The organism is Kitasatospora sp. NPDC004723, assembly GCF_040609255.1.
In the GTDB taxonomy this organism is placed as follows: domain Bacteria; phylum Actinomycetota; class Actinomycetes; order Streptomycetales; family Streptomycetaceae; genus Kitasatospora.
Map to the genome: position 1 here is coordinate 287299 of NZ_JBEXJT010000003.1, position 56282 is coordinate 343580.

The window sequence follows — 56282 nt, forward strand, 5'->3', positions numbered from 1 at the left end:
ATGAGAGGACTGTCGAACCATGTCCGAGGCCATCGATCTGTCGACCGCACGCTGGTACAAGAGCAGCTACTCCGAGGGGAACGGCGGCGGCTGCATCGAGGTGGCCCCCGGCTACCCCCGCACCGTCCCCGTCCGTGACAGCAAGGATCCCCATGGCCCGTCCCTCACCTTCACCTCCACTGCCTGGGCTTCCTTCGTCACCGGTGTCCGCACCGGCGACTTCGACGCCTAAGAAGGAGTCCGGGGATGTACATCACTCAACTGAGGATCTCCGAGATCCTCGGATTCCGTGGCCCCCGCAATGTTGACCTCAGCTTCGAACGCCCCGACGGCACTCATGCGGGTTGGACCGTCCTCGCCGGACGCAACGGCTCCGGCAAAACCTCCATTCTCCGCTGTATCGCGCTGGCGGCCATCGGGCCCGAGGCCACCAGATTTGTCACACCGAACCCCTGGGCCTCTTCCGAGGGGGAGATCGCAATCCACGCTACGAGCAGCCGGGCGCTCCTCGTCGCGGGTTACGGACCGTTCCGCCGCCTCTCGTCAAGCATCTCGCTCAGCCCGGCCACGGCCGGAATTCCCGAGGAAATCCACGCCAGCCGCAGGGTCGCCACTCTCTTCAATGAGGAGGCGACTCTGGTCGAAGGGATGGCCTGGCTCCTCAACCTCCATCTCCAGCGTCTGGAGAAGCGCCCCGGTGCCAGCGGTCTTCTCAACACCGTCCTCTCCCTGCTCGGCGACGGGCTTCTCCCTGACGGGTACCGAATCTCCCGAGTGGACTCCCGAGGCCTTTGGGTCGTGAACGGGGACGGACACTTTCCCCTCGGCGAGATGAGCGCCGGCTACCGCAGCGTCACCGCGCTCGTCCTCAACCTCGTCCACAGCCTTCACGACGTCCACCGCGACCTGGATGTCGGCCGCTCCAAGATCGCCAAGAAGACCATCCTCAACCCGGGCGTGGTGCTGATCGACGAGATCGACGCCCACCTCCACATCTCCTGGCAGAAGCGGATCGGCGGCTGGCTCAAGGCCCACTTCCCGAACATCCAGTTCATCGTGACCACCCACAGCCCGTACGCCTGCCAGGCTGCCGACCCGGGCGGCCTCATCCGCCTCGCCGGCCCCGGCGAGGAGCGCTCCCCCGAGGTCGTCGGCCAGGACCTCTACCAACGCATCATCTACGGCAGCGGCGACGACGCGGCACTGTCCGAACTCTTCGGTCTCGATTCCCCCTACTCACCGGCCGCCGACGAGCTCCGCCACGAGCTGATCGCACTCGAAGAGGCCGTGTTCGCGGGTACCGCCACCAAGCGCCAGACCGCTCGCTACCACGAGCTTGCCGGGATCCTGTCGAGTTCCAGCACCGCCCGGGTCGACGAAGTGGCCGCGCGCCTCAGCGGTGGCGGCAAGTGATCCCACTCCAGCGCTCACCGATCGACAACAGGTTCCAGTCCCGCCTCACCCGGGCGTCCAGCCCGATCCTGGCGGCCCCGGCCAACACGGACCTGGCCCGCGAGCGGTGGAAGCGGGCTCGGACCGTCCGCCGCGACCTGAAGTCCCCAAGGGCGAGGCCACGATCGAGGTCTTCGGCCTCCAGCGCCCGGTCCTCCAGCAGGGCCGCGCCCGTGCCTACGTCCGCTGCCGCTCGATGCTCCGCGACTGGCTGCTCCAGTCCGAATCCGGCGACCTCACCGAAGCCTCCTAGGTCCTCGACTCTTTTCGGACCCGAGGTCACCACCGCCCTACGTCGTATCCGAGCCGTGGCGCTCCCAGCCGCTCCACTCCCGTGAGGACTGATCCGATGCCCCAGACCGCAGCCCTCTCCCCGTGGCGCAAGAGCAGTTACTCCGGCGGCAACGGCGGAAACTGCATCGAGGTGGCCCCCGGCTACCCCCACACCGTCCCCGTCCGTGACAGCAAGGACCCGGACGGCCCCGCCCTCACCTTCACCCCCGCCGCCTGGGCCTCCTTCCTCACCGCCCTCCGCACCGGCGACTTCGACGCCTGACACTCCCAACTACTCGTCTAGGTCGTGACAACGGCACCGGTGACAGCATCGACGAGGGTGACGAGGAGCCCGGCCTGCTGCTGGCTCGCCGGCCTCTCCATGCGGATCACCCAGCACGGATGCCACGTGCCGCTGCGGTCGGCCTGGGCAAGCAGTTCTGCGCTGGTCACGACGAACCCGGGATTCACCGCGGTCGCGGTGTTGCGCGCGGTCTCCTCGACCACGGTTGTCCTGGGAAGGGCCGGGGGTTCGACATGCCGGGCAGAGAACGAACTGATCTGCCCGTTCCCCGTGACGAGCAGGTCGAGGCGCATCGGCATGAGGACACCGTCGATGCGGGAGCGCCACTGAACCGTCCTGGCCCCACCTGAGTGCGGCTGGGGGTCGATGCGGGTGTAGCCACCCGTGAGGGCCCAGGGAAAGTGGTTTTGCGCGAACCGGGTCGCCGAGAAGGCCGCTGCGTCATCAGTGATCTCCCCCGGGGCTTGGCCGGGAAGTGGCCCGACGAGCCCGGAGACCGGCTCGCCGCCGGGCCAGGCCAGGGTGAGACTGCCCGCTGCGCCAGTGACGCTGACGGTGCCGGGCTGTTCGAAGGAGCCGCGGACGTACTGGACGGAGGTGACTTCGGCACCCGGGCCGAAGAAGTCCTGGAAGGCCTTGGCCGCCCCGGCCCGGGTGTTCTCCGTGGCATCGGCGGGGACGACGGTCACGAACGGCACGGTGGCGGCCACGATGACGGCGGTCCCTCCGCAGAGGGCGAGTGATCCACGCGCCAGGTCCCGCCTGGCGGTGACCGGTGACATGCCGCTCCGCCCCCGGATCAAGAGGAACGCCAGGCCACAACCGGCCGCTACCCCGAGGGCGTTGTCCCACAGGTCGGCGGTGTCGCAGCTACGGCCAACGCCCGGCGTGACGGCCTGGATCGCTTCGACGGCAGCGGCGAGCAGGATCAGGGCGACCCCGGCGCCGACGGGGCGCCGCACGAGGAGGGTCGCGAAGAAGGCCGCCGGGACGAAGAGGGCTACGTTCATGAGCCCCTGGGTGGTCGACATCGCCGCGATGAGGTCACGTTGGACCGTGCATATCAGGGGCGCCGGTGCACCGGAGCGGATGGGGTAGAGCGTGGCGACGAGAACGAGGGCGGTGCACGCCCCAGCAAGCGCGGACAGCAGGACCGGGGCGGAACGCCGCCTGGCGATGACCGCAGCAAGGGCGGCGGAGACTGTCAGAGTGACGAGGACCGCCCATAACAGCCCGGTCTGATTGTCAAAGATGGCGCGGATCATGCTGGTTGCGCTCCGGTGGGGTGGCACGGCGGGTGGGTCCGGACGCCGGAGCGCCGGTCCCACCGTGACGGCAGACAACTTCCCTTAGATGATGACGGACCGTCAGCTCGCGTAGGGCCAGGTTACGGCTCGGATTGCGGACCGACCGGGCCGCGCGGCGCTGGAAGCAGGCGGAGGCCTCCTACCGCTGGTGGGACGATCGAGGGCGTCCCGGTCAGGAGCGCTTCGGCCCGACGATCAAACCGACCGGCCGGACGTCGTGGCTCGACTCCCCCGACACCCCTGTTCCACAATGGGGTTGACCGCTGGTCTGTACCGTCCGCACAACAGACAAGGGGCCTGAGCGCCGTGCAGTACATCGAGGTCGAGCAGAAGTTCCGACTCCTCAGCCCCTCCGCCGAGTTGAAGGCTCAGCTCACCGCCCTCGGCGCGACGCCGGGCCGGCCGGCACGGCAGGTCGACACGTACTACAACGCGCCGCACCGGGACTTCCTCGACAACGACGTCGTCTCCGAGTGGCTGCGCGTGCGGGTCGAGGACGGGGCGGGGGCGTCGGTCAACTTCAAGCGGTTCCATCCCATCGCGTCGCCGGTCAAGACGCACTGCGACGAGTACGAGAGCAGCATCGGCGACGCCGAGGCGGTCAGGCGGCTGCTCGGCTCGCTCGACTTCGCGGAGCTGACCGTCGTCGACAAGACCCGCGAGGAGTGGCACGTCGACGGGATCGCCGTCGCCTTCGACAGCGTGGCCGGCCTCGGCGACTTCGTCGAGTTCGAGTTCAAGGGCGACGCCGACACGGTCGACCAGGCCACCTCCCACCTGGAGGCGTTCATCGCCGCCCTGGACATCAAGCTCGGCGACCGGATCCACCTCGGCTACCCCCACATGACCCTCGGTCTGGAGTAGCCGACGGCGCCGGCTGCCTCCGCGCGACCAGCACCTCGCGCAGGGCCTTCTCCACCGTCTCGGCCGGTGTCGCCGTACCCAGTACCCGGGCTGCTTGCGCGAGCAGCCCGTCGTCCAGATCGAGTGCGGTTCGACTCACCCGTTCACCACCCGCCTTTCCACCGCCAGTGTTTCCGGACCGGATAGTTCCGCCGACGAACCACCGCCTGGTTCCAAGGAATCACCGGGTCATGGCGTGTTGACGCGGCCGCCTCACCCCCCGTCCAGCAGACTGGGCGCGACCCGAGTCCACGCTTCGAGGAGGCCATCCGATGAACGTCACCGTGCGGCTCGCGCAGCAGCCCCAGGCCGACGAACTGCTCGGCCGGAGCCCGCTCGCCGCGCTCGTCGGGATGCTGCTGGACCAGCAGGTGCCAATGGAGTGGGCGTTCACCGGGCCGCTCACGATCGCGCAGCGGCTGGGGCACGAGGACCTCGACGCGCACGAGATCGCCACCTACAACCCGGAGGAGTTCGTCGCGCTGTTGTGCGAGAAACCGGCCGTGCACCGGTATCCGGCGGCGATGGCGAAGCGGGTGCAGCAGCTCTGCCAGTTCCTGGTGGCGCAGTACGACGGGGACGCCGGCGCTCTGTGGAAGGACGTGGCGACCGGGCGCGAACTGCTCAGCCGGCTCAACGCCCTTCCGGGGTTCGGGAAGCAGAAGTCGCAGATCTTCCTCGCGCTGCTCGGCAAGCAGTACGGCGTGCGGCCGGAGGGCTGGCGGGAGGCGGCCGGGGTGTACGGCGAGGAGGGGGCGTTCCGTTCGGTCGCGGACATCACCGGGCCGGATTCGCTGGAGCAGGTGCGCGCCACCAAGCAGGAGGTGAAGCGCGCCGCCAAGGAGGAGAAGGCCGCGAAGGAGGCCCAGGCGAAGGCCAAGGCCCGGGTCTGACACCACGGTCGGGCGCCGAAAACCCGTTGCCCGCCGCCGCCCCGCGCGCGACGCTCGGGGCATGACCGATGCCGCCGTCGCCCCCGCCGTGTCCGCGCTGTTCGCCCCCGACGGCCGGCTGATCGCCGTACCCCGCCGTGCCGCCCGCCGCGAGCAGCTGCTCGACCACCTCACCCGGACGCTCTTCGAGCCGGACCGCTCCTACACCGAGCGCGAGGTCAACGACGTGCTGCGGACGGTCCACGACGACTTCCCGGCCCTGCGCCGCTACCTCGTCGAGGGGCGGCTCCTCACCCGCGCCCAGGACGGCAGCAGCTACCGGCGCGCCGACGCCTGAGGACTCCCCCGGTGCGCACACGAGAGGCCCCGGTCGCGCACACACCGCGCGACCGGGGCCTCCGTACGATCCCGGCGGCTACACCAGGACCAGCTCCTGCTCCTGCTCCTCCTCCTGCGCCGGATCCGTCACCGCCGCCGGACCGGTACCCGCCGTGCTCCGCCGCCCGGGCAGCGCGAACATCAGCAGGAACACCACCGCCAGCACCCCGAGCACCCACCACATCGCGTGCTGGAACGCTCCGACGAACGGCTCGCCGGCCACCGTCCCGGTCGGCACCGCACCGAAGAACGCCACCGACACCAGGCCCAGGCCGAGCGCCAGACCCACCTGGTTCACCGTGTTGATCAGGCCGGACGCCGAGCCGGCGTGCTCCCGCGGCACCTCCGCCAGCACCGCGTTCGTGATCGGCGCGACGATCAGGCCCATCCCGGCGCCCATCAGCACCAGCGGCAGCGCCATCTGCCAGGGCGCGATGCCGGTGCCGTACCGGTGCGCCTCCGCGATGTAGACCAGCACACCGGACGCCATCACCAGCGCGCCCGCCTGCAGCACCTTGCGCCCGAACCGGGGGACGAGCTGCTGCACGGAGACGCCGGCCGCCGTCGAGCAGGCGAGCGAGAACGGGATGCCGGTCGCGCCGGCCTTCAGCGGGCTCCAGCCGAGGCCCAGCTGCATGTAGAGGGTCCAGACCAGGAAGAAGATCCCGGTGACGACGCCGAAGGTCAGCTGGACGCCGATGCCGGCCGCGAAGGACTTCACCCGGAACAGCGACAGCTCCACCAGCGGCGAGCCGTCCCGCCGCGTCTTCATCCGCTCGTAGACGACGAACAGCGCGAACACGGGCAGGCTGCCGGCCATCACCAGGTGGCCCCAGAGCGGCCAGCCGGCCTCCCGGCCGTGGGTCAGCGGGTAGATCAGCATCAGCAGTCCGGCGCTGGCCAGCACCACGCCGAGCAGGTCGAGCTTCAGGGCCCGCTCGGCCTTCGACTCGCCGATGAAGACCCGGCCGAGCAGCAGGCCGGCGATGCCGACCGGCAGGTTGATCAGGAAGATCGGGCGCCAGCCGAGGCCGAACACGTCCCACTCCGTCAGCACCGCGCCGATCAGCGGGCCGCTGACCGCGCCGAGTCCGACCACCGCGCCGAACAGGCCGAACACCTTGCCGCGTTCCTCCGCCGGGAAGGTCGCGTGCACGATCGACAGCACCTGCGGCACCATCAGCGCCGCCGTCCCGCCCTGCAGGATCCGCATCGCGACGAGCATCTCGGAACCGCTCGCGAAACCGCACAGGGCCGAGGCGAGCGTGAAACCGGCCATTCCGATCAGGAACAGTCGCTTGCGACCGTAGATGTCACCCAACCGACCGCCGGTGATCAATCCGATCGCGAAGGCCAGCGCATAGCCGCCGGTCACCCACTGCACGGCGGAGAACGACGCGCCCGTGGACTCCTGGATGCTCGGGATCGCGATGTTCACGATCGTGACGTCCACCAGGTCCATGAACGAGGCCGTCATCACGATCGCCAGCGCGATCCACCTCCGCCGGTCCGCCGCCGCGTCCGCCGCCGGATCCGCCACCTTGCCCTTGCCCACCACACGCTCCTCGTCGCCGTTCCTCTTCAGCACGTCGACGAAACTAACGGGCATCTAGGTCAGATCCTGACCGCTACTTCCGGCACCCTGGATCCCATGACGGACACCCCGGCACGACTCCTCAGCCTGCTCTCCCTCCTCCAGACCCCGCGCGAGTGGCCCGGCAGCGAGCTCGCCGACCGGCTCCAGGTCAGCCCGCGCACCATCCGCCGCGACATCGACCGGCTCCGCGACCTCGGCTACCCGGTCGAGGCCACCATGGGACCGGTCGGCGGCTACCGACTGGTCGCGGGCACCGCGATGCCGCCGCTGCTGCTCGACGACGAGGAGGCCGTGGCCATCGCGGTCGGCCTGCGGGCGGCGGCCGGGCACGCCGTGGTCGGCATCGAGGAGGCCTCGGTGCGCGCCCTCGGCAAGCTGCTCCAGGTGCTGCCCGCCCGGCTCCGGCACCGGGTCGCCACCCTCGACCGGGCGACCCTGCCGCTGCTCAGCGGCGACGGTCCGACCGTCGACCCGGAGGACCTCACCGTCCTGGCGGGCGCGGTCGCCAACCGCGAGCGCCTGCGCTTCGCCTACCGGGCCGGCGACGGCGCCAAGACCCGGCGCCAGGTCGAGCCGGACCGCCTGGTCTCGGCCGGCCGCCGCTGGTACCTGGTCGGCTTCGACCTCGACCGGGACGACTGGCGGCTCTTCCGGGTGGACCGGATCGGCGAACCCTTCGCCACCGGCGCCCGCTTCACCCCGCGCCCGCTGCCCGCCGAGGACGCCGCCGCGTACGTCGCGAGCAAGCTCCGCCGCCAGTCCCCCACCCCGACCCTGGACGCCACCCTCCAGCTGCCCGCCGACGAGGCCCGCCACCGCATGGGCGGCTACGGCGAGGCCGACGAGATCGAGCCGATCGACGAGCACAGCTGCCGCTTCCGCTCCCGCACCGACGCCCCGGACTGGCTGGCCGTCCGCCTCCTGATGCTCGGCTGCGACTTCGAGGTCCACTCACCCCCCGAGATGCGCACCCGCCTGCGCGCCCTCGCCAGCCGCGCCACCCACGCCGCCGGCCCGGCTTGAGCTCCCGGCCCGAGCATCCGGCCCGAGTGCCCGGCCGAACAGACGACGCCGCCGCCCGTGCGGTCACGGACGGCGGCGTCAGGGCTCCGGGCGGCGGGTCAGGCGCCGAACTCGGCGGTGATGACGGCGCGGGCCAGGGTGTGGAAGGTGATGTTGAAGCCGACCTGGGCCGGCGGGGCGTCGGCGGGGACGTCCAGGGCGTCCACGTCGAGGGCGTGGACGGCGAAGGCGTAGCGGTGGGCCGGGCCGGGCGGCGGGGCGGCGCCGTCGTACTTGTTGCCCGGGAAGTCGTTGCGGGCGTGGAAGGAGTGCTCGCCCGGCAGGTCGGCGTCGGACGCGCCGGCGCCGCGCGCCAGCCCGGTCGTGTCGGCGGGCAGGTTGAGGGCGAGCCAGTGCCACCAGCCGGAGCCGGTCGGGGCGTCCGGGTCGTAGCAGGTGACGGCGATCGAGCGGGTGCCCTCCGGCAGGCCGGACCAGGCCAGCTGCGGCGAGAGGTTGTCCCCGCCGTAGCTGAACTCCTTGGCCAGCGTCCCGCCCTCGGTGATGTCCTCGCTGGTCAGCGGGAAGGACGGCACCTGCGGCAGGAACTCGTACGGCAGCGGCGGACGCACACTCATGGAGGGTCACCTCTCGGCACGGTGGGATAAGGGCCGCCCGGACCCGGGTGCGGGCCGTCGGACGGGATGCGCAGGATTCACCTTAGTGGGGTGACCAACCACCCACCCCGGCCCTACAGTCGGGTTATGTCCCCGCGATTCGCCCGGTTGCTCCGTGACTCCCGCGCCGCGCTGTTCACGATGCTCGGCGCACTGGCCGTCATCTGGGCGGTGCAGGTGGCGAACTGGCTCGACGACTACCGGCTCTCCTACGAGTACGGGGTGAACTCCGGGCGGCTGGACGAGCTGCCGGACATCCTCACCATGCCGCTGCTGCACTTCGGCTGGGAACACATCGAGGCCAACTCCTGGCCGCTGTTCGCCTTCGGCTTCCTCGCCGCGTACCGGGGCATGAAGCGGTTCCTGCTGGCGACGGTGCTGATCGTGGTGGCCAGCGGCTTGACGGTCTGGTTCTTCGAGCGGCCCGAAACCGTCACGGCGGGGGCCAGCGGGGTGGTCTACGGGTACTTCGGCTACGTGGTGCTGCGCGGGATCTTCGACCGCAACCTGGTGGACACGGTGATCGGCGTGGTCGTCGCGGCGATGTACTCGTACCTGCTGCTGGGCGTGCTGCCGAGCGCCCAGGGCGTCAGCTGGCTCGGCCACCTGGGCGGGCTGATCGGCGGCCTGGCCGGCGCCTGGCTGCTGCGCGACCGGGGCGAGCGGACCTCGAAGAGCGGCCCGAAGAGCGGCCCGAAGACCGCCTCCAGCCCGGCCGGCCCGGGCTCCGCGTTGCTCAAGGAACTCGACGACCTGGGCATCTGAGCGCGCCACCCCGGCCAGGTATAGACCATTCCCACCACGGCGGTTAGCGTGAGCAGGCACCTGCCCCCTGCTCCGGAGCCGCACCGTGGAGTCGTCCGTCCTCGCTTTCGCCACCGACCTCCTCGACGAGGGCGCCGACACCTTCTTCGGCAACCTCACCGACCGGGCCGGGGTCGGCGGCGTCACCCTCGCCTCGGTCTACCACGAGGCCCGGGACGTCTTCCCGCACAACCCGCACCGGGTGATCCGCTACCTGGAGCCGGGCGCCGCCTACTTCCGCCCCGACCCGGCCCGCTGGTCCGGCCGGCGGCTGCGGCCCGTGCCGTCCACCGCGATCGGCGAGCGCGACCCCTTCGCCGAGGCCGCCGAGGAGGCCCGCCGGCGCGGGCTGAAGCTGCACGCCTGGACGGTGTTCTGCCACAACGACCGGCTCGGCTTCGAGCACCCGGACTGCGCGCCCGCCAACGCCTTCGGCGACCGCTACCTCACCGAGCTGTGCCCGGCCCACCCGGAGGTCCGCGAGTACGCCCGCACCCTGGTGGCGGAGCTGGCCCGGTACGGCGTGGACGCGATCCGGGCCGAGTCGCTGCACTTCCACGGCCTGCGCCACGGCTACCACCACGAGCGCTACTTCGAGGAGCTGGGCCCGGCCGCCGAGGCACTGCTCGGCCTCTGCTTCTGCGCGCACTGCCGGGCGGCGGCCGTCCGCGCGGGCGTGCCGGCCGACGAGGTGGCCGCGGCGGTCCGCACCGAGCTGCGCCGCCGGCTGGCCGACGAGTCGGCCGCCGCCGAGCCGGCCGCGCTGGACGAGCTGGCGGACGGCGCCGTCGCCGCCTACGTGGACGCCTCGGCGGCGACGGTGACCTCGCTGGCCGCCGAGGTCGCCGAGGAGGCGGCGCGGCACGGCATGCGACTGACCTTCATGGACGGCGGCGGGCCGGGCACCGGCTGGCTGTCCGGGATCGACCTGCCGGGGCTGGCGAAGGCCGCCCACCAGATCGAGACGCTCGGCTACGCGCGCACCCCGGAGGCGGTGCGCGAGAAGGTCGCCGCCTTCGCCCTGCACGGGGTGCGCCCGCAGGACATGGCGGTCATCCTGCGCCCGATGGCCTCGGACTGCGACGGCCCGGCGAACCTCGCGGAGAAGATCGCCGTCCTGCGCGCACTGGGCGTGCCGGAGGTCGAGTTCTACAACTACGGCCTGATGCGCCTCTCCTCCCTCGACCGGATCGGCGCCGCGCTGCGCTGACACCGGGGGCGACGGTCCCTCACCGGCGCCGCCGGGACGTGCCGAACAGGCTCCGGGAGATCTCCCTGCCGAGCTGCGTCCCGGCGGACCGGGCGAAGGACTTCAGCGCCGGGTTGGCCAGCAGCGAGCCGAGCAGCCCGGCGTCCGCCTTCTCCCGCCGCGCCCCGGGCTCCCGAGCGGGCTCCCGTTCCCCGGCCGGCTCCCGCGCGGGCTCCCGCTCCCCCGCCGGCACCGGCTCCGCCTGCGGCCGGGCCGCCCGCGCCGCCAGCTTCTCGTACGCCGACTCCCGGTCGATCGCGTCCCGGTACCGCCCCAGCAGCGCCGACCCGTCCACCGCCGCGCGCAGCGCCCCCGGCTCCAGCGGCCCCATCAGCGACTGCGGCGCCCGCAGCCTGGTCGCCGCGACCGGCGTCGGCGCGCCCTTCTCGGACAGCACCGTGACCACCGCCTCGCCCGTCCCCAGCGAGGTCAGCAGCTCCGCCAGGTCGTACGCGGCCGACTTCGGGAAGGTCGAGACGGTCGCCTTGAGCGCCTTGGCGTCGTCCGGGGTGAACGCCCGCAGCGCGTGCTGCACCCGGTTGCCCAGCTGCGCCAGCACGTCCCCGGGCACGTCCTTCGCCGTCTGGGTGACGAAGAAGATTCCCACTCCCTTGGAACGGATCAGCCGCACGGTCTGGGTGATCGCCTCCAGGAAGGCCTTGGAGGCGCCCTTGAACAGCAGGTGCGCCTCGTCGAAGAAGAAGACCAGCTTCGGCCGGTCGAGGTCGCCGACCTCGGGCAGCTCCTGGTAGAGGTCGGCGAGCAGCCACATCAGGAAGGTCGAGAAGAGCCTCGGCCGGTCCTGCACCGCGGGCAGCTCCAGCACCGAGACCACCCCCCGGCCGTCCTCGGCCCGCCGCAGCAGCTCGGCGGTGTCGAACTCCGGTTCGCCGAAGAACGCCCCGGCGCCCTCGTTCTCCAGCAGGGTCAGCGAGCGCAGGATCACCCCGGCGGTGGCGGCGGAGATCCCGCCGATGCCCTTCAGCTCCTCCTTGCCCTCGGGCGAGGCGAGGAAGGTGATGACCGCCGTGAGGTCCTTGAGGTCGTACAGCTCCAGGCCATTGCGGTCGGCGTAGTGGAAGACCAGGCCGAGCGAGGACTCCTGGGTCTCGTTCAGGTCCAGCACCTTGGCCAGCAGCAGCGGCCCGAAGCTGGTGACCGTCGCCCGCAGCGGAATGCCGGTGCCTTGGCCGCCGAGCGCGTAGAACTCGGCGGGGCAGCCCCGGGCCGTCCAGTCCTGGCCGACCTCGGCGGCCCGGGCGGCGGTCCGCTCGCCCGGCTCACCGGGCGCGGCCACCCCGGAGACGTCGCCCTTGATGTCGGCGAGGAACACCGGCACGCCCTGGGCGGACAGCTGTTCGGCGATCAGCTGGAGGGTCTTGGTCTTGCCGGTGCCGGTGGCGCCCGCCACCAGCCCGTGCCGGTTGAGCACCCCGAGCGGCACCCGCACCGGGGCTTCGGCGTACGCGGTGCCGTCCAGCAGCACCGCGCCGAGGTCCAGCGCGGGACCGGCGAAGGCGTACCCGTCGGCGATCTCCCGGACGGCGGTCGGAACGGCAGCGGACATCGGTCACCCTCCACAGCGGTACGGCGGACCGGACGAAAGGGCAGCGGCCACGCGGGACCTACACGACATTTCCCATGAAACAGCCGCAATCCCCCGCCCGCAGCCGGTACCGGTGCGCGTGGCGGCGTCGCGGCTGCTGCGCCATCCGCCGCCCAAACGGTAGGCTTTCCGTGTGATCTTCAAGCGCATCGGCAATGGGCGGCCGTACCCGGATCACGGCCGTACCAGCACCCGCCAGTGGGCGGACGTCGCCCCGCGCCCGGTGCGACTGGACCAGCTGGTGACCACCAAGGGACAACTGGATCTGGAAACCCTCCTGGCGGAGGACTCCACCTTCTACGGGGACCTCTTCGCGCACGTCGTGAAGTGGCACGGTGACCTGTACCTGGAGGACGGACTGCACCGCGCGGTCCGCGCCGCGCTCCAGCAGCGCCAGGTGCTGCACGCCCGCGTCCTCGAAATGGAATGACCGGGGGCCGGCCGACCCGGCCCCGTACGCGTTCGGACCGCTCTCCGGCTGATCCCGGGGGGCGGTTCCGTTCGTACCCGGGTGCGGTCGCGGTGCCGCCATTCGGGTACCGGCGTACTCCTGATGATGATCGTTTAGTACCTTCACCGCTGTACGGCACTAATCTGCTGACTACGGCCGCGACCGCGTTCGCGTGACACCGCTTTCGCGGGCACCGCGCCCGGCCCACCGTCACCCGATCCCCGCCCCGGCACGAGGGGGAGACAAACCGTGAGCATGTTGACTCCCCAAGGCCTGAAGGGGAAGCAGTACCGGATCACCGGCAACTCCTACCCGAGGCTGGGCCGCCCGCCGAAGCGCAGCCGCAGGGTGCTCGCACTGATCGGCGCGGTGCTCGCACTGGCCCTGATCGGCCTCGGCGGCGTCCAGCTCTGGGACATCTTCAGCGGCAAGGGCAAGAGCGCCTCCGCCCAGGCCTGCGCCACCCCGTCCGGCAAGCCGCTGGCCGCCCCGACCGAGGCGGCGCCGACCGCGCCGGGCTCGGCCACCGCGCCGATCGACCCGAAGGCCGTCCCGCAGCCGGCGGCGGTCACCGTGAACGTCTACAACGCCACCGCCAAGGCCGGCCTGGCCGCCCGCACCGCCGAGGAGCTGAAGAAGCGCGGCTTCACCATCGGCAAGGTCGGCAACGCCCCGGCGGAGCTCGACAAGAAGGTGCCCGGCACCGCCCAGGTGATCGCCGGAGCGGCCGGCGCCGGGGCGTCCACCCTGGTCGGCTCGGTGATCGCGGGCGCGACCAGCACCGCCGACGCCCGGACCGACACCACCGTGGACTTCGTCATCGGCGACAGCTACAACGCGCTGCTGGACGAGACCCAGGCCGCCGCCGCGCTGGCCCTGGCCACCAAGCCGGTCCCGGCCCCGAGCAGCACTGGCAGCTGCTGACCACCGGACCCCGCAGGACGGACGAAGCCCCCCGGCACCGCGCCGGGGGGCTTCGTCTTCGTTCGGGTGGGCCGCAGGGACTCAGCCCGCCGTGCCGTACAGCCGGTCGCCCGCGTCGCCGAGGCCCGGGACGATGTAGCCGTTCTCGTTCAGCCGCTCGTCGACGGCCGCGGTGACCACGGTGACCGGCAGGCCGGCCAGCTCGCGCTCCATCACCGCGACGCCCTCCGGCGAGGCCAGCAGCACGACGGCGGTGACGTCGGTGGCGCCGCGCTCGATCAGCATCCGGATCGCCGCGACCAGCGTGCCGCCGGTGGCCAGCATCGGGTCGAGCACGTACACCTGGCGGCCGGAGAGGTCGTCCGGCATCCGGGTGGCGTAGGTGGAGGCCTCCAGGGTCTCCTCGTTGCGCACCATGCCCAGGAAGCCGACCTCGGCGGTCGGCAGCAGCCGGGTCATGCCGTCCAGCATGCCGAGGCCGGCCCGCAGGATCGGCACCACCAGCGGGCGCGGGTAGGACAGCCGGGTGCCGGTGGTCACGGCCACCGGGGTGGTGATCTCCACCTCGTCGGTGCGGACGTCCCGGGTGGCCTCGTAGGCGAGGAGGGTCACCAGCTCGTCGGTCAGGCGACGGAAGGTCGGCGAGTCGGTGCGCTCGTCGCGCAGGGTGGAGAGCTTGTGGGCCACCAGGGGGTGGTCGACGACGTGGATCCGCATGCATCGAGGTTAGCCCGGGTACGGACGCCCGTACGACACGCCGTGCCAGGGCGCCCCGCGCCCGGCCCCGGGCGGGTGACGGTCGTACGTCACCCGCCGTCACGCGCCGTGACCCGCCGAGAACGTCCGGACGGATCGGGCTCCTGTGGTATCAATCCGGCCGATCTGGGAAAGTCAGGTCCTATGACGAGCAACCCGAACCCCGGGGACGGCTCGGCGGACGGGGCCGCGGCCCCGTCGGGCCCCCTCTCGGGCCCGCCCCCGGACCGGCCGGAGACCGAGGCGGAGCGCCGCAGGCGCCGCGCCGTCTTCCTGCGCGAGCTGACCGAGGCCCGCGAACTGCGCGAGCGGGTGCAGCCCCGCCGGACCAAGGAGCGCCGGATGCGCGAGGCCATGCGGATGCGAACCTTCCGCTTCTGACAGGCCCTCCACGGCTTCTCCACACTCCCGCTGCCACCCGGTCGTCCGTTCACCGTCCGACGGCCAACCCTTCCGACACGACCTGCAAAGACGCGCTGCAGAACACCCCCCGCAGAGCCTTGCTTTCTGTCACGATTCCGATGGGACGGTCCGAACAGCGGACCGCCTCTGGCGCGGGGGCGGCCAGTACCGCGTCGCCCGCGAGCGCCGACAGCCGAGACCGAGATCTTGGGGAGTGTCCCTGGTGGCGTACTTCGCTGCAGTGCTTGCTCGCACCGAGGACGGGTGGGATGTGAGCGAGACGGAGCTCGACGACGTCGAAACCCTCGCCGACCTGGCCGACCTGGCCCGTGAGGCGGCCCAGGACGACGACAGCGTCCTGCTCTTCATCGAACAGGAGGACGCCTGGTTCGCCATCGTCCGGGTGGACGGCGAGGAGGATCCGCGGATCTTCGTGTCGGACGGCGCCGCCGCGGCCCGCAGCTCCTACGGCGCCGTCCTCACCGACGAGCTGGTGGACCAGGCCGGCGAGAGCGAGTTCGGCGACCTCGACGACCTGGTCGCCGAGCTGGAGGACGGCACCGAGGCCCAGGAGCAGGAGGACGAGGAGGACGGCGACGGCCCCGGCGGCGTCCCGGTCGGCCCGCTCGGCGACGCCCACCTGCTGACCGAGTTCGGCCTCGCCGCCGACGAGCTGATCGCCCTCAGCGGCGAGGGCGCGGTGCCCGGGGACGCCCTGGAGGAGATCGCCGAGGCGCTCGGCTGCGGCGAGGTCCTGGAGGCCGTCCGGTAACGCCCCGTGTCCGCCGTCCGGACGGCCGGACCCGCGCCATGCCCGACACTGGATGCCATGCAGTCCGTCCGCCCGATCCCGCCGCTGCCCGCTCCCGTCCGCCCCGACCCGGTCCGCGACCGCTGGGCGGCGCCGATGCGCCTCGCCATCGCCGAGGCCGCACTGGCGCCGGCCACCGGGGACGTCCCGGTCGGGGCGCTCGTCCTCGGCCCGGACGGCGAGGTCCTCGGCCGCGGCCACAACGAGCGCGAGGCCGTCGGCGACCCGACCGCGCACGCCGAGGTGGTGGCCATCCGCGAGGCGGCCGCGAAGCTCGGCGAGTGGAGGCTGAGCGGGTGCACGCTGGTCGTCACCCTGGAGCCCTGCACCATGTGCGCGGGCGCGATCGTGCTCTCCCGGATCGACCGTGTGGTCTACGGCGCCCTCGACGAGAAGGCCGGCGCGGCCGGATCGCTCTTCGACGTGATGCGTGACCGGCGGCTCAACCACCGCCCCGAGGTGATCTGGGGCGTCCTCGCCGACGAGTGCGGCGAGCAGCTGCGCGCCTTCTTCGACACCCACCGCTGAATCCGCCCCGGGAACGGATTTCGTTCCCGCGCCACCCGTCCGGTAGAGTTCCCCTCGGTAGCGTGTCCGAGCGGCCAAAGGAGCACGCCTCGAAAGCGTGTGTGGGGGCAACTCCACCGTGGGTTCGAATCCCACCGCTACCGCCAGCAGGCCCGAAGGCCCGTCCGGTTCACCGGACGGGCCTTCGGCGTTCCCGCGCACCCTCGAACGCGGAAAGGGCTCCGTACCCGTCGGCCGATGACCACCAACGCCTGTCGAGTACGGAGCCTGGAAGAGGGGGAGCGGTTCGGGGGGACTGACCGCTCCCCCGGCGGAGTCCCACAACCGGGGCCGCGTCGGGGGGAAGCCGCGGCGCCCGGTCCCACAGCGGGGAGCTCCGGATCCACGTACCGGGGATTCCTGCCAGATCCTCGGTACATCAACCATCCTGCCGCCCTCCGGCGCCTCCGGCACCCGGAGAAAGGCCCCCGTCACGGGGACCTTCGTCCCGGCAGGTGAACGCGTCGCTCACTTGATAGGCCGTCCGGGTGGATAAGCTGCCCGTTGCACCGGGCCGCTCGGGGACCGAGCGACGACGGCCCACGGCAGGGAGGAAGGTCACGGATGGCGCAGGCGAAGAAGATCGGAATGGTCCTCCTGCTCATCTTCGTGCTCTACACGATCATCACCTCGCCGGCCCGGGCCGCCGAGCTGGTCCAGTTGGGTTTCGAAGGCATCTCGAACGCCGCCAAGGCCGTCGGCACCTTCATGACCGGCCTGGTGAAATAGCCCGCGCCCCACCGGCTACGGTGGGCCCGACACCCGACCCCGTCCGCGAGGAGCGGCACCGTGATCCGCCACCTGGTCCTGTTCAAGCTCAACGAAGGCGTCAGCAAGGACGACGAGCGCGCGCTCGCCGGCGCCAAGGCCTTCGCCGAGCTCGGCCCGCTCGTACCCGAGCTGCGCGAGTGGGAGTGCGGCTGGAACACCACCGACCGCGACATCGCCCACGACTACGCGATCAACAGCCTGGTCGAGGACCGCGAGGCGCTCCAGGCGTACCTCACCCACCCGGCCCACCAGGCCGCGGCCGCGCAGTGGCGCGAATTCGCCACCTGGGTGATCGCCGACATCGAGGTCTGAGCCCGACGGCCCACGGCGCCCCGCCCGGCATTCGGGCGGGGCGCCTTGCGCTGTCCCGGCCCGGCCCTTCCCCCGCACCGCCGGCGCGCCCCGCCCGGCCCGGCGGCACACCAACACACCTCCGCGCGGTACTTGCCCGACATGCGCCCGCCTTGTGATGCTATGACCGGTTTTGCCGGACATGGCGAAGGCGGTGACGAGACGCGACACCCGGTCCGCAGGTCCCACCGTTGTCGACTATGGGAGGGGTGACGTGTCCGTGCGGACACCAGGGAGCGCGCCGGACGACGAGGTGCTGGCCGCCGTGATCAGCCCGGCCGGCGAGCTCCGCCCGGACCGCCTGCGCGGCCCCGGCGGCCGCCCCGCGGTCGACGTGCGCACCCTCACCCGGGTGCTCTTCGAGCGGCTCGCCGAGCTGCCCCCGGACACCCCCGAGCGCGAACGGGTCCGGGCCGCGCTGATCGAGGTCAACATCCCCCTCGTGCGCTACGCCGCCACCCGCTTCCGCAGCCGCAGCGAGCCGATGGAGGACGTCGTCCAGGTCGGCACCATCGGCCTGATCAACGCCATCGACCGGTTCGACCCCGGCCGCGGCGTGCAGTTCCCCACCTACGCGCTGCCGACCATCCTCGGCGAGATCAAGCGCTACTTCCGCGACAACGTCCGCACCATGCACGTCCCGCGCCGGCTCCAGGAGCTCTGGGTGCAGGTCAGCGGCGCGATGGAGGAGCTGACCGTGGTGCACGGCCGGGCCCCCAAGGTGCCGGAGATCGCCGCCAGCCTGCGGATCCCCGAGGAGGACGTCCGGGCCTGCCTGGACGCCGGGCGGGCCTACAACGCTGCCTCGCTGGAGGCCGCCCAGGAGCACGAGGGCGGGCTGGCACTGCTCGACCGGCTCGGTTACGAGGACGCCGCGCTGGCCGAGGTCGAGCACCGGGACATGGTCCGCCACCTGCTGGTGCAGCTGCCCGAGCGGGAGCGCCGGATCGTCATGCTGCGGTTCTTCGCCAATCTGACGCAGTCGCAGATCAGCACCGAGCTGGGGATGTCCCAGATGCACGTCTCGCGGCTGCTCTCGCGGATCCTGACCAGGCTGCGGACCGGCAACTCCTGGGAGGACTGACCGCACCTCGGTTGTGACGCCGTGACAGCGGCGCGTCACCGCGGCGTGACATCTTGCGACGCTCGGGTTTGCCGGGGACCGTGAGCCGGTATGGAGGGTGCAAAGGGGGCCGGCGCGCGCACGGGAACGTTCCGACGGCGGCACCCGTTGGACCGTCAGTCACGAGGGGGTGGGTGCATGTCCTCAGATGTGGGCACTGCGGAGATCCACGCTGCACCGGCCGGCGCCGCGGAGATCCCGCTCCAGCGCGCCGCCGCCGCGCCGGACGCCGGGCTCGACACCCGGACGCTCTCCCGCTCCCTGTTCGGGCGGCTGGCCGCCCTCGATCCGGGCAGCGCGGAGCACACCTACGTCCGCGACACCCTCATCGAGCTCAACCTGCCACTGGTCCGCTACGCCTCGGCGCGCTTCCGCAGCCGCAACGAGCCGATGGAGGACATCGTCCAGGTCGGCACGATCGGGCTGATCAAGGCGATCGACCGGTTCGACCCGGAGCGCGGCGTCGAGTTCCCGACCTTCGCGATGCCGACGGTGGTCGGCGAGATCAAGCGCTTCTTCCGGGACACCAGCTGGTCGGTGCGGGTGCCCCGGCGGCTCCAGGAGCTGCGGCTGGCGCTCACCAAGGCCGGCGACGAGCTCTCCCAGCGCCTCGACCGCTCCCCCACCGTGGCCGAACTGGCCGCCTGCCTCGGCGTCAGCGAGGAGGACGTGGTGGAGGGCCTGGCGGTCGGCAACGCGTACACCGCCAGCTCGCTGGACTCCAGCCCGAGCGAGGAGGACGGCGAGGGCCCGCTGGCCGAGCGGCTGGGCTATGAGGACCTCGCGCTGGAGGGCGTGGAGTACCGGGAGTCGCTCAAGCCGCTACTGGCCAAGCTGCCGCCGCGCGAGCGCCGGATCATCATGCTGCGGTTCTTCGGCAATCTGACCCAGTCGCAGATCGGCGAGGAGATCGGCATCTCGCAGATGCACGTCTCGCGGCTGCTGACCCGCACGCTCACCCAGCTGCGCGAGGGCCTGACCGCCGAGGGCTGAGCACGGCGGCCCGGCGGGGCCCGGGGCGGGCCCCCGGATCCGGACGAGCCGGACGAGCCCACGGGCCGCGCCCGGGGCCGCGTCCGGGCGCCCGCGGGACTCAGGGTGCCAGCAGATTGGCCCGCAGACCCGCCAGCACGGCCTCGTCCAGACCGAGGCCGTCGGCCCAGAACGCCCCGAAGTCCGGCCAGCCGGTCTCGACCTCCTCGAAGGCCGCCTCCAGGTAGCTCCGTTCGGCCCGGAAGACCGGCAGCAGCAGCTCGGGCTCGTCCATCAGCCCGCGGGTCCGGAACCCCTCCAGGACCGTCGTGACGACGGCGGCGGAACGCTCGTTGGTGAGCAGATAATCCGTCACCACCGTTTCCCGGTCGACGCCGAGCGCGGTCAGCAGCACGGCCGCCGTCCAGCCGGTGCGGTCCTTTCCGGCCGAGCAGTGGAACAGCAGCGGAGCGCCGTCCGGATCGGCGAGCAGCCGCAGCACGCCGGCGAACCGTTCGCGTGCGATCCGATCGGTCACGAACCACCGGTAGAGGCCGGTCATCATGGCGTCGGCGCGGCCCCCGCCGAGCAGGGCGCGCTGCTTGCCCGGATCACGGTCGGCCAGCGCCTCGCGCAGCGTGGCGTGGACGTCGAAGTCGGTCGCGAACACCGGCATTTGATGGACCGCCATGCCGTCGACGATCCTGTCCGCACCGGCCTCGCGGACCTCGGCCGGGCTGCGCAGGTCGACGATCCGCCGTAGGCCCAGCCCGGCCAGCCGCGTGAGGTCCTCGTCGGTGAGCCGGCTGAGGCCGTCACTGCGCAGGGCGACGCCGGCCCGCAGCAGCGACCCCTCCGCGGTCCGGTAGCCGCCCAGGTCGCGGGCGTTCACGGCACCGAGCAGACCCAGGCTGCGGGCGGCCGGAATTGCGGCGGTTTCGGTCTGCGGCTCGGTCACTCGGCGGCCTCCATTGGATATTCGAACGGTGACGTTGCACAACCGTGAGCGATATTGCATGAACCTGCCCACTGAAACGGCAGGATGTGCGAGAGTGTCAGGGGCAACGCCGCCAGTGTAGGGTCCCGTTCAGCCACCGGATCGCACGATGGGTGAACAGCGGTAACGCTAGGTTCCGGGTTTTAATTTTTAATTCATTATTTGCGTGGCCGATGCGCTTTCGGCCACAATCAGCGCCCTCATGGCACGACCATGAACGTTGGTAACAGATTCGCTGCACTCCTGCCCGTTCGGTCCCTCCTGCTACGGATGTTCCATCAGGATGGGCGCCGGGCAGCCTGCTGCCCGCGACCAGCTACGAGGGCGGGCGAGCGCAAGCAGCGGAGCGCCCTGCCCAGGGGAGGAAGACAAACATGGGTCGAGCGACCCGAAGAGTTGCCGCCTGTGCGGCAGCCGTTCTGCTGGCCGGAGGCCTGCAGTCGTCCCTCGCGCACGCCACCACGACGCCGCGGATCGATCTCACGGTCCTGGTGATCAGCGACGGCGGGCCGGCCACGGCCGCGATCGCCGCCGAACTCAAGAGCCAGGGCACGCCGTACAAGCTCGTCGACCTCAACGACGCCAACCGCCCGGTGATCGACGCGGCCTTCCTCAGCGACACGCTGAACGGCCAGCCGCGCGGCAAGTACCAGGGCATCGTGCTGCCGAACGACAACCCGTTCGCGGCCGGCTCCGCCGAGATGACCGCGATCGCCGCCTACGAGGCCGCGTTCAACGTCCGTCAGGTCGACGCGTACACCTACGCCCGTCCCGACGTCGGCCTGAACTGGGCCGTCAACCCCGGCTACATGGGGACCCTGGACGGCTTCCAGGGCCAGGTCACCACGGCCGGCCTGAGCGGACCGTTCAACTACCTCAAGGGCGCGATCCCGTTCGAGGACAACGACCCGACCGTCTCGGAGAGCTACGGCTACCTGGCCACCCCGCTGGCCACCCTGCCGGCCGGCTCCAGCTTCACCCCGCTGGTCGAGGTGCCGATCCCGAACAGCACCGCCAAGGGTTCGCTGGTCGGCGAGTACCAGCACGCCGGCCGCAAGGAACTGGTCGTCACCTTCGTCTACAACCAGTACCAGCAGCAGTACCGCCTGCTGGCCCGCGGCATAGTCGACTGGATAACCCAGGGCGTCCACCTCGGCTACGACCGCAACTACTTCGCGGCCCACGTCGACGACGTCTTCCTGTCCGACGACCGCTGGGACACCGTGCTCAAGTGCACCCCCGGTGACGTCACCTGCCCGCCCGGCACCCCGGAGACCGCCAATCCGATCCGGATGACGGTCGCCGACGCGCAGTACGCCAAGCAGTGGCAGCTCGACCACGGCTTCACCCTGGACATGGTGTTCAACGGCGGTGGCAGCGAGGACTGGAAGTCCGACCACGAGACCACCACCGACCCGGTGGTGGACGAGATGATCGCCGACCAGACCAGCTACCGGTGGATCAACCACACGTACACCCACCCGTACCTGGGCTGCCTCCAGGACGTCTCGGTGGTCCCGTGGAAGTGCACCAAGACCTCCTCGGGCAGCACCGTCTGGGTCGACCAGGCCACCATCTCCTCCCAGATCAAGAACAACCTGGACTGGGCCGCCGCCCGGGGCCTGCAGCTGGACAAGACCGAGCTGGTCACCGGCGAGCACTCCGGCCTGCTGACCGCTCCTCAGGAGACCAGCGACAACCCGTACCTGGCTCCGGCGCTCGCCGCCAACGGGGTCAAGTGGACCGCCAGCGACGCCTCCCGCGAGACCGGCCAGCGGGCCGTCGGCTCGGCGCTGACCGTGCCCCGCTACCCGATGAACGTCTTCTACAACGCCGCCACGGCGAAGGAGGAGGCCGACGAGTACAACTGGATCTACACCAGCGTCGCCAACGGTGGCAGCGGCATCTGCCAGAGCGCCAACTCCACCTGCCTGCCGACGCCGCTGGACGTCAACACCGGCTACCAGTCGTACATCGTGCCGCTGGAGGCCCGGATCGACCTCGGCCACGTGCTGAACAACGACCCGCGGCCGCACTTCATCCACCAGTCGAACCTGTCCGAGGACCGGATCGTCTACCCGGTGCTGGAGAAGATCCTCTCCACCTACCGGTCGCTGCACGCCGACAACGCCCCGGTCGTGAATCTCGCGCAGAAGGAGATCGGCCAGGAGTTCCAGCGACGGGCAGCCTGGAACGCCGCGCTCGCCTCCGGCCAGGTCACCGCCTACCGCACCGGCGACACCGTCATGGTGAGCGCCCCGGCCGGCGTCCAGATCGAGGCCACCATGCCGACCGGCACCGTCCAGCAGCTCGCCATCGGCACCACCGGCTTCGGCACCGCCTACGCGGGCTCGCTCTCCGGCTGGGTCAAGCCCGGCCAGCTGCAGAGCGGCGTCCTGCTGACGCTGCCCGCCACGGGCACCCCGGCCGCCCCGGCCGGCACCAGCCCGAGCCTCGCGGCCAAGTCCGTCCCGGCCCCGGCCCCGGCCGACACCAAGGTCGTCCCGCAGGGCACCGTGGACGCCGTCCCGGCCGGTCCGGGCGACACCGACCGCACCGAGGCGCCGACTCTCATCCCCGGTAGCGGGGCCCCGGTTGCCGGCAGGAACGTCTCTGCTGGTACGACTTCGGGTACGGCGAGCGGCACCGACGGAAAGGCCGTCGGCCACGGCGGCACTCCGCAGCAGCACGGCAAGGCCTCCGGGGGGAAGGCCGAACCCGCGAGGAAGACCGCCGGCTCGCCCGGCAACCGCTAGACAGGTGAACCCGGTAGCGGACCGCGGCACAGCGGCCGCCACCGGCACCACCCGATCCGGCCTGCTCGGCCGGGAGCTTGAGGCAAGAACAGGAGGGGGGACACAGATGCGCGTCACCCTGCTCACCGAGGGGACGTACCCGCACCAGCACGGCGGTGTGAGTGTCTGGTGCGACCAGCTCGTGCAAGGCATGCCGGACGTCGACTTCGACATCATCGCCGTCACCGGCACCGGCCACGAACCACTGGCCTGGGAACTGCCCGCCAACGTGCGGTCGGTCACCACCGCCCCGCTGTGGGGCCCGGCCTCGGAGGCGAAGGCCCCACGCGGCAAGGAGATGCGCCGCTTCCTCAACGCCTACGAACGGTTCCTGCACTCCCTCCTGGACCCGGTCTACACCACCCACTTCGGCACCGAGCTCTACGGCTTCGCCGACCTCGCCCAGCGCGGGCTGCTCAGCCCGGCGCTGCGCAGCGAGCGCGCCCTGCGCACCCTCCAGCACGTCTGGACCCGCGACTACCTCTCCACCGCCGTCTCCCGGCCCACCATGCACGACGCGCTGAACGCCACCGACCTGCTGGAGCACGCGTTGCGCCCGCTGTCGGTCGAGCCGCCGCGCGACGGCGTGGCGCACGCCGCGAGCGGTGGTCTGGCCACGCTCCCGGGGCTGATAGCCGCTCAGCAGTTCGGCGTACCGTTTCTCCTCACCGAGCACGGCATCTATCTGCGCGAGCGCTACCTCGGCTACCGCACCGGCCCCTACCGCTGGCCGGTCAAGGCCCTGCTGCTGGGCTTCTACCGGATGCTCGCCGAGGAGAGCTACCGGCGGGCCGCGCTGGTCACCCCCGGCAACCGGTACAACCGGCGCTGGGAGGAGCGCGGCGGCACCCCCTCCGCGCACATCCGCACCGTCTACAACGGCGTCGACCCGGCGGCCTTCCCGCCCGCCGGGCCGGAGCCCGAGACCCCGACGCTCAGCTGGGCCGGCCGGGTCGACCCGATCAAGGACCTGGAGACGCTGATCCGCGCGTTCGCTCTCGTGCGGCGCGAGATACCCGACGCCCGGCTGCGGCTGTTCGGCGGCACCCCCAAGGGCGGTGAGGCCTACCGCGAGGCCTGCGAGGCGCTGGCCGCCGAACTCGGCACCGGCGATTCGGTGGTCTTCGAGGGCCGGGTCGCGGACATCACCGACGCCTACGCGGCCGGGAACGTGGTGATGCTCTCCTCGATCAGCGAGGGCTTCCCGTTCACCCTGATCGAGGCGATGTCCTGCGGACGCTCCACCGTCTCGACCGACGTCGGCGGCGTGCGCGAGGCGGTCGGCGACACCGGCCTGGTCGTCCCGCCGCGCGAGCCCGAACCCATGGCCGCCGCGGCGATCGAGCTGCTGCGCGACCCGGAGCGCCGGGCCCGGCTCGGCGAGCAGGCCCGGCTGCGGGTGATCGAGCAGTTCACGCTCCGCCAGAACATCGACGGCTTCCGCGGCATCTACACCGAACTGCTGGGCACCTCCCGCTGGCTGCCCGAGGGCGTGGTCGCCGTCACCGACGGACCGCCGGACCCGGACTGGGAGCAGCCCGCGAGCGAGCAGGAGCGCAGCGAGGTGACCGCATGAGTGGGCGCAGCGAACTCATCATCGACAGGTGCGTGACCCGCGAAGCGGCCGCCGAGCGCAGCGAGGTGGGCGCATGAGTGAGCGCAGCGAACTCATCATCGACAGGTGCGTGACCCGCGAAGCGGCCGCCGAGCGCAGCGAGGTGGGCGCATGAGTGGGCCCCTGCGGCTCGTACCGAACGAGGCCGACGAGACCGTCCAGCTGCGGGTACTCCCGCTGAAGCGGCGCCGCCCGACCCTGCCCGAGCAGCGCCCCGGGCCGGAGGCGGACCAGCTCGAACTCTCCCCCGACCCGCTGGACGAACTCGCCGATCGGCTGCAGGACATCTGCGCCGACGCCGTCCACCCCTACGAGATCGCGGCCTTCCTGGAGGCCGACGGCCTCTCCGACGAACAGGCCGGCCTGCTCTACGGCCGCCCCGACGCGTTCACCGTCGCCGAGGAGCTGTTCGAACGGGTCGAGCGGCGCTACCCCGGGCCGAGCGCCGAGTTCGCCAACCCCTGGCGGGCCGATCCCTGGCGGTGCGTCGTACGCGGCCTGGTGTTCGCCCTGCCCGGCCTCGGCTACCTGCTCGGCGCCAACCTGTTTGCCGCCGACCGGATGCGCTTCGGCCTGCCCTCGGGCATGCTCGCGCTGTCCGTCGCGACCCTGGTCAGCTGGTCCTGGAACCAGGCGCTGGCCCACCGCGCGTACGCCTGGCTCGGCCGTGGCCGGCGCCGGTCGGCCGCGGCCTGCCTGGCGATCGGGGCGCCGCTCGGTGCGCTGACCGCGGCCGCCGCCGGGTACGTGGTCGGCGGGCCGCTGGGCGCGCTCTGCTTCGCCGCCGGGCAGTCCGGCTACCTGGCGGCCGCCACCGTGCTGCTGGTGCTCGGCCGGGAGAAGTTCCTGCTGCTGGCGCTGGCACCGTCGGCGGTCGGCGCGGGCGTGGTGCTCGCCGTCTCCGTGCCGCAGGCCGTCCGCACCGCGGTGCTGCTGGCCTCGCTCGGCCTGGCCGTCGGGCTCGCCGCCCGCGAGCTGCTGCGCTGCCGGCGCGCCGAGGCGGAACCCGTCCCGCTGCGGCTGCCGCTGCACCAGGAGATCCCGCACCTGCTGTTCGGACTCGCGGTCGGCACCCTGACCCTGATCGCCGGACTCGGGGTCACCGTCCACCAGGCGGTGAGCACCGGCAGCGCCCAGGGCGCCTCGGCCAGCCCGACCGGCCCGGCGATGATCGCCCTGACGCTGAGCCTCGGCCTCGCGGAGTGGCTGCTCTTCCGCTACCGGGCGATGGCGGTGGCCGCGCTGCGCACCAGTCACACCCCGGTCGAGTTCGCCCGCCGCACCGGTGGCGTGCTGCTCGGCTGCCTGTTCATCTACCTCACCACCGTGGCCGCCCTCGACGCCGCCGCCACCGTGCTCTGGCCCGGCGCCCCCGCGCTGGGCGTCCCGGAGCTCGGCGCGCTGCTGCTGCTCGGCGGCTCGCTCTGGCTGGCGCTGCTGCTGAACGCCTTCGGGCTCAGCTGGAGCACCGCCCTCATCTGTCTGGCAGCCGCGGGCGCCGAGTGCGCCGGGCTGCTGACCGGTTGGGACCCGACCGTCCTGCAGCTGATCGGCTGCGGGGGTGCGGCGGCCGTCCTCACCAGCACCGCCGGGCCCGTGCTCGGCCGCACCACCAGACACCGCTGAAACGGGCACCGCTGAACAGCTGAACAGCGCACCACGGAACCAGCACCGACGGAACAGCACCACCCGTACCGGCCCGGCCGGGTCACCACAACCGTCGCACCACCCGGCCGGGCCCGCACGACACGTCCCCTGAAGACACAGGAAGCGATTCACCATGAGCAGCGTCGCCGTCACCGGAGCCGAGGGATTCATCGGCTCCCACCTCGTCGAGACCCTGGTGGCCGACGGCCACCGGGTCCGCGCGATGGTCCAGTACAACTCGTTCTCGTCGTTCGGCTGGCTGGAGACCCTCTCGAAGGAGGTGCTGGACTCCGTCGAGATCGTCCTCGGCGACGTCCGCGACCCCGGCTCCGTCAACGGCCTGGTCAAGGGCACCGAGGCGGTCTACCACCTGGCCGCCCTGATCGCGATCCCGTACTCCTACCTGGCCCCGCACTCGTACGTCGACACCAACGTCACCGGGACCCTGAACGTCCTCGAGGCCGTGCGCCACCAGGAGATCCCCCGCCTGGTGCACACCTCGACCAGCGAGACCTACGGCACCGCGCAGACCGTGCCGATCACCGAGGACCACCCGATCAACACCCAGTCCCCGTACGCCGCCTCCAAGGCCGGCGGGGACCGGCTGGCCGACAGCTACCACGCCAGCTTCGGGACCCCGGTCGTCACCCTGCGCCCGTTCAACACCTTCGGCCCGCGCCAGTCGATGCGCGCCGTCATCCCGACCGTGATCGCCCAGCTCGCCGCCGGCGAGACCGAGATCACCCTCGGCGACCTGCGCCCGACCCGCGACTTCATGTTCGTCAAGGACACCGCGCTGGCCTTCCGCACGGTCGGCACCGCCCCCGCCGAGACCGTGGTCGGCAGGACCTTCAACGCCGGTACCGGCGGCGAGATCTCGGTCGGCGACCTGGTCACCCTGGTCGGCAAGCTGATGGGCGTGGACGTCACCGTCAAGGAGGACGAGCAGCGCATCCGCCCGGCCAACTCCGAGGTCATGCGCCTGGTCGCGGACGCCACCCGGCTGCGCACCGCCACCGGCTGGGCCCCCCGGTTCTCGCTGGACGAGGGTCTGGAGCAGACCATCGAGTTCTTCCGCGACCCGGCGAACCTGGCCCGCTACAAGACCGACATCTACAACGTCTGACCCGGCTCCGCCTTCCGTCCGCTCCGGCACCGAAGGCCCCTTGTCGAACCGACTTCTGTGGGGGAACCACATGCACGCAGTGATCCTGGCCGGCGGTAAGGGCGTACGCCTCCGCCCGTACACCACCGCGCTTCCCAAGCCACTCGTCCCGATCGGCGACCAGCACGCGATCCTGGAGATCGTGATGCGCCAGCTCGCCGCCGCGGGCTTCCAGACCGTCACCCTGGCCATCGGCCACCTCGGGCACATCATCCGCGCCTACGTCGGCAACGGCTCCCAGTGGGGGCTGCGGGTCGGCTACGCCGTCGAGGACAGCCCGCTCGGCACCCTCGGCCCGCTGCTCACCATGCAGGACCGGCTGCCGGACAACTTCCTGGTGATGAACGGCGACGTCCTCACCGACCTGGACTTCGCCGGGGTGCTCAAGCACCACGAGGCGTCCGGGGCCCCGCTCACCATCGCGACCTACGCCCGCCAGGTGAAGATCGACTTCGGCGTGCTGACCGCCGAGGGCGGGGCGATCACCGGCTTCCAGGAGAAGCCGAGCATCGACTACCGGGTCTCGATGGGCGTGTACGGCGTCTCCCGCGCCGCGCTCGCCCGGTACACCCCGGGCCTGCCGCTGGGCTTCGACGAGCTGGTGCTGGACCTGCTGGGCGCCCAGACGCCGCCGTCCGCCTACGAGTTCGACGGCTACTGGCTCGACATCGGCCGCCCGGACGACTACGACCGCGCCAACGCCGAGTTCGCGCTCAACCGCTCGCTGCTCCTCCCGGGCGAGCCGGCCGGCGCCGCCCCGGCCGCCGGGGAGGGCCTGTACGCCGTGCCGAACGGCCAGGCCCTGCCGATCCCCGCCGCCAGAACCGCCCCCGAGGCCGCCGCCGGGCAGCCGACGGCCACCGCGGCCACGGCGGCGACCGTGCCCGCCGGCCCCGAGAACGACGGACGGGCCGCGTGAGGATCCTGCTGCTCGGCGCCGACGGCTTCCTCGGCCGGCACGCCGCCACCGCCCTGCGGGCACTGCCCGGCGCCACCGTGCTGACCGCCGGGCGGCGGCCCGACCACGACCTGCGGCTCGACCTGGCCTCCGCCCAGGCCGGCCCGCTCGGCGAGGACCTGGCCGCGCTCGCCCCGGACGCGGTGGTCAACTTCGCCGGCGCCGTCTCCGGCAGTGCCGTCACCCTCGCCGAGGTCAACGCCCGCGGGCCGGCCGTGCTCTGCGAGGCGCTCGGCCAGGGCGCCCCGAAGGCCCGGCTGGTGCACATCGGCTCGGCCGGCGAGTACGGCGTCTGCGCCCCCGGCGGCTCGCTCGCCGAGGACGCCGACGCCCGCCCGGTCGGCGTCTACGGCGCCACCAAGCTGGCCGGCTCCCTCGCGGTGGCCGGCTCGCCGCTGGACGCCGTGGTGCTGCGGGTGTTCAACCCGGTCGGCCCCGGGGCCCCGGCCGGCTCGCTGCCCGGCCGGCTCGCCGCCGAGCTGCGCCGGGCCGCGCCCGAGGGTGCCGACGGAGTGGTGCGGGTCGGGGACCTCTCGGCCCACCGCGACTTCGTCGACGCCCGGGACGTCGCCCGTGCCGTCACGCTCGCCGTGACCGCCCGGGAAGCGCTGCCCCGGGTGCTCAACCTGGCCTCCGGGCACGCCCGGCCGGTCCGGGCGATCGCCGACGGTCTGGTCGCGGCGGCCGGGTTCGCCGGCCGCATCGACGAGAGCGGCGCCGGTTCCGAGCGCTCCGCGGCCGTCTCCTGGCAGCAGGCCGACGTGTCGGCCGCCGCCCGGGCCCTCGGCTGGCGCCCGGAGACCGGACTCGACGAGACGCTGCGCGACCTCTGGCTCTCCACCGAACCGCTGGTCACCGCATGACCGGGGGCAACCACCCCGACGGCCGCCTGCTGGTGCCGCTGTACGTCCACCCCGCGGTGGACCCGGCGGCCTGGCAGGCGGTCGCCGCCGCCGATCCCCAGCGCATCGCCGCCGTCGTGCTCAACCTCGCCGACGGTCCGGGCGAGCCCGACCACGTCTTCACCGAGGCCGCCGAGGAACTCCGCAAGGCCGGCCTGCCGCTGCTCGGCTACGCCGACACCGACTACGGCCGGCGGTCGCACGCGGCCGTGGTGAACGACATCCTGACCTACCGTCAGCGCCACGGCATCTCCGGCGTCTACCTCGACCAGGTGTCGGCCGCGCCCGGCGCGCTGCCGCACTACCGGCGCCTGGCCACCGCGGCCCGGGCCGCCGGCTGCGCCACCGTGGTGTTCGGCCACGGCGACCACCCGGACCCCGGGTACGCCGAGGTCGGCCTGGCCGATCTGCTGGTCACCTTCGAGGGCGACTGGGCCGCCTACCAGGCGCTGGCCCTGCCGCTGTGGACCGGCCGGCACGCCGCCGCCCGGTTCTGCCACCTGGTCTACGACGTGCCCGCCGAACGGGCCGGGGAGGTGGCCGCGTTGATCGCCGCCCGCCGGGCCGGGGTCGGCTGCGCGGTGCCGGGCGCCGGGGAGAACCCCTGGAGCACCCTGCCGCACCAGCTGACCGCCGGACGGCCGCTCACCGAACCCATCTGAGAACGCATCCGACCCGATCCGGAGTCCGTGCACCGTGACCCGCGTTACCCGGCCCGTGTGGGCCGCCCTCGCCCTCGCCACCGCCACCGCGCTGCTGGCGACCTCGTGCAGCAGCTCCGGCTCGGACGACGAGGACGACACCTCGGCCGACGCCGGCGCGAGCGCGCCCCCGGCGGCCACCGCCGCCCCCGTCCCGGGGACTCCGAGCACCCCGGCCACCCCGGACGCGCCGAGCACCCCCGGCACGCCGGTCACCCCGGACGCCCCGGCCGCCACCACGGGCCCGGGCTCGCCGACCGCGTCCGGCCGGCCGTCGGCCCCGTCCGGTACCCCGGGAACGCCCGGCACCCCCGCCGCCCCCGGCACGCCCGGCACCCCGGCCACCCCGGGAACGCCCAACACCCCCGGCACGCCCGGCACTCCGGGAACCCCCGGCACGCCCGGCTCGGCCGGCGCGCGCTGGCAGCCCACCCCCGGCCTCGCCTGGCAGTGGCAACTCGGCGGCTCCGTCGACCAGTCCGTCGACGTCCCCGTCTACGACGTCGACGGCTTCGAGACCGACGCCTCCGTGGTCGCGGCCCTGCACGCCAAGGGCCGCAAGGTGATCTGCTACATCAACGCCGGTTCCTGGGAGGACTTCCGCCCCGACTCCGCCGCCTTCGCCCAGGCCCTCCAGGGCTCGGGCAACGGCTGGAAGGGCGAGAAGTGGTTCGACATCCGCAAGATCGACCAGCTGAAGCCCCTCATGGCGGCCCGCTTCGACATGTGCCGGCAGAAGGGCTTCGACGCCGTCGAGCCCGACACCATCGAGGCCTACAACCAGAACAGCGGCTTCCCGCTGACCGCGGACGACCAGCTCCGCTACAACCGCATGCTCGCCTCGCTCGCCCACGAACGCGGCCTGGCGATCGGTCTGAAGAACGACCTGGAGCAGGTCCCGGCGCTGCTGAACGACTTCGACTTCGCCGTCAACGAGGAGTGCGCGCAGTTCGACGAGTGCGCCCGCCTCTCCCCCTTCATCCAGGCGGGCAAGGCGGTCTTCCACGTCGAGTACAAGCTGGGCACCGAGAAGTTCTGCGGCCGCACCAAGGCCCTGGGCTTCAGCTCGATGCAGAAGAAGCTCGAACTGGACGCCTGGCGGAAGCCCTGCTGAGGGAACAGGGACCGGCACCAGCGGGCCACCGGACCGCCAGGCATTCCACCGCGTGGACTACTTGACGGCCAGCCAGACGACGGCGCCCAGCACGGCGAGGGCCACCACGGCGATGACCGCGATCATGCCGGTCCGGCTGCCGCCGCCGGTGTTGCCGTAGGTGTTGACGGAGCCCGGCGCCTGCGGTGCCGGGGTCTCCTCGACGAAGGCCCGGAACATCTGGGTGCTGCCGGCGGGGTCGTACTCGTTGTCAGCCATGGCAGGGACTCTAACGAATCCGCGGACCACCCCGACACCCGGTCTCCGTGCTGCGGACGTGCAACGGGCGTGTGAAGTACGCCTCGTTCACGGAATGCCGGCCCGGCCGATCGGGTTGACTCGGACCATGACCGATTCCCGCAGCGACGCCCCCCGTTACGTGCAGCTCGGCAACTCCGAGCTCTCGGTGTTCCCGCTCTCCCTCGGCGGCAACGTCTTCGGCTGGACCGCCGACGAGGCCGAGTCCTTCGCCGTCCTCGACGCCTACACGGCGGCCGGCGGCAACTTCGTCGACACCGCCGACACCTACTCCTCCTGGGTGCCGGGCAACACCGGCGGCGAGTCCGAGGCCATCATCGGGAAGTGGCTGCGCAGCCGCGGCAGCCGCGACTCCGTGGTCATCGCCACCAAGGTCGGCCTGCACCCCGAGGCCCGCGGGCTGAGCGCGGCCAACATCAAGGCCTCCGCCGAGGGTTCGCTGCGCCGCCTCGGCGTCGACCACATCGACCTCTACTACACCCACCAGGACGACGACACCCCGGTGGAGGAGTTCGTCACCGCCCTGGACGCGCTGGTGCGCGAGGGCAAGGTGCGCGCCGTCGCCGCCTCCAACATCGGCGCCGAGCGGCTCGCCGAGGCGCTCGCCTTCGCCGAGCGCGAGGGCCTGGCCGCGTACACCGCCGTCCAGCCGCACTACAACCTGGTCTCCCGCGGCACCTTCGAGGGCCCGCTGGCCGACGTGATCGCCGCGCACGGCCTCGCCACCGTGCCGTACTACGCGCTGGCCTCCGGTTTCCTCACCGGCAAGTACCGCCCGGGCGGCGCCGAGGTGGCCAGCGCCAGGGCCGAGGGCGCCGGCCGCTACCTGGACGACCCGCGCGGCCCCAAGGTGCTGGACGCGCTGGACACGGTGGCCGCCGAGCACGACGTCGAGCCCGCCACCGTCGCGCTGGCCTGGCTCGCCGCCCGGCCGACCGTCGCCGCCCCGATCGCCAGCGCCCGTACCGTCGGCCAGCTCCCGCCGCTGCTGGCCGCCGCCGGGCTGGAGCTCACCCCGGCGCAGACCGCCCTGCTGGACGACGCCTCCGCCTGAGCACCGTCACCCGAAAGGGGCGCGCCGTCCGCAGCCGGACGGCGCGCCCCTTCGTGTCCTCCCGTGCCGGGCCGCTACGGCCGGCCGAAGTGGGTCGGGTAGAAGCCGCTGCTGATCGTCGACACCCGGACCGTCTTGCCCGGCCGGGGCGCCTCGACGAACTTGTTGTCGCCCAGGTAGATCCCCACGTGGTGGATGCCCGAGGCCCGGCCGCTGTCCGACCAGAACAGCAGGTCGCCGCGGCGCAGCTGCCCCGCGCCGATCGGCGTGGTCGCCGCGTACTGGTCGTCGGCCACCCGCGGCAGGCTGATGCCCGCCCGCCGGTAGGCCTGCTGCACCAGCCCCGAGCAGTCGTAACCGGAGGGGCCGTCGCCGCCCCACACGTACGGCTTGCCCAGCTGCGCGAGCGCGTACTCGATCGCGGACTCCATGCGGCCGGCGGACCGGGTCCCGGCCTGGGCGGGCGCGGTGGTGGTGCCCGAGGAGGCCGCACCGCCACCGGACTGGCCGGTGCGGCTCAGGTAGACGTCGTAGTGGCTGGTGTACCGCCACTCGCCGCTGCTGTTCTTGAACCAGTACTTCTCGCCGTCCCAGCCCTGGCGCATCCCGCCGGAGCCGGCCGAACCGTTGGTGGCCGAGCCGTTGGTGGCCGAGCCGGCGCCGGACCCCACGGCGTCGGTGTACACGCTGTAGTGGCTGGTGTACCGCCACTCGCCGTCGCCGTTCTTGAACCAGTACTTCGAGCCGTCCCAGCCCTGCTTGCCCGGCGCGGCGTGCGCGGCCCCGGCCCCCGCCGTCAGGCCGACCACTCCGGCGCCGGCCAGCACCGTGGTGGCCAGGCAGGTATTTCGCACCGCCCGGTGTATTCGGCCTCCCCCGTACGGCTCCGCCGGGCGGGCGGCGCGCGGCCGCACCACGCAGTTCGGGCAGGCGCAGCCGGTGATCGCCGGGATCGTGCCGAGGCTCTCCTCGAAGCCGATCAACGCCGTGTCGTCCGCATCCGCGAACACCGCGGCGGCGTCCGTGCCGGTGGCTATCCTCATGCCGGTCGTCCTTCCTTCCGCCCGGCCCGGGCGGCCGGGGGCGGTACCGAGGCGGCCACTCCGGCCGGGGCGACGAAGGCGACCAGCAACTGTTCCATCAGCGCGCTCCGGGCGGCCTCGTCCAGCTCGTGCGCGGTGGCGCGCTCCAGTCGGCGCACGGCGAGCGCCGCCGCCTCCACGGCGTCGTCCACCAGCACGGTGCGCAGGCCCGCGTCCAGGTCGGCCAGCCGGCGGCGGCGCATCGACTCCGCCACCTCCGGTGCGTAGTCCAGCGCCAGCGGCTGCACCGAGTAGACCTCGAGCCCGGCCGGCGCGACCTCGGCGGCCAGCGCTCTGGTCAGTTCGTCAGCGAACCACTGGCCGTCGCGCAGCGCGGGACCGGGCGCCGCGTTGCTGTCGCAGGGCAGCGTGGAGGCGGTCCGGGTGAGCACGGCCTGGACCTGCTCGCGCAGGTAGCTCTCGTGGTCCTCGATCGCCAGCATCGCGCGGGCGGTGTCCTTGACCCGCCAGACGATCAGCAGCCGGACCACGATCGGGGTGCCGGTGCGGTCGACGACCTTGACCGGTTCGCTGCGCCAGTGCCGCAGCCGGACGTCCACCCGACGGCGGCGCAGCAGCGGGTTGACCCAGACCAGACCGGTGCGGCGGACGGTGCCCCGGTAGCGGCCCCAGCGGGTGAGCACCCGGGTCTCGCCGCCCGCGTTGGCCAGCAGACCCGCGAGCGAGAGCACGACGAGCAGCCCGGCGGCGGCCACGGCGGCCACCGAACGGGCGGTCACCTCGGCCCCGCCGGCGGCCCGGGCGGCCTCCGTGCGCAGGTCGGGCAGCGCGTCCCAGTGCGGGATGACGCCGTCGCGCAGCAGCACCAGCAGCACGGCGGCCGTGCCGAGCAGCAGTCCGAGCAGGGCGACCCAGCCGGGCAGGGCGGCGGCGGCGTGCTCACGGAGCGTCTGGTCGGCGCGCGGGGGCCGGCGCGAGGTGACGGCGGTCGCCGCCCCGGTCGGGGCGCCCTCCGGCTCGTCCGCGGCCAGGGCCGTCGAGGTCACCGGCGGCAGCGGGGCGGTCGGCGCCGGGCGGACCGCCGGGTCCACCGGGTCCGCCAGCTCCAGCGGATCGCGCAGGTCGATGTGCCTGCCGTCGGCCGGCCCCGGGACCACCGCGATCGGGGTGGTGGCCGGGCCGTGGTCGGTCGGCTGGGCGGGCTTGGATGCCCTCGCCGCCCTCGCCAGCGGGCTGGAGCCCGAGGCGGAACGTTCCGGCATTCCCGGGGGAAACGTCTTGGGCAGGTGGTCGGGTCGCTGCGAAGAATCGCGGGTGACGTCCATGCACGGATCCTCAGGTTCAGTGTGTCGCGCAACGGGCGGCCCGGATCTGACGGGCAGTGCCAGGGCCAGGCTAAGTTCATACGTCATCAAATGCGACATTTGAACCGGTGCGTGTCGACATTTACTGACGAATCATCCGAGCCCGGACCTGACGCGCAGGCACATGAGCGGACAGGGGGAGAGCGGCTCAGTGCCGCCCGGGACCGGATCCCCGGCCGATCACCCGACGGGTGATCAGCCCGATACCGGTGAGCACCAGCAGGACCGCGGCGAGCACGCCCCGCCAGCCGTCCGACGGGTGCCGGTCGGCGGCCGTCGGCGACGACGGGTCCTCGGCGGCGGTGGTCTCGGCCACGGCGGCGCCCGCAGCCCGGACCGTCGGCCGTGCTCCGCCCGGCGGCGGCGCGGCCGGCGCCCGCTCGGCCCGCTCCCGGTCCGGGGCAGTGGAGGGGGCGGAGGGGGCAGAGGGGGCGGCGGCCGAGGCCGACGGCGCCGCCGGGACCGTCGGCGCCTGGGGCGTCGGGCTCGGGGCGGACGCGGCCGGGGCGGGAGCCGGACCGGGCGCCGTGGGTACGGGCGTGGGGGTCGGCGCCGGAGTGGGGGCCGCCGACCTGGCCACCGCGCCGATGGCCGGTGGCACGACAAACGGCAGCAGCCCACTCGGAACGGGGGCCACCGCGGTGACGGGCGCGGCGGCGGACGCGGGCGCGGCCGGAGCGGGCGTGAGAACGACCGGGGCGGGAACGGCGACGGTCGGTACCGGGGCCGCCGGCAGGGCGGGCGACGGCCGGCCGGCCGGAGCAGGAGCGGGAGCGGGAGCGGCAGGGGACGGCCGCGCCGGCACCGGGACCGAGGGCGACGCCGACGCCGACGGCGATGGCGACGCGGTGACCGCCGGCGACAGGGCGGTCACGGATGGCCGGGGAGCCGAGGGCGCGGCCTGCGAGGGGGTGACCACCGGCGAAGGCGCCGCGGCCGTCGACGCTGAAGGCGACGGCGACGGCGCCGACGACGGCGTGGGCGTGGGCGTCCGCGTCGGGAACGGCGGGAGCGGAACCTGCGGCGTCGCCGCCGGCCGACCGATCGTCTCCACCCGGACCGCCACCGCCTCGGCCGCCGTACTGTTCCCCGCCAGGTCGGTCGCCGTGACGATCAGCCACCGCTCCCCGTCCGTCAGATCCCGGTTGGCCGTGCACGTCCAGCTGCCGTCGACCGCCGCCGTCGCTCCGCAGGCGACGATCCGCGCGGGCCCGTCACCACGGTCCGGCCCCGCGGTGACGAGCACCCGCGCGCCCGGTTCGGCTTTCCCGGCCAGCCGGGGCCGGGCGACCCGGACGGTCTCCCCGGCGGCGGGCGCGGTGAGCAGCGGGCCGTCCGGCGGCACGGTGTCGACCACCAGCTCGGCCGGCTGCCCGGCGGTCCGGTTCCCGGCGAGGTCGGCGGCGAACGGGGTGAGCCGGTGCGGCCCGTCCACCAGGTTCTCCACCGGCAGGCAGGACCAGCCGCCGTCGGCCCCGACGGTCGTGTAGCAGAGGTCGTCCTCCTGGCCACCGGACGACCGGTCGGTGACGACGACGGTGCCGCCCGGCTCGCCGGTGCCGGTCAGCCGGATGCCGGGGTCGTTGGTGGACGCGGAAAGGGTGAGCGTGGTGGTGCCGCCCTGATGGAGGCCGGAGGACGGGCGGTCCGGCTCGATCTGCCGGGCGGCCGAGGGCGGCGGATTCCAACCGATCACCAGTCCGGTCGCCAGGACCGCGGCGCCGGCCGCTGCCGGGAACTGTCGGTTCATCCGGCTCTCCTTCGCATCGGCTGCCGGAGCGGCCTGGATGGCCGGGCAGTCTGGACACAAGATCAGACAAAACGGAATCACGATCCTGAGCCGGTCATATGGCGACACTTGCACTCTCGGCCGCATGACACCCGATTGGCGGTCCTCCGTCCGGCAGGACGGGATGTACCCGAAAGAACCGCATTTCACCCCTTGCGCGAGGTATCGCGAGGGGTCGCGGGCCATTGCCGGCCATCGCGGGCCACCGAGGGGGCGTCCGGGCGGCACCCCGGCCGGGCCGAGCCGGACCCGGGAAACGCAGAAGCCCCCGGCCAATGGCCGGGGGCTTCTCGCTGGTGCGCTCAGCAGGATTCGAACCTGCAACCTCTTGATCCGTAGTCAAGTGCTCTATCCGTTGAGCTATGAGCGCAAGTGCCGGGCGGACCCGGTCTTGCGGGGTTTGGTGCGCTCAGCAGGATTCGAACCTGCAACCTCTTGATCCGTAGTCAAGTGCTCTATCCGTTGAGCTATGAGCGCTCGCCCTGGCGAACGTTCCTCCGGGGCGGTGCGGGGACAACATTACATGACCTGCGGCGCGGGGCGAAATCGGTTGATCCGGGCGCCCCGGACCCACCGGCCGAACGCCCTTCCGATCACGTCCGGACATGCGAAGAGCCCCGCCGACGAGATCGTCGGCGGGGCTCTTCGGCTGGCGGAGGCTGAGGGATTTGAACCCTCGATCAGGAATAACCCCGAAACCGCATTAGCAGTGCGGCGCCATAGACCGGACTAGGCGAAGCCTCCTCCACATGGAGCAAGCCCACGTGCGCGGACCCGTTCCTTGTGCCTGTGATGATGCCACAACCCGGGGGCCCGGCACCAACCGCCGCCAACGTTACTAGGCGGGTCGTCCCCGCCGCAAAGAAGAATGAGATACTGCCGTCTCCGGAGAGAGCTGCCCTGAGCCGAGGAGACCTGTCGACGTGAGCAGCAGGCCGATCCGAGGCGCTGCTCGCCTCGCCGCCATACTCGACGCCCTGCCCGACGCGCTGCTGCTGGTGAACAGCAACGGCACCGTCGTCGATGCCAACAACGCGGCCGTCCAGGCGCTCCAGGCACCGGGGACCTCACTGGTCGGCATGGGCGTGCTCGACCTGCTCCCGGAGTTCGACCCCAGTCGGATCCCCGGCTCGATGCGGCCCGCCGCCCGCGAGGACGAGGCGCTCGACCGCCCGGTGCGGATGACCGCCCGGCGCACCGACGGCACCACCTTCCCGGTCGAGGTCTCCGGCAACGACTTCGACGACGACGGCACCGGCACCGGCGCCGGCACCGCCTACGCGCCCCCGGCGCCCTACGACCCCTACCGCGAGGGCTCCCGCTCCTCCGACCTGCTCCTGCTGCTGGTCCGCGACCTGACCGGCCGGCTCGGCGTCGAGGCGGAGCTGCGCCGCCAGCACAAGCAGACCGAGATGATCCTGCGGGCCGCCGCCGAGGGCGTGCTCGGCGTCGACCTCGAAGGCCGCTGCGTGCTGGTCAACCCGGCCGCCGCGCACATCCTGGAGTACCGGGCCAGTGAGCTGGGCGGCCGGGAGCTGCACCCGCTGATCCAGCACTCCCGGGCCGACGGCACCCCGCTGGCGCTGGAGGAGTCCGCGCTGCTGGACACCCTGACCTCCGGGCGCAAGCACCGGGTGCGCGGCACCGTGCTGTGGCGCAAGGACGGCCGCCCGGTCACCGTCGACCTCACCACCGCCCCGGTCCGGGACGGCGACCAGCTGGTCGGCGCCGTGATGACCTTCACCGACCGCAGCCGCGAGCTGGCGCTGGTCGCCCGCAACGAGCACCTCACCGCCGTCCTGGAGAGCGAGCTGGGCGGTGCGCTGACCGCGCTGCACCGGCGGATCGACGCGCTCGCCGCCGACCCGGCCGGGCAGCTCTGGCCGGAGGCCAACTGGACCCTTCGACGGCTGGCCGACGAGTGCCGCCGCTACGGCAAGCTGATCGAGGGCGTGCTGGCCCACCAGCGCTCCGAGGCCGGCGAGAGCGGCGCCGCGGACGGCAAGGGCGCCGCGGCCGACGGCAAGGGCGGTACGGAAGACGGCAAGGGCGGGCGGAAGAGCGCCGAGCGGGTGCCGGTCGCCCTGGACAAGGTGGTCCGCCGGGCCGTCGAGCACGCCGGCGAGCTGGTCGGCGCGGGCCGGGTGCGGTTCTCCGTGCACGCCGCCGCCGTCGAGGTGATCGCCGACGAGCAGCGGCTCGCCCAGGCGCTGGCCCACCTGGTCGCCGACGTCAGCGGCATCGGCCTCGCGCTGGACGACGTCGCCCCCGAACTGCCCTCCCCCGGACTCGCCGCCCCCGGCACGCCCGCCCTGCCGCCGGCCGGCGGGGACACGCCGGCCGTGGTGCTCGCCGCCGCCCAGCGCGGCGAGGTCGCCCGGGTGGAGATCCGCGGCCCGGGGCGCGGCGGCAGCCCCGTCCACCTGCCGATAGCCCGCGCGGTGGTCGAGCGCCACGGCGGGGTGCTCCAGCCGCACGAGCTGCCGGGACGCGCCGGAACCACGTACGTCGTGGAACTGCCGCTGGACCCGGCCGCCGCCAAGGCCGCCGCCGAGCGCGCGTCCGCCGAGGGCCGGTCCGACCGGCCGAAGGAGAGCGACAGCGCCGTCCTGCCCGACCTGCCGGGCATCCCGCAGCTGCCGACCGCGGCCCCGGCCGAGGAGCCGGCCGCCGCCGAGGGCACCCCCGCGAAGGCTCCGGCCGAGGCCCCCCGGGAGGGCGCGCCGGACGGTTCCGCCGACGCCCGGAGAGCCGAGGCCGCGGCCGGACCGTCCCCGGCCGGCGGTGCGCCGGGCGAGGAGCCGGTCGTCGAGCAGCGGCGCGGACGCCGCGGCCGGCCGGCCGTGGAGCTGCCGCCCGCCGCCCCGGAGCAGCCGGGCCGCGAGGCCGCCGAACCCGCCGCCCCGGTCGGCGCCATCGCCCCGGACATCCCCGCCGACCAGTGGCCCAACGCCCCCGCCCGGATCGAACGGGCCGTCCCCGAGCAGTGGAACGGCACCGGCAACGACCCCGCGTACGGGCGCCAGAGCCTGGGCGGCCCGAGCCGCCCGCAGAACGACCCCTGGGGCAAGGACGACGGCCGCTCCGGCACCGCCTACGCCGTCCCGGTCGACGGCGGGCGTCCGGACGGGCGCCCCGGCGACCCGAACGGCGCGGTCCCCGGTGACGGCGAGCGCCGGGCCGCCGGCGGCGAGGGCGCCGCACGCACCCCGATCGCGCTCGGCCCGGGCGGCGGCGACTCCGCCCCGAAGGCCCCGGCCGGCCACGACGGCGGGGACGCCGAGCCCCGGCCGTCCCGGCGCCGCCGCGCGCTGCCCGGCGCCGAGGACTCCTCCGGCGGGTTCGCCCTGCCCGGCGGCACCGAGACCCCCGTCTACCCGGGGCTGGAGCACGCCCTGCCGGCCGGTCCGGCGCCCGCGCCGCCCGAGCCCGCCGCACCCACGCCGACCGGCCGACGGCGCCGGCTGGCCGTTCCGCCCGGGCCCGGCGGCGAGGCCGGCCCGGCCGCGCCCGAAGCCGGCCCGGCGGGCGGCTCCGCGCTGCCCGCGCTGCCGCCGGCCGTCCCGGCGCTGCCCGCCGCCCCCGGCGACGAGCAGCGCGAGGGCGGCCCGCGCCCGGTCGGCACCGGCCTGGGCGAGCTGGCCCCGCCGCGCCCGTTCGGCGCGCCCGGTGCCCCCGGCCCGGCCGCCGTGGTGCCGGTGACACCGGTGGCTCCCGCCGCCGAGGCCCGGCCGCGGGCCGCCCTGGAGCTGCCCGCCGCGCCCGCCGCCCCGGCGGTCCCGACAGCCCCGCAGGCCGTCGCGCCGGTCGCCCTGCCGAGCGGCCGCGACGCCGTCGGCGAGCACCCCCAGCTGCCCGCCCCGGCCCCCGACGGCGGACCGCGCCGGCTGCTGGTCTGGCCCGAGCCCGACCCCGCCACCCGGCAGGCGCTCCAGGACCGCGGCTACCGCCCGGTGATCGTCCGCTCCCGCGAGGAGGTGGACGCGCAGGTCGCCGGCTTCCCGGCCGCACTCTTCGTCGACCCGCTGACCGGCCCGATCACCCGCACCGCGCTGCAGTCGCTGCGCACCGCGGCGCTGAACAGCCGGGTCCCGGTGCTGGTCACCGCCGGCCTCGGGCAGGCCACCCGGGACGCCGCGTACGGCGCCGACCCGGCCGTCCTGCTGCGCGCCCTCGCCCCGCGCGACGGCGAGAACCACGCCCCGCGCGTCCTGCTGGTCGAGGGCGACCCGGACATCGCCGCCGCGATGATCGGCAGTCTGGAACGGCGCGGCATGCACGTCGAGCACGCGGTGGACGAGAACGACGCCGTCGCCCGGGCCAGCAGCGTGCAGCCCAACCTGGTGGTGATGGACCTGCTCCAGATCCGCCGCCGCCGGGTCGGCCTGCTGGACTGGCTGCGCGCCAACGACCGGCTGCACCGCACCCCGCTCGTCGTCTACACCTCGGTGGACCTCGACCCGCGCGAGCTGCCCCGGCTGCGCACCGGTGAGACGGTGCTGTTCCTCGCCGAGCGCTCGACCAGCGACGACGTGCAGTCCCGGATCGTCGACCTGCTCGGGCGGATCGGCGCCATGGGCGAGGCGGGCGTCGCCGCGGCGGGCTGACAGCCGTGCACGGCCGAGGGCCGGCCACCCCTTCCCGGGGTGACCGGCCCTCGTGCTCCCTGCCCGTTCCCGGTTACTCCTTGCCGAGCCGGGTGACGTCCAGCTTCTGCGCCGCGTAGTCGGCGCGGATCACCTTCTTGTCGAACTTGCCGACCGAGGTCTTCGGCACCGCCTCGACGATCGCCCAGCGCTCCGGCAGCTGCCAGGAGGCGATCCGCCCGGCCAGGAACGCGCGCAGCTCCGGCAGCCCGGCGGTGGCACCCGGCCGCAGCACGACGGTGGCCAGCGGCCGCTCGCCCCACTTCTCGTCCGGAACGGCCACCACGGCGGCCTCGGCGACCTCGGGGTGGGCCATCAGGTGGTTCTCCAGGTCCACCGAGGAGATCCACTCGCCGCCGGACTTGATCACGTCCTTGGCGCGGTCGGTGAGGGTCAGGTAGCCGTCGGCGGTGATCGTGCCGACGTCGCCGGTGCGCAGCCAGCCGTCCTCGGAGAACTTGTCCTCCGGGCGCTGCGGGTCCTGTCCCGCGCCCCCGTAGTACGCCCCGGCGATCCACGGGCCGCGCACCTCCAGCTCGCCCGCCGACACCCCGTCGTGCGGCATCCGCTCGCCGCCCGGGCCGATCAGCCGGGCCTCGACGGAGGCCGGGAAGACGCCCTGGGTGACCCGGTACGGCCACTCCTCCTCCGGGGTCAGCCCGCCCGGGGGCTGGGCGAAGGTGCCGAGCGGCGAGGTCTCGGTCATGCCCCAGGCGTGCAGGACGCGGATGCCGTGGCGCTCCTCGTAGCCCTTCATCAGCGAGGGCGGGCAGGCCGAGCCGCCGATCACCACCATGCGCAGGCTGGAGGTGTCGTAGTCGCCGGCGTCCAGCTCGTCCAGCAGGCCGCTCCAGATGGTCGGCACGGCCGCGCTGACGGTGGGCCGCACCGCGGCGATCATCTCGGCCATCGGCTTGGGCTGGAGGAAACGATCCGGCATCAGCAGGTTGGCGCCGGACATGAAGGCGGCGTGCGGGATGCCCCAGGCGTTGACGTGGAACATCGGCACCACCGGCAGCGCGGTGTCGCGCGGGGTGAAGGCGAAGTTGTCGCCGGTGTTGACCTGGAGGCAGTGCAGGTAGACCGAGCGGTGGCTGTAGAGCACGCCCTTCGGGTCGCCGGTGGTGCCGGAGGTGTAGCAGAGCGCGGCGGCCCGGCGCTCGTCGATGTCGGTCTGCCAGGGGTAGGCGGTCGGCCGGTCCGCGATCAGTTCCTCGTAGTCGTGCACGCCGCCCGCGAAGCCGGCCAGCACCGAGCGGTCGCCGGGGCCGCTGACCACGATGTGCTTGAGCGTCGGGGCGAGCTCGGGCAGGACCGCGGCCAGCAGCGGCAGGACGGTGCCGTTGACGATGATCACGCGGTCGGCGGCGTGGTTGACGATGAACGACAGCTGGTTCGCCGGGAGCCGCAGGTTGAGGGTGTGCAGCACCGCGCCCATCGACGGCACCGCGAGGTAGGCCTCCAGGTGCTCGGCGTTGTTCCACATCAAGGTTCCGACGACACTCGCGTCGGTGCAGCCGAGTTCGTCGCGCAGGGCCCGGGCGAGCTGCGCCGCACGGGCGCCGACCTCCGCGTACGTCCGGACCACCGGACCGGTGCCGTCCCAGGTGGTGACCGTCGACCGGCTGTGGATCGTGGACCCGTGCTCCAGGATCCGGGCGACGGTGAGCGGTACGTCCTGCATCGTGCTGAACACGGGTCCTCCTCGACCTGGGCGGCACTGCGGCTCCTGCCCCGGCCCGGCCGAACTACGGCTACTGGGCGGTAATACGGGCAGTACGGGCCCGATTCTGCCGCGCCGTGTCCCGGATGTCAGCATCCCGGCCGCGTTGCCCCGATCACGACCCGGCCACGGTCCGGCCGCGTTCTCCCCGGTCGGGCGGGGGCGGCCCGGGTGCCCGCCCCGGCGGCCGGGATACTGGGGCCATGGACGACGGACACGGCGAGCGGCGGGTGGGACGGGGTCTGGCCGGCTTCCGGCTGCCGTGCCCGTGCTGTTCCGGCGGGGTGCGGACGCAGGCGCGCAAGGGCCTGCGGGCGGGCCGCACCGGCACCGGGTACATCACCGAGACCTGCCGCTACTGCCAGGGCCGGGGCTGGCTGGGACTCGCGCTGCGGGAGTGACCGCCGGCCGGCCGGCGGGTCCGTCAGCCGGCCAGCGGGGCGTCGACCTGGTTGCGGTCGATGGCCAGCGTCGCTCCGCCGTAGGTCTCCTCGACGTTGCCGTGGTACTGGTGGACGCGCTGGTGCTGGGACCAGAGATCTGCGGTGAGCGGCCCGCCCCCGGTGGTGTCGGCGCGGTCGTCCCAGCGGGCGTACCAGAGGGTGTCGGGCAGCGGCGAGCTGCCGGCCCGGGCGGCCGCGGCGAGGTCGGCGATGCCGGAGTCGAGGCTGGAGTAGAAGCCGGAGCGGTAGCCCGCCGTGTGCAGCGCCTGGGTCCAGCCGACGGTGAAGTCGACGACGGCCTGGCCGCAGGCGGGATCGCGCACCGGGTAGGCCTCGATGTCCAGGAAGACCGGGCTGCCCTGGCCGATCCCGACCGCCCGCAGGCCCTGCACCGCCTCGGCCGCCTCCTCGCGCCCCTGCTGGGCGGCCCGGGCGGGGTCGATCCGCTTGGGCTTGTGCGTCAGGTCGCTGCACGGCGCCTGGAGGCCGACGTGGACGGGCAGGAACCGCCACCCCATCGCCCGGGCCTGCCGCACCCAGTCGGCGGTCAGCCTCGGCTGGGCGCAGCCGCGCTGGCCGCCGCTGGTGTAGATGCCGAGCGCCCCGTACGGCGAGGCGTCGCGCCAGGCCCGCAGGGTCTCCAGCGGGGGCGCGGTGCAGGCGTCGAAGGCCGCGCCGGCGTAGAGGTCGCGGGGCCGGGCCGGCGGCGGCCCGTGCCGGTCGGGCAGGACGGCGGCCCGGATGCGGGGGACGGCGGAGGAACGAGCGGCGGCGTCGGCCCTCGCGCCCGGACCGGCGGCGGCCAGCAGGAGGACGAGGGAGGCGGCGGCGAGCGAGGCGGGGCGGAGATGGCGCACGCCGCCTTGATACTGACGGGCCGTCGGATCCCGCCCGGCGCCGCGCCGGGCGCACCGTCGGGGCTCACCCTTTCGGACGCACCCGTCCGCATCCGTCCCGATTTTTGTAACGAGCTTGCTGCCCAGTGGCTCCTTACGGCAAACTCGCCATCATGCCCACCTCCCATCCCAGCGAAACCTCCGCCCCGACGCCGGCCGCCGCCGTCGCCGAGGCGCTTGCCATGCCGCCCGCCCCCAAGGGCGAGCCCGCCGGCGAGCGGGGCAGCTGGCGACGAGGCGGGTCCCCGGGAGAGGGACTGCCACCGGACGCACGACCCGGCCGATCCACCGGCCGACGGTTCACGAACCTGCTGCGGCGCCCGGAGCGAATTCCGGCGCCGCTTCTCTGTGTCGTGGCGATGTTCCTCGTGCAGACCGGGATCGCGTTCTCCAAGCCGCTCTTCGGACCGCTCGGGGTGAGCGGCACCACCTTCCTGCGGCTGGGCTTCGCGGCGGTCGTCCTGCTGGCCGTCACCCGGCCCCGGCTGCGCGGGCGCCGGCCGCGCGACCTCGCCGCCGCCGCCCTGCTCGGCATGGCCTCGGCCGGAATGACCCTGCTGTTCGCCGGGGCGATCGACCGGCTGCCGATGGGCACCGCCGCCACCATCGAGTTCCTCGGCCCGCTCGCGGTCGCCCTGGTCTTCGCCCGTCGCGCCAGCCACCTGCTCTGGGCGCTGCTCGCGGCCGGCGGGGTGGCGCTGCTGACGCTGCTCGGCGAGGGCGGGGAGGGCGGCGGGCTCGACCCGGTCGGCCTGCTGTACGCCTTCGGGGCGGCGGCCTGCTACTCCGCGTACATCCTGTTCACCGACAAGGTCGGGGCGGCGTTCCAGGGCTTCCAGGGGCTGGCGGTGTCGATGACGGTCGGCGCGCTGACGGTGGCGCCGTTCGGGCTCGGCCAGGCCTGGGACGGGCTGACCGCGCCCGGTGCCTCGCCGGTGATGCTGCTGCTCGCGGTGGCCGGGGTGTCGCTGCTGCTGCCGGTGATCCCGTACGCGCTGGAGATGACGGCGCTGCGGCGGATGCCGCAGCGGGTGTTCAGCGTGCTGGTCAGCCTGGAGCCGGCGGTCAGCGCGCTGGTCGGCCTGGTGGTGCTGGGTCAGCTGCTGGGCGCCGCGCAGCTGGCCGGCATCGGCTGCGTGGTGGCGGCGAGCGTCGGGGCCACGCTGACCGGGCGGCGCTGAGGCACGGTGTCATGGTGAACCCGGGGGCGCGCATCGGCTCGATGCGCGCCCCCGGGCGTTCCGCTGTCCTGCGGTGCCACGGCGCTACGGCGCCCTGGCGCTATGGCGCTACGGCGCTACGGCCAGAGCAGGGTGCGCGACCACTCCGGGGTGCGCACCGGGCCGGTCCGGGTGTAGCGGAGCCGGACGTGGTGGCGCTCCGCGTCGCCCTGCCAGAACTCCACCTCGTTCGCCCAGAGCGTGTAGACGGCGTGCCCGGCGGCGACCGCGTCCGGGGTGGCCTCCAGCCGGCGCCAGGCCACCGCCACGGCCTCCTCGTACTCGGCCGGCGAGGCCAGCGGCTCGCTCTGCCGTCCGACCAGCGCGCCGATCCGGGCGGCCGGGGAGCGGGTGGCGAACTCGGCCCCCGCCACCTGGTCGGCGGCCCGTTCGACGGTGCCGCGCACCCGCACCTGGCGGCCGAGCTGCGGCCAGTAGACGGTCAGCGCGGCGGCCGGGTGGTCGGCGAGCTGACGGCCCTTGGGGCTGTCGGCGGCGGTCGAGAAGACCCAGCCGGTACCGGCGGCGTCGACGTCGCGCAGCACCAGCACGCGGGCGTCCGGCATGCCGTCGGCGTCGACCGTGGAGAGGGTGAACACCTGCGGGTCCAGCACCCCGGCGTACAGCGCGGTGGCGAGCCAGTCCACGAAGAGCGGGCCCGGTTCGGCCGGGGCGGCCTCGGCGTCGAAGGTCGGCAACGGGCGGGCCATCGGCGGGCGGCCGAGCATCAGCTCGGGCACGGACCGGGGCGCGGCCGGAGCCTGCTCCCCGCCGGGCCCGGGACCCGGTGCCGGCCTGGTCTCGCCGGGGCCGGTCAGGCCCTCCTCCTCCGCTGCCATCGCGCCCTTCCTTCCGGTTGCCGCGTCCGCAGCCCCGCGGCGGACCGGTCGCCGGGAGGGCGTGCCGGGCGCGGGGTGCGCTGTCGGAGCGCAACCGTACCGCCGCGCGGTGACGGCGCCGGGCGCGGGCCCTGGACTGGACCTCTCGACGGCCCCCGGACGCGCCCGTGGGCGGCACCGACCTGCGGTGCCGCCCACGGGACCGGTGCGCGGTGACCCTTTCCGCTGCCCGGTGAGAGCGTTGTGCGATCCGTTCCCTCCTGCCCGGCCCGGGGCCTCCGTCGACGGCGCCCCCGCCGTCGACGGCACCCGGTCGGTGCTCAGGAGCTCAGGAAGAAGACCGGTACGAGGACGATGTCGTGGTGGAGCCTCCCGTGAACGGTGATCGTGTCAGGTGTGCGGGAGTTCGCCGACCGAACGAACACCTGCGGATGTGCGACGTCTGGACACAGACTTCCGCAACAAATCGACAAAGCACCACCTCACGGCCGCCTTTTCGCCCTTTAGCGTGATATCCGGCGGCCCGATGCATAATCGCCACCGACCCGAGAGCGCGACCTTCGCACCCCCTCCCACCTGCGACGCAGACCGGTCGACTGGCCGCGAGCCGGTGCACCCCCACGGCGCGCGACGAAGTCGAACGCGCCCCCTGCCGGTTCGGTCGACCTACCGTGTCGATAAATTCGGGCCATTCTGTGGCAGTCCGAAAATCGGCAGGGCGTGCGGGATCAGACGGATCAGATCACCTTGCCGGGATTGAGGATGCCCAGCGGGTCGAAGACCGCCTTCAGCTGCCGCTGCAGGTCCACCGCCACCGGCCCCAGCTCCCGCGCCAGCCACTCCCGCTTGAGCAGCCCCACCCCGTGCTCACCGGTGATCGTGCCGCCCAGCTCCAGCCCCAGCGCCATGATCTCGTCGAAGGAGCGCTGCGCCCGGGCCGACTGCTCGGCGTCCGCCGCGTCGAAGATCACGATCGGATGGGTGTTGCCGTCGCCCGCGTGGCTCACCACCCCGATGGTCAGCCCGTGCCGCTCGGCGATCGCCGCGACGCCCTCCAGCATCTCGGCCAGCCGCGAGCGCGGCACCGCCACGTCGTCGATCATCGTGGTGCCCAGCCGGTCCAGCGCGGGCAGCGCCTGCCGGCGCGCCTCCAGCAGCAGCTCCGACTCCGCCTGGTCCTCGGCCGGCACCACCTCGGTCGCCCCGGCCGCCCGGCACAGCTCCCCGACCGCGGCCAGCTCGGCCACCCGGTCCGGGCCGTCGAAGGCGACCAGCAGCAACGCCCGGGTGGACTCCGGCAGCCCCATCCGCCCCAGCTCGTTGACCGCGCGCACGCTCACCGCGTCCATCAGCTCCATCAGCGACGGGGTGAAGCCGCGCGCCATCACCTCGCAGACCGCCGCACCGGCCGCGGCCGCGCTCGGGAACTCCGCCGCCAGCGCCAGCTGCGGCGCGGGGGCCGGCCGCAGCGCCACCACCGCGCGGACCACCACGCCCAGGGTGCCTTCGGAGCCCACCAGCAGCCGGGTCAGGTCGTAGCCCGCCACGCCCTTGGCCGTCCGGCGGCCGGTGGACAGCAGCCGCCCGTCGGCCAGCACCACGTCGAGGCCGAGCACGTACTCGCTCGTCACGCCGTACTTGACGCAGCAGAGGCCGCCCGCACCGGTGCCGATGTTGCCGCCGATCGTGCAGGACTCCCAGCTCGACGGGTCGGGCGGGTAGCAGAGCCCCGAGGCCGCGGCGGCCCGCGAGAGCTCGGCGTTGACCACACCCGGCTCGACCACCGCGATCCGGTTCACCGGGTCGAGCTCCAGGATCCGGTTCATCCTCACCATCGACAGCACGATGCAGCCGTCGACGGCGTTGGCCGCGCCGGACAGCCCGGTCCTGGCCCCCTGCGGGACCACCGGCACGCGCAGCGCGGTGGCGGTCCGCAGGACGTGCTGCACCTGCTCGACCGTCTCCGGGAAGACCACCACCGCGGGGGTGCCGGCCGGGCAGAAGTCCGCCATGTCGTGCCGGTAGGCGGCCGTCACGTCCGGGTCCACCGCCAGGGCGCCGGGCGGGAGGCCTTCCGCCAGCCGGTCCGTCAGGTCACTCATCGCCGCCTCCGCTCGCACCGCCCGGTCCTCGCACTCTGCCGCCCGCCCGGCCGCCCGGCAAGTACGCCGCCCCCGGGGCAGGCAGGACGCGGGCAGGTAGGACGCGGGCAGGTAGGACGCGGGCAGGTAGGACGCGCCGGGCGGGCGGCGCTGCCCGGTGCGGGGGCCTCGGTGGTCGTCGTGCCGGGCGACGCCAGGACCCTCGACCGGCTTCAGGGCGAGCGCCCGGACGACCGGCGGCTACCCGCGCAGCACCGGCTCCTGCAGCTCCGTCACCCAGTCCGCCACCTCCTCCGGGCACTCCAGGTAGAGCTCCCGGGCGTACCCGGTCGAGCGGTAGCCGTTCTCCTCGATGAACCGCGCCAGCGCCTGGACCGCACCCAGGGAGTCGTCCATCGAGCCGCGGTGCACCACGGTCACCGCCTCCTCGATCGCCGGCAGGTCGACCACCGCGAGACCGTGCTCCCCCGCCGGGTCGACCGAGGCGGCGATCGGCACGGCCACCCGGATCAGCACCGAGCCGTCACCGCCGCCGGTGTCCTCGTACCGGGCGACGGACGGGCCGGTGTGCGCGATGCCGGCCTCCGCCAGCCGCCCGCAGAGCTCGTCGAACAGCGGGCCGATCACCGGCCCGATGTCCTGCGGCTCGTAGCTCGCCGCGACCCCGGTCAGTTCGGCCGCCCGCACCGACGGCACCCGCTTCACCACGACATCGTGCGTGGACATGGTCCCCTCGCTCTCGATCGTCCGGAGCCTCGCCTCGACCCGGGCCAGCCGTTCGGCGTCCGCCGCCATCGCCGCGGCGAGCTCGGCCCGCCGCAGTCGCAGCATCCCGCGCAGCTCGGCCGTGTCCACCTCCTCGTCGAGGACGGCCCGCACCTGCTGCAGTGTGAAGCCGAGGTCCTTGAGGGCGATGAGCCGGTTGAGCCGGGCCAGTTGGGCCGCCTCGTAGCAGCGGTAGCCGCTGAACGGGTCGACCCGGGCGGGCCGGAGCAGTCCGACGGCGTCGTAGTGGCGCAGCATGCGGACCGACACCCGGCCGTGTTTGGCGAAGTCTCCGATGTTCAACATGGTCCCTCCAGTGCAGACCCTCACACGGTGTCACGGTCAAGCACCGGCTTCGCCGCCCGGCCGCCCGCTCGCGGCCGCCCGGTCAGTCCGTCACGTCGAACCCCCTGCGTCGGCCCAGCACCTGGAGGCTGCGCTGGCCGGGGATGCCGTTGGCGTCCTCGCCCGCGTAGCCGAGGCTGCGCTGGAACGCGGCGTACGCCTGCACGGTGCGGGTGCCGAGCGAGCCGTCCACCCAGCGCTGCTCCAGGAACCCCTCGTCCGCCAAGGCCTGTTCGACGATCCGCACCTCGCCGCCGTACGTCTGGTGGCCCTGCTCGGCCCCCGGGTCGGTGCGCGCCGCCGCGACCACGTGGGCGAGCGACACCCGCTGCGCCGAGGGCAGCCGGCCCAGCAGCCGGCGCAGCGACGCCTCGCCCGGCACGCCGTCGGCGTCCGACCCCGAGTAGCCCAGACTGCGCTGGAAGTCCTGGTAGTTGAGGGTGTCGGCGTCCCGCCAGTCCTGGTCCGGCCCGGACTGGTAGTGCCCGCCGAAGCCCTGCCGGACGAGCGCCTGGCCCACCTCCTCGACCTGCGGGCCGTGCGCCCCGTAGCCGTACTCGAGCCCGTTGATGGTCACCCGGTACCGGGCGGGGCCGGAGCCGCCGCCCGGCGGGGGCAGCGGCGCACCGCCGGCCGCCGCGACGATGCCGGGCATCACGACGTCGCGGAACTGCCGGGCCCGGGCGTCCCCGGGGCAGGCCGTCCCGCCGTCCGACCACTCGGGGAACATCCGGTGCACGCCGAAGCCGGGCTCGTCCCACTCGCCGCAGATCCGCAGCGGGATGCCGTGCCGCTGGTGCAGCCAGACCCCGAGCGCGACGAACGCGTTGATCTGGGCGTCCGTCCACGGATCGGTGCTCTGGTCGTCGCTGGCCGACTCCACGCTCACCGCGCCGGTGCCGTCGGCCCGGCGGTTGGCCCGCATGTTGGCGTCGGCGCGGGTCTGGGTGCCGATGTACTGCCCGACGCTGCCGTCGTACCCGACCCCGAAGTGGGACTCCAGGTTGGTGGAGTCCCTCCAGTACTCGTAGATCCGCCGCGGCGTCCACGGCGCCGCCACGCTGTGGAAGATCACCTGCGTCGGGATGATCGCCGGCTGCTCGTCCGACTCCGGTTCGAGCTCCATCTTCTCCGCACCGGGGTACCAGGCCATCAGTCTCTCCTCGCCGGGCCCAGGGCAGTTCGCCCCTTACGCCCTGACGACGGACCCCGCACCCCCACCCGAGGACGTTCCCACCCCAAACCCCCCGTTCGGGTGAACCCGGCCCACCCCGGCCCACCCCCGAACAGCACGAAGGCGGGTGCCGACCTCAGGTCGGCACCCGCCTCGAGCAGGTGGTTCTTCTCCTACCGGCGGAGAGCGTGGGATTCGAACCCACGGTACGGGGTCACCGCACGACAGTTTTCAAGACTGTTCCCTTAGGCCGCTCGGGCAGCTCTCCAGGCGGAGGTCAGCCTAACGGGTCCGGCGGGGTTCGGTGCACAGGGTTTCCGGGGCGGGTCGGGGGTCAGTTGTCGCCGACGCGGCTGCCGAGGGTGACCTTGGTGGTGGCGGTCTGGCCGTTGCGGGTGTACTCGACGTCCACGGTCTCGCCCGGCTTGTGCGTCCAGATCTTGCTGACCAGGGCGGGGCCGTTCTCGATCGGGCTGCCGCCGAGCTTGGTGATGACGTCGCCCGGCTTGAGGCCGGCCTGGTCGGCGGCGCCGCCCGGGGTGACGGCCGGCTGGCCCTGGACGTCGCGGGTCTGGATCTGCGCGCCGTCGCCCTTGTAGTCGTCGTTGCGCAGGACGTCGAGCTTGGCGTAGACCGGCTTGCCAGTCTTGATCAGGGTGTCGGCCACCCACTTGGCCTGGTTGATCGGGATCGCGAAGCCGAGGCCGATGGAGCCGGCCCGGCCGTTGCTGGAGGCGTTGGACTGGATCGCCGAGTTGATGCCGATCACGCCGCCGGCGGAGTCCAGCAGCGGGCCGCCGGAGTTGCCGGGGTTGATGGAGGCGTCGGTCTGCAGCGCGTTCATGTAGGAGGCCTGCGCGCCGGTCTCGTCGCCGGAGGCGACCGGGCGGTCCTTGGCACTGACGATGCCGGTGGTGACGGTGGACTCCAGGCCGTACGGGGCACCGATGGCGATGGTGGAGTCGCCGACGTTGACCTTGTCGGAGTCAGCCAGCGGAAGCGGCGTCAGCTTCTCCTTGGGCGGGTTGTCGAGCTTGATGACGGCGACGTCGTAGCCCTCGGCGCGGCCCAGCACGGAGGCGCCGTAGGAGCTGCCGTCGGCGAACTTGACGGTCAGCTTGCCGCCGCTGGAGGCGGGCGCGACCACGTGGTTGTTGGTGAGGATGTGGCCCTCGGTGTCGAAGACGAAGCCGGTGCCGGTGCCGGACTCGCCATTGCCCTGGGCCTTGATGGTGACGACGCTGGGCAGCGCCTTCTGCGCGATGCCGGCGACCGAGCCCGGGGCGGGCTCGTTCTTCTGGGTGTTGTTGGCCTGGACGGTGGTGGAGCTGCGGTCGGCCTTGGCGCTCACCGATTTGCCGTCGCGGTCGGCGACGGACACGCCGACCGCGCCGCCGGCCACGCCGGCCACCAGGGCGACGGCCGCGACCAGGGCGATCAGGCCGCCGCGCTTCTTGCGCGGGCCGCCGGGGACCGGCGCGCCGGGGTACTCGCCCGGGTAGCCGAGCGGGCCGCCGGGACCACCGGGGGCCCCGGGCGCGCCCGGGGTGATGTCGTGGGCGGCGCCCCAGCCGCCGAGCGGCTGGCCGGCGCCGAACGGGTGGTGGTGCTGGCCGGTCGCGCCGGGGGCCTGCGGGGCGCCCGGGGCGGCGAACGGGTCGTGCGCGACGGGCGCCGGGGGCACCGGCGTGCCCGGGGCCGGGGTGGCGTACGGGTTGTCGCCGTACGGGGCGGGGGCCTGCGCGGCCGGCGCCGCGGGGGCGGCGGGCGGCAGGACCGGCGGCGGCGCGTCCAGGTACCCGGGCTCGGCGGCCGGGGCCGGCGCGGCGGGTGCCTCCGGGGCGCCGACCTTGCCGAACGCCAGCGTGGGCGTGAACCCGCCGGAGCCCCCCTCGGCGGGCGGCTGGGGCGGCTGGTCGACTGCGGGCGTCGGTGCAGAAGCGGGGGCGGGGCCGGCCGCAGACGGCAACGCCGGACCGTCAGAAGCGGAACCCACCACCCCCTGGCCGCCGGAGGGCTGCTCCCCCTGCGGCCCGGTGGACCCAACCTCGCGCTCGGTGCTCACGGACGACCTCCATAGCTGACAGGACCAACAACCATAGTTTTTCGCACACCCGATTCGATTGCCGTAAGGACCCTTCTGAAGAACTCATAAGAATCCTTAGCCGGGCCAGACGGCCGCCGAAGCGCCGTACCCGACACGACCCGTCTTGGCGTTCCCCCCGACGGCGACTAGCCTGTCGCTCCGAACTGACACGCGGGAGCTTGGACCGACCAGGCTGAGAGTGCGCCGGTCGACCGTACGCCACGGAGCTCGTGGGCGGCTGTCGAGGGGGCGCAGACCGCCGGAACCTGTCCGGGTAATGCCGGCGTAGGGAGAAATCGGCCATGCCGTCCGCTTCGTCATCCTCGTCCTCCGGCGCGCCCGCGTCCCGGAACGTCCCCCCGCCGCAGGACGCCGCGGCCACCGCCCCCGGTTCCCCCGACGGGGACACCGCGCGGACGGCCACCGCCGTCCTGGAGCCCCCGGCCCGCACCGAGGCGCCGCTGGTGCTGGACACCGAGCCGCCCCGCACCCTCGGCTTCCGCGACCACTTCGCGCTCTGGATGAACCTCGGCGTCTCGCTGATCGGCTTCACCACCGCCGCGACCGTGCTCGGCGCCGAGGGCGAGGAGCTGTCGCTGGCCGCCGCGGTGACCGCGATCGTGGCCGGCACCGTGGTCGGCACCGCGATGCTCGGCGTGGCCGCGCTGATCGGCGCGCGGACCGGCGCGCCCGCCATGGCGAACCTGCGCGGCCTGTTCGGCACCCGGCTGTCCTACGTGCCGACGGTGCTCAACATCGTCCAGTGCATCGGCTGGGGCGTCTACGAGCTGCTGACGATCGCGCTCGGCGCGCAGACCGTGACCGGCACCGAGGGCTACCGCTGGGTCTTCGTGGTGCTGGCCGGCGCGCTGACCACCGCGCTGACCATCTGGCCGCTCGGCGCCATCGCGGTGCTGCGCCGCTTCGTCGCCGCCGCGGTGGCGGTCGCGATGGTGTACTTCACCGTCCAGCTCGGCCGGCACGGCGTGCCGGACCCGGGTGCCGGCAACTGGCACGGCTTCCTGCGGGCGACGGACTCGATGATCGCGGTGTCGATCTCCTTCGTACCGCTCGCCGCCGACTACACCCGGCACTCGCGCACCCCGCGCTCGGCGTTCTGGGGCAGCTTCTCCGGCTACACGATGGCGCAGGTCTGGTGCTACGTACTCGGGCTGATGGCGCTGCTGCAGGCGGACGGGAACCCGGAGCGGATCTTCGACTCCTTCCTGGGCGTCTGGGCCGGCTGGCTGTTCCTGCTGGTGCTGGTGCTGCGCGAGACCGACCAGTCCTTCGCCAACGTGTACTCGACCGCGATGTCGATCCACAACCTGCTGCCGAAGGTCGACCGCCGGGTGCTGACGGGCGGCACCGGTGTGCTGATCACCGTGCTCGCGCTGCAGATCACCGCGTTCACCGACTCCTACTACGCCTTCCTGGGGCTGATCGGCTCGGTCTTCGTGCCGATGTTCGCGGTGCTGGCGGTCGACTACTTCCTCGGCGCCGGGCGGCGCGGCTGGGACCTCTCCGCCGACGCGCCGTCCCGCTGGCTGATGCTGCTGCCGTGGGCGCTGGGCTTCGCCACCTACCAGCTGATCGCGCCGACCGCGGTGGCCGGCTGGTGGACGGACCTCTGGACCTCCGCGCAGGAGGCGCTGCACTTCACCCCGCAGGAGTGGACCTCGGCCTCGCTGTTCGGCTTCCTGGTGCCGGCCCTGGCCACCTGGGCGCTCACCCCGCTCACCCGGGCCCGGGGCGCCGTCGCGCGCTGACCCGCTCCGCAGCCGCGGGCGCGGAGGCGGAGGCGGAGGCGAAGACGGCCCCCCGGGTTGGGACCGTCTTCGCCTCCGCTTCACTTGCGCGGCCTATCGTGTAGGGCGTGACCAGCCCTGATGTCTCGCCCGTGACGGCCCGCACCGCACCGCCCGTCCAGGTGATCGCCCACCGCGGTTCCTCGTACGCCCTTCCCGAGCACACCCTCGCCGCCTACCGCCAGGCGCTCACCGAGGGGGCGGACGCCCTGGAGTGCGACGTGCGGGTGACCGCCGACGGGCAGCTGGTCTGCGTGCACGACCGGCGGATCGGCCGGGTCTCGGACGGCCGGGGCACGGTGTCCGCGATGACCCTGGCCGAGCTGGAGGCGCACGACTTCGGCGCCTGGAAGACCGGCCGGCCGAGCGAGGACCCGGAGCTGCGCGGGGTGCTGCGGCTGGAGAGCCTGCTGGAGCTGGTGGTGGACTGCGGACGTCCGGTGGACCTCGCGATCGAGACCAAGCACCCGGTGCGGTTCCGCGGCCGGGTGGAGTCCGAGCTGCTGCGGGTGCTGGACCGGTTCGGGATCGGCGGCGCGGGCGGTGGCGCGGGCGATGGCGGCGCGGGCGGCCACGGCGTCAACGCCCGGATCATGAGCTTCTCCTCGCTCGCGCTGGCCCGGGTGGCGGCGGCCGCGCCGCAGTACCCGCGGGTGTTCCTGTTCGAGCGCGGCCTGGTGCTGCGCGGACGGCTGCGCCCGGGCGCGCCGCTGCCGGGCGGGGCGCGGATCGCCGGTCCCGGCATCGAGCTGGTGCGGGCCCGGCCGGGGCTGGTGACCAGGCTGCGCGAGCTGGGCCACCAGGTGCACGTGTGGACCGTGGACGAGCCGGCCGACGTCGAGCTCTGCCTGGAGCTCGGGGTGTCGGCGATCATCACCAACCGCCCGGCGGAGGTCCTGGCCCAGCTCGGCCGCTGAGCCCGGACACCGGAGCCGTCGCCCGGAGCCGTCGCCGGACCCGCCGGCGGACCCGGTGGTAATCGCGGGGTACGTGGTACCGCTGTGGTGAACCGTTCAACCACCATCGGCCGTTGATCGGCTTGGTAGGGACTCAAACCTTTCGGCGACGATTTCTGCCGCAATTCATACAGTTTCACGACGCAGGGTGAGCGTCGAATCACCTCTCGCGCACCGACAGTGGACGGCCGTCAAATGTGCGCGAGGGATCGCCGCACGGTCGTTTCCGACGTATTGCCAAGGGGCATCCATCCCTCGGCATACG

General features: G+C 73.4%; 51 protein-coding genes, 5 tRNA genes, 1 pseudogene and 1 riboswitch (1 of these 58 running past the window's edge). Of the genes and pseudogenes, 35 read left to right on the top strand and 22 right to left on the bottom strand.

Annotation, left to right across the window (positions count from 1 at the left end):
- The 5 genes from ABZW10_RS06020 to ABZW10_RS06040 form a co-directional block, all read left to right on the top strand.
- On the top strand, positions 1 to 138 hold the end of the coding sequence (locus ABZW10_RS06020; RefSeq protein WP_355360613.1) for a helix-turn-helix transcriptional regulator. Its footprint begins 810 nt before the window's first position; 138 of the gene's 948 nt are visible here — the last part of the coding sequence; the start codon falls outside the window, past its left edge; the stop codon is at positions 136 to 138.
- The gene (locus tag ABZW10_RS06025) at positions 101 to 232 is read left to right on the top strand and encodes a DUF397 domain-containing protein (protein WP_355360616.1); all 132 of its coding nucleotides are present in this window, start codon (positions 101 to 103) and stop codon (positions 230 to 232) included. The genes ABZW10_RS06020 and ABZW10_RS06025 overlap by 38 nt, the downstream gene beginning before the upstream one ends.
- Positions 233 to 246: 14 nt before the next feature.
- Entirely contained in the window at positions 247 to 1413 is a 1167-nt protein-coding gene (locus ABZW10_RS06030) for an AAA family ATPase (RefSeq protein ID WP_355360619.1), read from the top strand.
- A 106-nt stretch (positions 1414 to 1519) separates the two neighbouring features.
- Complete coding sequence (locus ABZW10_RS06035) at positions 1520 to 1705, top strand: hypothetical protein (protein WP_355360622.1); 186 nt, start codon at positions 1520 to 1522, stop codon at positions 1703 to 1705.
- Positions 1706 to 1801: 96 nt separating this feature from the next.
- The gene (locus ABZW10_RS06040; protein WP_355360625.1) at positions 1802 to 2008 is read left to right on the top strand and encodes a DUF397 domain-containing protein; all 207 of its coding nucleotides are present in this window, start codon (positions 1802 to 1804) and stop codon (positions 2006 to 2008) included.
- Between the two features lie 17 nt (positions 2009 to 2025).
- Here the strand turns inward: ABZW10_RS06040 and ABZW10_RS06045 are convergent, their stop codons facing one another.
- Entirely contained in the window at positions 2026 to 3294 is a 1269-nt protein-coding gene (locus ABZW10_RS06045) for a VanZ family protein (protein ID WP_355360628.1), read from the bottom strand.
- 348 nt (positions 3295 to 3642) lie between these two features.
- Here ABZW10_RS06045 and cyaB point away from each other — a divergent pair, with 348 nt between their 5' ends.
- Complete coding sequence (cyaB, locus tag ABZW10_RS06050) at positions 3643 to 4200, top strand: class IV adenylate cyclase (RefSeq protein ID WP_355360631.1); 558 nt, start codon at positions 3643 to 3645, stop codon at positions 4198 to 4200.
- On the opposite strand, the gene ABZW10_RS06055 is transcribed toward cyaB, so the two are convergent.
- Positions 4142 to 4339 carry a type II toxin-antitoxin system VapB family antitoxin gene (locus tag ABZW10_RS06055; protein ID WP_355360634.1) on the bottom strand — a complete coding sequence of 66 codons (198 nt, stop codon included), beginning with the start codon at positions 4337 to 4339 and terminating at the stop codon, positions 4142 to 4144. The two genes, cyaB and ABZW10_RS06055, sit on opposite strands and share 59 nt — an antisense overlap.
- Before the next feature lie 172 nt (positions 4340 to 4511).
- Between ABZW10_RS06055 and ABZW10_RS06060 the strand changes: the two genes are divergently transcribed.
- The gene (locus ABZW10_RS06060; protein ID WP_355360637.1) at positions 4512 to 5132 is read left to right on the top strand and encodes an HhH-GPD-type base excision DNA repair protein; all 621 of its coding nucleotides are present in this window, start codon (positions 4512 to 4514) and stop codon (positions 5130 to 5132) included.
- Positions 5133 to 5193: 61 nt separating this feature from the next.
- Complete coding sequence (locus tag ABZW10_RS06065) at positions 5194 to 5469, top strand: DUF2087 domain-containing protein (RefSeq protein WP_355360640.1); 276 nt, start codon at positions 5194 to 5196, stop codon at positions 5467 to 5469.
- Between the two features lie 78 nt (positions 5470 to 5547).
- On the opposite strand, the gene ABZW10_RS06070 is transcribed toward ABZW10_RS06065, so the two are convergent.
- A complete protein-coding gene (locus tag ABZW10_RS06070) occupies positions 5548 to 6987 on the bottom strand; it encodes an MFS transporter (protein ID WP_355360924.1) in 1440 nt (479 codons plus the stop codon).
- Positions 6988 to 7161: 174 nt separating this feature from the next.
- Between ABZW10_RS06070 and ABZW10_RS06075 the strand changes: the two genes are divergently transcribed.
- Positions 7162 to 8130 carry a YafY family protein gene (locus tag ABZW10_RS06075; protein ID WP_355360643.1) on the top strand — a complete coding sequence of 323 codons (969 nt, stop codon included), beginning with the start codon at positions 7162 to 7164 and terminating at the stop codon, positions 8128 to 8130.
- A 98-nt stretch (positions 8131 to 8228) separates the two neighbouring features.
- On the opposite strand, the gene ABZW10_RS06080 is transcribed toward ABZW10_RS06075, so the two are convergent.
- A complete protein-coding gene (locus tag ABZW10_RS06080; protein WP_355360646.1) occupies positions 8229 to 8747 on the bottom strand; it encodes a YbhB/YbcL family Raf kinase inhibitor-like protein in 519 nt (172 codons plus the stop codon).
- A 126-nt stretch (positions 8748 to 8873) separates the two neighbouring features.
- On the opposite strand from ABZW10_RS06080, the gene ABZW10_RS06085 reads away from it, so the two are divergent.
- Both ABZW10_RS06085 and ABZW10_RS06090 read left to right on the top strand, forming a co-directional pair.
- The gene (locus ABZW10_RS06085) at positions 8874 to 9551 is read left to right on the top strand and encodes a rhomboid family intramembrane serine protease (protein ID WP_355360649.1); all 678 of its coding nucleotides are present in this window, start codon (positions 8874 to 8876) and stop codon (positions 9549 to 9551) included.
- Positions 9552 to 9636: 85 nt separating this feature from the next.
- The gene (locus tag ABZW10_RS06090) at positions 9637 to 10800 is read left to right on the top strand and encodes a hypothetical protein (protein ID WP_355360652.1); all 1164 of its coding nucleotides are present in this window, start codon (positions 9637 to 9639) and stop codon (positions 10798 to 10800) included.
- Positions 10801 to 10819: 19 nt separating this feature from the next.
- Here ABZW10_RS06090 and ABZW10_RS06095 read toward each other — a convergent pair whose 3' ends face one another.
- On the bottom strand, positions 10820 to 12406 hold the full coding sequence (locus tag ABZW10_RS06095; protein WP_355360655.1) for a helicase HerA-like domain-containing protein: 1587 nt from the start codon (positions 12404 to 12406) through the stop codon (positions 10820 to 10822).
- Between the two features lie 172 nt (positions 12407 to 12578).
- On the opposite strand from ABZW10_RS06095, the gene ABZW10_RS06100 reads away from it, so the two are divergent.
- Complete coding sequence (locus tag ABZW10_RS06100; RefSeq protein ID WP_030061387.1) at positions 12579 to 12875, top strand: type II toxin-antitoxin system VapB family antitoxin; 297 nt, start codon at positions 12579 to 12581, stop codon at positions 12873 to 12875.
- Positions 12876 to 13151: 276 nt separating this feature from the next.
- A complete protein-coding gene (locus tag ABZW10_RS06105) occupies positions 13152 to 13820 on the top strand; it encodes a LytR C-terminal domain-containing protein (protein WP_355360927.1) in 669 nt (222 codons plus the stop codon).
- Between the two features lie 81 nt (positions 13821 to 13901).
- Here ABZW10_RS06105 and upp read toward each other — a convergent pair whose 3' ends face one another.
- Positions 13902 to 14537 (bottom strand): uracil phosphoribosyltransferase, encoded by a 636-nt coding sequence (upp, locus tag ABZW10_RS06110; protein ID WP_355360658.1) that lies wholly within the window; start codon positions 14535 to 14537, stop codon positions 13902 to 13904.
- Positions 14538 to 14720: 183 nt separating this feature from the next.
- On the opposite strand from upp, the gene ABZW10_RS06115 reads away from it, so the two are divergent.
- The 8 genes from ABZW10_RS06115 to ABZW10_RS06150 all read left to right on the top strand — a co-directional run bounded on the left by ABZW10_RS06115 (position 14721) and on the right by ABZW10_RS06150 (position 19594).
- Positions 14721 to 14957, top strand: a complete 237-nt coding sequence (locus ABZW10_RS06115) for a hypothetical protein (RefSeq protein WP_355360661.1) — start codon at positions 14721 to 14723, stop codon at positions 14955 to 14957.
- A gap of 244 nt (positions 14958 to 15201) precedes the next feature.
- On the top strand, positions 15202 to 15750 hold the full coding sequence (locus ABZW10_RS06120; protein ID WP_355360664.1) for a hypothetical protein: 549 nt from the start codon (positions 15202 to 15204) through the stop codon (positions 15748 to 15750).
- 57 nt (positions 15751 to 15807) lie between these two features.
- On the top strand, positions 15808 to 16317 hold the full coding sequence (gene tadA / locus ABZW10_RS06125) for a tRNA adenosine(34) deaminase TadA (RefSeq protein WP_355360667.1): 510 nt from the start codon (positions 15808 to 15810) through the stop codon (positions 16315 to 16317).
- 56 nt (positions 16318 to 16373) lie between these two features.
- Positions 16374 to 16463, top strand: a tRNA-Ser gene (locus ABZW10_RS06130).
- Positions 16464 to 16920: 457 nt separating this feature from the next.
- Positions 16921 to 17085 (top strand): hypothetical protein, encoded by a 165-nt coding sequence (locus ABZW10_RS06135; RefSeq protein ID WP_199926184.1) that lies wholly within the window; start codon positions 16921 to 16923, stop codon positions 17083 to 17085.
- 60 nt (positions 17086 to 17145) lie between these two features.
- Positions 17146 to 17439 (top strand): Dabb family protein, encoded by a 294-nt coding sequence (locus ABZW10_RS06140; RefSeq protein ID WP_355360671.1) that lies wholly within the window; start codon positions 17146 to 17148, stop codon positions 17437 to 17439.
- Positions 17440 to 17779: 340 nt separating this feature from the next.
- A complete protein-coding gene (locus ABZW10_RS06145; RefSeq protein ID WP_355360930.1) occupies positions 17780 to 18562 on the top strand; it encodes an RNA polymerase sigma factor SigF in 783 nt (260 codons plus the stop codon).
- Positions 18563 to 18739: 177 nt separating this feature from the next.
- Positions 18740 to 19594, top strand: a complete 855-nt coding sequence (locus ABZW10_RS06150) for an RNA polymerase sigma factor SigF (RefSeq protein ID WP_355360674.1) — start codon at positions 18740 to 18742, stop codon at positions 19592 to 19594.
- A 100-nt stretch (positions 19595 to 19694) separates the two neighbouring features.
- Here the strand turns inward: ABZW10_RS06150 and ABZW10_RS06155 are convergent, their stop codons facing one another.
- The gene (locus tag ABZW10_RS06155; RefSeq protein ID WP_355360677.1) at positions 19695 to 20531 is read right to left on the bottom strand and encodes a tyrosine-protein phosphatase; all 837 of its coding nucleotides are present in this window, start codon (positions 20529 to 20531) and stop codon (positions 19695 to 19697) included.
- Positions 20532 to 20944: 413 nt separating this feature from the next.
- Here ABZW10_RS06155 and ABZW10_RS06160 point away from each other — a divergent pair, with 413 nt between their 5' ends.
- From ABZW10_RS06160 to ABZW10_RS06195, 8 genes and pseudogenes are all read left to right on the top strand, one after another.
- A complete protein-coding gene (locus ABZW10_RS06160; protein WP_355360680.1) occupies positions 20945 to 23326 on the top strand; it encodes a hypothetical protein in 2382 nt (793 codons plus the stop codon).
- 106 nt (positions 23327 to 23432) lie between these two features.
- The gene (gene pelF, locus ABZW10_RS06165) at positions 23433 to 24941 is read left to right on the top strand and encodes a GT4 family glycosyltransferase PelF (protein WP_355360683.1); all 1509 of its coding nucleotides are present in this window, start codon (positions 23433 to 23435) and stop codon (positions 24939 to 24941) included.
- A 150-nt stretch (positions 24942 to 25091) separates the two neighbouring features.
- Positions 25092 to 26606: a hypothetical protein gene (locus ABZW10_RS06170; RefSeq protein ID WP_355360686.1), complete on the top strand. Its 1515-nt coding sequence runs from the start codon at positions 25092 to 25094 to the stop codon at positions 26604 to 26606.
- Between the two features lie 154 nt (positions 26607 to 26760).
- Positions 26761 to 27753, top strand: coding sequence for a GDP-mannose 4,6-dehydratase (locus ABZW10_RS06175; RefSeq protein WP_355360689.1), 993 nt, complete (start codon positions 26761 to 26763; stop codon positions 27751 to 27753).
- 70 nt (positions 27754 to 27823) lie between these two features.
- A pseudogene (locus tag ABZW10_RS06180) lies at positions 27824 to 28531 on the top strand (sugar phosphate nucleotidyltransferase); the annotation flags it as partial.
- A 176-nt stretch (positions 28532 to 28707) separates the two neighbouring features.
- A complete protein-coding gene (locus ABZW10_RS06185; protein ID WP_355360692.1) occupies positions 28708 to 29613 on the top strand; it encodes an NAD(P)-dependent oxidoreductase in 906 nt (301 codons plus the stop codon).
- Positions 29610 to 30314 carry a spherulation-specific family 4 protein gene (locus tag ABZW10_RS06190; RefSeq protein WP_355360695.1) on the top strand — a complete coding sequence of 235 codons (705 nt, stop codon included), beginning with the start codon at positions 29610 to 29612 and terminating at the stop codon, positions 30312 to 30314. The genes ABZW10_RS06185 and ABZW10_RS06190 overlap by 4 nt, the downstream gene beginning before the upstream one ends.
- A 34-nt stretch (positions 30315 to 30348) precedes the next feature.
- Positions 30349 to 31467 carry an endo alpha-1,4 polygalactosaminidase gene (locus ABZW10_RS06195; RefSeq protein WP_355360698.1) on the top strand — a complete coding sequence of 373 codons (1119 nt, stop codon included), beginning with the start codon at positions 30349 to 30351 and terminating at the stop codon, positions 31465 to 31467.
- A gap of 57 nt (positions 31468 to 31524) precedes the next feature.
- On the opposite strand, the gene ABZW10_RS06200 is transcribed toward ABZW10_RS06195, so the two are convergent.
- Positions 31525 to 31725, bottom strand: a complete 201-nt coding sequence (locus ABZW10_RS06200; protein WP_355360701.1) for a hypothetical protein — start codon at positions 31723 to 31725, stop codon at positions 31525 to 31527.
- A gap of 127 nt (positions 31726 to 31852) precedes the next feature.
- Here ABZW10_RS06200 and ABZW10_RS06205 point away from each other — a divergent pair, with 127 nt between their 5' ends.
- On the top strand, positions 31853 to 32818 hold the full coding sequence (locus ABZW10_RS06205) for an aldo/keto reductase (protein WP_355360704.1): 966 nt from the start codon (positions 31853 to 31855) through the stop codon (positions 32816 to 32818).
- A gap of 74 nt (positions 32819 to 32892) precedes the next feature.
- Here ABZW10_RS06205 and ABZW10_RS06210 read toward each other — a convergent pair whose 3' ends face one another.
- The 6 genes from ABZW10_RS06210 to ABZW10_RS06235 all read right to left on the bottom strand — a co-directional run bounded on the left by ABZW10_RS06210 (position 32893) and on the right by ABZW10_RS06235 (position 37758).
- Positions 32893 to 33861 (bottom strand): C40 family peptidase, encoded by a 969-nt coding sequence (locus ABZW10_RS06210; RefSeq protein ID WP_355360707.1) that lies wholly within the window; start codon positions 33859 to 33861, stop codon positions 32893 to 32895.
- Positions 33858 to 35123: an SPFH domain-containing protein gene (locus ABZW10_RS06215; RefSeq protein WP_355360710.1), complete on the bottom strand. Its 1266-nt coding sequence runs from the start codon at positions 35121 to 35123 to the stop codon at positions 33858 to 33860. The genes ABZW10_RS06210 and ABZW10_RS06215 overlap by 4 nt, the downstream gene beginning before the upstream one ends.
- A gap of 250 nt (positions 35124 to 35373) precedes the next feature.
- The gene (locus tag ABZW10_RS06220) at positions 35374 to 36975 is read right to left on the bottom strand and encodes an Ig-like domain-containing protein (RefSeq protein WP_355360713.1); all 1602 of its coding nucleotides are present in this window, start codon (positions 36973 to 36975) and stop codon (positions 35374 to 35376) included.
- Positions 36976 to 37308: 333 nt separating this feature from the next.
- Positions 37309 to 37384, bottom strand: a tRNA-Arg gene (locus ABZW10_RS06225).
- Between the two features lie 31 nt (positions 37385 to 37415).
- Positions 37416 to 37491 (bottom strand) — tRNA-Arg (locus tag ABZW10_RS06230).
- Between the two features lie 173 nt (positions 37492 to 37664).
- Positions 37665 to 37758, bottom strand: a tRNA-Ser gene (locus tag ABZW10_RS06235).
- Positions 37759 to 37937: 179 nt separating this feature from the next.
- On the opposite strand from ABZW10_RS06235, the gene ABZW10_RS06240 reads away from it, so the two are divergent.
- Positions 37938 to 41621 (top strand): PAS domain-containing protein, encoded by a 3684-nt coding sequence (locus ABZW10_RS06240; RefSeq protein ID WP_355360716.1) that lies wholly within the window; start codon positions 37938 to 37940, stop codon positions 41619 to 41621.
- 73 nt (positions 41622 to 41694) lie between these two features.
- On the opposite strand, the gene ABZW10_RS06245 is transcribed toward ABZW10_RS06240, so the two are convergent.
- Positions 41695 to 43356: a long-chain fatty acid--CoA ligase gene (locus tag ABZW10_RS06245; RefSeq protein WP_355360719.1), complete on the bottom strand. Its 1662-nt coding sequence runs from the start codon at positions 43354 to 43356 to the stop codon at positions 41695 to 41697.
- A gap of 230 nt (positions 43357 to 43586) precedes the next feature.
- Between ABZW10_RS06245 and ABZW10_RS06250 the strand changes: the two genes are divergently transcribed.
- Entirely contained in the window at positions 43587 to 43784 is a 198-nt protein-coding gene (locus ABZW10_RS06250) for a hypothetical protein (protein ID WP_355360722.1), read from the top strand.
- Positions 43785 to 43807: 23 nt separating this feature from the next.
- Here the strand turns inward: ABZW10_RS06250 and ABZW10_RS06255 are convergent, their stop codons facing one another.
- Positions 43808 to 44683 (bottom strand): DUF1906 domain-containing protein, encoded by an 876-nt coding sequence (locus tag ABZW10_RS06255; protein ID WP_355360725.1) that lies wholly within the window; start codon positions 44681 to 44683, stop codon positions 43808 to 43810.
- Between the two features lie 398 nt (positions 44684 to 45081).
- Here ABZW10_RS06255 and ABZW10_RS06260 point away from each other — a divergent pair, with 398 nt between their 5' ends.
- A complete protein-coding gene (locus ABZW10_RS06260; protein ID WP_355360933.1) occupies positions 45082 to 45903 on the top strand; it encodes an EamA family transporter in 822 nt (273 codons plus the stop codon).
- Between the two features lie 116 nt (positions 45904 to 46019).
- On the opposite strand, the gene ABZW10_RS06265 is transcribed toward ABZW10_RS06260, so the two are convergent.
- The 6 genes from ABZW10_RS06265 to ABZW10_RS06290 form a co-directional block, all read right to left on the bottom strand.
- Positions 46020 to 46781: a pyridoxal 5'-phosphate synthase gene (locus tag ABZW10_RS06265; protein ID WP_355360728.1), complete on the bottom strand. Its 762-nt coding sequence runs from the start codon at positions 46779 to 46781 to the stop codon at positions 46020 to 46022.
- Positions 46782 to 47518: 737 nt separating this feature from the next.
- Positions 47519 to 48883, bottom strand: a complete 1365-nt coding sequence (locus tag ABZW10_RS06270; RefSeq protein WP_355360731.1) for an FAD-linked oxidase C-terminal domain-containing protein — start codon at positions 48881 to 48883, stop codon at positions 47519 to 47521.
- Positions 48884 to 49123: 240 nt separating this feature from the next.
- Positions 49124 to 49954: a MerR family transcriptional regulator gene (locus ABZW10_RS06275; protein WP_355360734.1), complete on the bottom strand. Its 831-nt coding sequence runs from the start codon at positions 49952 to 49954 to the stop codon at positions 49124 to 49126.
- 82 nt (positions 49955 to 50036) lie between these two features.
- Positions 50037 to 51146, bottom strand: a complete 1110-nt coding sequence (locus ABZW10_RS06280) for a peptidoglycan-binding protein (RefSeq protein ID WP_355360737.1) — start codon at positions 51144 to 51146, stop codon at positions 50037 to 50039.
- A gap of 201 nt (positions 51147 to 51347) precedes the next feature.
- A tRNA-Ser gene (locus ABZW10_RS06285) sits at positions 51348 to 51435 on the bottom strand.
- A 66-nt stretch (positions 51436 to 51501) separates the two neighbouring features.
- Positions 51502 to 53232: a trypsin-like peptidase domain-containing protein gene (locus ABZW10_RS06290; protein WP_355360740.1), complete on the bottom strand. Its 1731-nt coding sequence runs from the start codon at positions 53230 to 53232 to the stop codon at positions 51502 to 51504.
- Between the two features lie 182 nt (positions 53233 to 53414).
- A riboswitch (TPP riboswitch) is annotated at positions 53415 to 53562 on the top strand.
- Here ABZW10_RS06290 and ABZW10_RS06295 point away from each other — a divergent pair.
- Together ABZW10_RS06295 and ABZW10_RS06300 are read left to right on the top strand one after the other, a co-directional pair.
- Positions 53556 to 55022 carry a cytosine permease gene (locus ABZW10_RS06295; RefSeq protein WP_355360743.1) on the top strand — a complete coding sequence of 489 codons (1467 nt, stop codon included), beginning with the start codon at positions 53556 to 53558 and terminating at the stop codon, positions 55020 to 55022. It overlaps the preceding riboswitch by 7 nt.
- Positions 55023 to 55129: 107 nt before the next feature.
- Positions 55130 to 55978: a glycerophosphodiester phosphodiesterase family protein gene (locus ABZW10_RS06300; RefSeq protein WP_355360745.1), complete on the top strand. Its 849-nt coding sequence runs from the start codon at positions 55130 to 55132 to the stop codon at positions 55976 to 55978.
- The last annotated feature ends 304 nt before the right edge of the window (positions 55979 to 56282 follow it).

Coding starts and splice junctions, on each gene's coding strand:
- ABZW10_RS06275 (WP_355360734.1), bottom strand. CDS start 49,954: ATGTTGAACATCGGAGACTTCGCCAAACACGGCCGGGTGTCGGTCCGC.
- ABZW10_RS06205 (WP_355360704.1), top strand. CDS start 31,853: ATGACCGATTCCCGCAGCGACGCCCCCCGTTACGTGCAGCTCGGCAAC.
- ABZW10_RS06270 (WP_355360731.1), bottom strand. CDS start 48,883: ATGAGTGACCTGACGGACCGGCTGGCGGAAGGCCTCCCGCCCGGCGCC.
- ABZW10_RS06085 (WP_355360649.1), top strand. CDS start 8,874: ATGTCCCCGCGATTCGCCCGGTTGCTCCGTGACTCCCGCGCCGCGCTG.
- ABZW10_RS06175 (WP_355360689.1), top strand. CDS start 26,761: ATGAGCAGCGTCGCCGTCACCGGAGCCGAGGGATTCATCGGCTCCCAC.
- ABZW10_RS06060 (WP_355360637.1), top strand. CDS start 4,512: ATGAACGTCACCGTGCGGCTCGCGCAGCAGCCCCAGGCCGACGAACTG.
- ABZW10_RS06220 (WP_355360713.1), bottom strand. CDS start 36,975: ATGAACCGACAGTTCCCGGCAGCGGCCGGCGCCGCGGTCCTGGCGACC.
- ABZW10_RS06260 (WP_355360933.1), top strand. CDS start 45,082: ATGTTCCTCGTGCAGACCGGGATCGCGTTCTCCAAGCCGCTCTTCGGA.
- ABZW10_RS06045 (WP_355360628.1), bottom strand. CDS start 3,294: ATGATCCGCGCCATCTTTGACAATCAGACCGGGCTGTTATGGGCGGTC.
- ABZW10_RS06265 (WP_355360728.1), bottom strand. CDS start 46,781: ATGGCAGCGGAGGAGGAGGGCCTGACCGGCCCCGGCGAGACCAGGCCG.
- ABZW10_RS06160 (WP_355360680.1), top strand. CDS start 20,945: ATGGGTCGAGCGACCCGAAGAGTTGCCGCCTGTGCGGCAGCCGTTCTG.
- ABZW10_RS06250 (WP_355360722.1), top strand. CDS start 43,587: ATGGACGACGGACACGGCGAGCGGCGGGTGGGACGGGGTCTGGCCGGC.
- ABZW10_RS06190 (WP_355360695.1), top strand. CDS start 29,610: ATGACCGGGGGCAACCACCCCGACGGCCGCCTGCTGGTGCCGCTGTAC.
- ABZW10_RS06200 (WP_355360701.1), bottom strand. CDS start 31,725: ATGGCTGACAACGAGTACGACCCCGCCGGCAGCACCCAGATGTTCCGG.
- tadA (WP_355360667.1), top strand. CDS start 15,808: ATGCAGTCCGTCCGCCCGATCCCGCCGCTGCCCGCTCCCGTCCGCCCC.
- ABZW10_RS06080 (WP_355360646.1), bottom strand. CDS start 8,747: ATGAGTGTGCGTCCGCCGCTGCCGTACGAGTTCCTGCCGCAGGTGCCG.
- ABZW10_RS06280 (WP_355360737.1), bottom strand. CDS start 51,146: ATGGCCTGGTACCCCGGTGCGGAGAAGATGGAGCTCGAACCGGAGTCG.
- ABZW10_RS06295 (WP_355360743.1), top strand. CDS start 53,556: ATGCCGTCCGCTTCGTCATCCTCGTCCTCCGGCGCGCCCGCGTCCCGG.
- ABZW10_RS06115 (WP_355360661.1), top strand. CDS start 14,721: ATGACGAGCAACCCGAACCCCGGGGACGGCTCGGCGGACGGGGCCGCG.
- ABZW10_RS06030 (WP_355360619.1), top strand. CDS start 247: ATGTACATCACTCAACTGAGGATCTCCGAGATCCTCGGATTCCGTGGC.
- ABZW10_RS06170 (WP_355360686.1), top strand. CDS start 25,092: ATGAGTGGGCCCCTGCGGCTCGTACCGAACGAGGCCGACGAGACCGTC.
- ABZW10_RS06095 (WP_355360655.1), bottom strand. CDS start 12,406: ATGTCCGCTGCCGTTCCGACCGCCGTCCGGGAGATCGCCGACGGGTAC.
- pelF (WP_355360683.1), top strand. CDS start 23,433: ATGCGCGTCACCCTGCTCACCGAGGGGACGTACCCGCACCAGCACGGC.
- upp (WP_355360658.1), bottom strand. CDS start 14,537: ATGCGGATCCACGTCGTCGACCACCCCCTGGTGGCCCACAAGCTCTCC.
- ABZW10_RS06075 (WP_355360643.1), top strand. CDS start 7,162: ATGACGGACACCCCGGCACGACTCCTCAGCCTGCTCTCCCTCCTCCAG.
- ABZW10_RS06065 (WP_355360640.1), top strand. CDS start 5,194: ATGACCGATGCCGCCGTCGCCCCCGCCGTGTCCGCGCTGTTCGCCCCC.
- ABZW10_RS06210 (WP_355360707.1), bottom strand. CDS start 33,861: ATGAGGATAGCCACCGGCACGGACGCCGCCGCGGTGTTCGCGGATGCG.
- ABZW10_RS06215 (WP_355360710.1), bottom strand. CDS start 35,123: ATGCCGGAACGTTCCGCCTCGGGCTCCAGCCCGCTGGCGAGGGCGGCG.
- ABZW10_RS06150 (WP_355360674.1), top strand. CDS start 18,740: ATGTCCTCAGATGTGGGCACTGCGGAGATCCACGCTGCACCGGCCGGC.
- ABZW10_RS06040 (WP_355360625.1), top strand. CDS start 1,802: ATGCCCCAGACCGCAGCCCTCTCCCCGTGGCGCAAGAGCAGTTACTCC.
- ABZW10_RS06135 (WP_199926184.1), top strand. CDS start 16,921: ATGGCGCAGGCGAAGAAGATCGGAATGGTCCTCCTGCTCATCTTCGTG.
- ABZW10_RS06105 (WP_355360927.1), top strand. CDS start 13,152: ATGTTGACTCCCCAAGGCCTGAAGGGGAAGCAGTACCGGATCACCGGC.
- ABZW10_RS06070 (WP_355360924.1), bottom strand. CDS start 6,987: ATGACGGCCTCGTTCATGGACCTGGTGGACGTCACGATCGTGAACATC.